We start from the raw sequence: 55487 nt of genomic DNA, 5'->3' as shown, positions 1-55487 counted from the left end.
TCAAACGCGAAACCGCAGTCAAACTTGATATCGCGGGCGCCTTTTTTCTGGCGACGTTCCTTTCGGTTGCGGTTCTGGTGTCGAACCTCGGTGGGTCGGTTCTGCCGTGGAGCAGTGCAGAGCTGATTGGCCTCACAGCGTTTGGACTTGCCGCATTGGGGGCGTTTATTGTGGTCGAGCGGCGCGCGGCAGAGCCGGTGTTGCCGCTGAGCCTGTTTGCCAACAACACCTTTCTGGTCGTCAATACCGTGGGCTTCATGGTTGGGGTGGCCATGTTCGGCACAATCACTTTCATGCCGCTCTATCTGCAAGTGGTGCAGGGTGTATCGCCTTCGGTGTCGGGGCTTTTTCTGACACCGATGATGGCTGGTTTGATCGCGTCATCCGCAGGCGCCGGGCAGGTTATGAGCCGAACAGGGCGCTACAAATGGATGCCGGTTCTGTCGACCGCGCTTCTGGCTCTGGCGATGTTGTCGCTGTCAACACTGTCAGCAGGTTCGTCGCTCTGGCATGTCGCCTTGTCGATGGTGCTGGTTGGTCTTGGATTGGGACCAGTGTTTTCCATCGGAATTGCCGCAATCCAGAACGATGTTCCAAGACATATGCTTGGCGTTGGCACGGCCAGCGCCAACATGTTCCGTCTGATCGGTGGATCAATCGGGACAGCCGCCTTCGGCGCTTTGTTCAGCGCGAACCTGGCCAGAAACCTCGATGGCGATCTGCCGGATGGAACGCTGAACGGCATTGGGTCGATCAGCGCGGAACTGGTGTCGCACCTGCCTTTGCAAACGCAACGCGAAGTGTTTGCCGACTTCTCGTCAGCGCTGCATCCGGTGTTCTGGATCGCAGCGGGGATGGCCGTCATTGCCTGCATTGTCTCCATGCGGCTGCAGGAAATGCCCTTGCTGGACAGCCTGTCAGAGTAGGTCGGGGTCATACTGTCTTTGTGCTCGTCGTCGTCGCCGAAATGGAATTTAGCTAACCGTTTTGATGCCGACCCTGTCCAGCACGCATTGTTCGACTGAACCTTGCAAGAAAATGGGCGTTTCGCAGGCCAGTCCAGAATGCAGCCATGGGTCAGGTTTTCTCGCATCAATGGTTGAAGTAACGGGCTGCGGGGAACAGACCGCTGGTCAAGACAGGTCGAGTTTCGAACAGCATAGGTCCGCACGTCTTGACGTGCCGGCTGTGCCGTTATCGAACGCCCTACGCCACCGTCAGGACATCCGACGTCATCACCGGGGCAGGTTGATCATCGAGCGACGGCAGACAGACTTTTCGACCAGATGTTGTCGTTTCCACAGAGACCGGAATTCCGTAGACATCACTCAGATTTGCTCCGGTCAGAACATCGTTCGCGTGTCCATGCGCACGGGTCGCCCCGTCTTTCATGAGCAGCACACACGCGTCCAAGGCAAACGCCTGATCCGGATCGTGCGTGGAGAGGATCACACCGCGCCCGTCACTGGACGCCTCATGCGCCAGAGTTGTGACTTGCGAAAGAACCTGGGCCTGATTGCCGAAATCCAGGCTTGCCGTTGGCTCGTCCATCACGATCAGCGGGGCTTCCTGTGCCAAAGCCCGCGCGATGAGAACCAGTTGTCGCTGACCCCCGGACAGGCGTGAGTAGTCGCGATAGGCAAGATCGGCAATGCCGAGGCGGTCCAGCGCATTCAGTGCAACCTGCCGGTCATTCCGTCCGGGCTGACCAAACGCCCCAAGCCGCGCCGTTCTTCCCATCAGCACGACCTCGAGCGTGTCAAAGGGAAAGGGTGGCGCATGGGCCTGCGGCACATAGGCGATCCGGCGGGCAATCTCGGCGCGGGTTTGCGCTGCGATGGGCGATCCTCCCAAAAGAACAGTGCCTCCCAGCGCCGGAAGCAACCCGAGGAGGGTACGGAAAAGGGTGGTCTTTCCGCATCCGTTTGGACCCAGAAGGCAAAGAATGTCGCCGCCTGTCACGGAAAGGTTTAGTCCCGAGCCGATCTCGGTCGCACCGTAGCCGATAGCAAGGTTCCGGGCCTCCAGCATCACGACCACCCTCTACGACCGCGGGCCAGCAGCCAGACGAAGAACGGCGCACCGATCACTGCGGTCAGGATGCCGAGCGGCACCTCGACCTGCGCAATTGTCCGCGCCAGGGTATCGACGATCAGCAGGTAGCCTGCCCCAATGAGGGCCGATGTCGGCAGCAGCCTTCCGAAACCGGGGCCGACAAGCATTCGCGCGATATGCGGGATGACAAGGCCGACCCAGCCGACAACACCCGCCAGTGCAGTGACACTTGCGGTGATGAGCGTGGCTGCGGCTATGACGAGGAACCGTGTGCGCGCGACCTCAACCCCAAGAGCGCGGGCTTCTTCATCGCCAAGACTCAGGACGTTGATGCGCCAGCGCAAGAGCGCCAGCGGCACCAGCCCGACAAGCACCATGGGCAGCGCGGGCAGGATATCTTTGGTCGTGATCGCAGCCAGCGACCCAAGAAGCCAGAAGGTGATTGCAGGCAGCTGGTCATAAGGGTCGGCCATCACCTTGAGAAGCGACGTCCCCGCCCCTGCCAGAGCGCCGATCACCACGCCGATCAGAACCAAAGTCAACGTGCTGTCGGTATTGCGAACCATCGAAGCGACCAGTGTGACGAATCCGACCGCCACCATGCCGCCGACGAAGGCCGACGCCTGGATCGCCGCAACGGGCAGCGACAGGAAGATCCCGGCAACCGCGCCAAGCCCGGCGCCTGCGGACACACCGAGAATGTCCGGTGAGACCAGCGGATTTCGGAACAACGCCTGGTAACTTGCGCCAGCCGCCGCAAGCGCCGCGCCAACCAGCAAAGCAGCTGCAACACGCGGCAGGCGGATGTTCCAGACCACGATCTGGGCCTGCGGATCACCTTGTCCCATCAGCGCGGCCAGTGTCTGCGTAGGGGACAAGCCATATGGCCCGATCATCACTGCACCAAAGGCCAGCGCCCCAAGACATAGTGCAAGCCCTCCGGTCAGCGTCACAACAAGCCGTTTAAGGCCTACATCGGCGGTCGTCCCTCGGCCCATTCCAGCAGCCTTTCCAGTTCGTCGTCACTCAGATCAACATGATAATAAAGCTCGTAGAAGGCGCGGGTATCTTCGCGCAGGGTGCCGTTCCATTTGTCGGGATAGAGAAGGCCCGCCATCCAGATCAGACCCATCATGCGATTGAGTGATGGTGGCCGGTCGATCCATCCGAACGGTGCGGTCGGTGACAGGTAAACGTGGCCGTCGCGCACCGCGTCGATGCTCTGCCAGAGCGGGTCGTCAAAAACCTTGCCATAGAAATTCGGATCCCAGGTCACGATCGTGTCCGGGTTGGCGACGATCACCTGTTCCATGGATGCCTGTACAAGGCCGCGTGTCGCGCCGCCATCGTCGGCGACGTTCCGGCCACCGGCACGTTCGATGATCTCGGTGTTGATCGAGCCCTTCATGCCGGTCTCCAATCCTTCTGGACCACGGGCAAGATACACACGCGGACGCACGTCTTCCGGAATGTCGTCGAGAATGGTGTCGATCCGCCCGAAAGTCGTTTCCACATCCGCCGCCAAGGCTTCGCCACGTTCGGGAACGCCAAGCGCCTCACCGATGAGCCGGAGCGCGTCGGGCGTGTTCTCGAACCGACCGTCGATCAGGATATAGGGGATGCCGGTCTGGTCCTGCACCCGGTTGGCGAGGTCGATATAGGTGTCGCGGACCGATCCGAAGTCGATGATCAGATCGGGCTGGATCTCGAGCACCCGTTCAAGATTGGCCTCACCTCCGCGCCCAGTCAGACGGCCTGTTTCGGGAATGTCGCGGTAAGGTTCTGCGATATAGTCACGCTCCTCGGGTCGCAGCGCGCGGGGCCAGCCTGTCAGTGCTTCGGGCTTCATGATGTAGACAAGTATGGAGGCCGGCGGACCTGCGGCGAAGACGGTGTTCACCTCTTCCGGGATGTCCACACTGCGTCCGGCGCTGTCGATGATGCTACGCGCCTGGGCGGGCAGGGCCAGCATGGACAGAATGAGAAGAAGCAGGCGCATGTCAGTCTCCTTTTGGCAGGGCAGGGGCGTCGAACCCGTAATCGGTCAGAACCGCCTGGCCAGCGGGTGAGAGAATGTGCATCGCGAATTTCCATGCTTCGGGTGGGGCATCGTCCAGAACGATCAAACCGTAATCCGCACCAACCGTCAGGGCGTCGGGCACCTGAACGATCTGCAATTCGGGCAGCTCGTTTTGAGCCAGCACCGCATTTGTGGAATAGGTCAGGAAAACGTCTGCCTGATCGCTGTCGAGCACCCAGGCATAGGTGTTGCGCTCATCCGGTGGCCGGGCGCTATCCTGTCCTCCGGTCAATTGCAGCGCCTTTGCCCTGAGTGCGTCGGCATGTCCGGATTTGTCGAACAGTCCAAAGGCATAGTCGCCGGACGGGTCGGCCTTGGGTGTCGACGTGCCAAGGCGGATGCCGTCATCAAGCATGACGTCCAGCAGGGTTTCGGTCGAGACAGTCACCTCTGGCCTGGCCAACGCGCACAGGCGATTGCGCGCGAACAGAGCGACCGGGCCGCCCTTGCCAGCGGATTCGAGCGTCATCGGATGGCGCATGTTCGCGGAGGCAAAAACATGCGCCGTGTCTCCCGCTTCGATGCGCTCGCGCAGAAGGCCCGACGCGCCAAAATGGGTGGCGAGCGGTGTGCCATATGCCGCGCAGTAGTCTTGTGACACCTGTGACAGCGCCGCCTTCAGACTGCCTGCCGCAAAAAGAGACAGGTGTTGTGTCGCAGCTTGAGTCACTGCGAGGGCCAGGAAGATGGCCGAAACCAAGAGTCAGTGCATTCTCTTCCTCTCATGATCCCCGTTCCTGTGTTCGTCTTCCGCCGAATTTCCGAACTGCCTTTGGTGTGTACGCACAGGCGTCGCAGCCTGAAGGGGTCAACCGACGTTCCGAAAATTTTGCAACCTTATGCAGCTTTGCCGCGCGTGATTTTGTGTCTCTTGAAACTTTGGCGTTAATTTATTGCCAAATCCAGCCTTGAACTTCCATACTTTAACTGCATAGCTAGCGGGATACGGTAAAATATGCATTTCGGGGGAGATTTTGCAAAGCATCGGGGAAGCCTTGGCCCTTGCTGTCGCCCTTGTCCTGTCGGGCGACGCGGATTTGCTTGAGATTGTCCTTCTCTCGCTTCGCGTAAGTCTGACGGCGACGGCGATTGCTTGTCTCATCGGCCTACCTATCGGCGCCCTTGTCGCCATCGGCAGGTTCTCCGGGCGCAACGCTGTTCTGATCGTGATGAACGCGCTGATGGGACTTCCGCCTGTGGTGGTAGGTCTGCTGGTTTATCTGCACCTGTCCCGGTCCGGTCCTCTGGGGTTTCTGGGGCTGCTTTACACACCGACGGCGATGATCATCGCGCAGACAATCCTGATCGCCCCGATCATTGCGGCGCTGTCGCGCCAGGTGCTGGAAGATCTGCACGTTGAATATTCAGAGCAATTTCGCTCGCTCTGCCTCACGCGGATGCAAACCGTGCAAGCGCTGCTATGGGATGCACGCTATTCGCTGCTGACCGTTGGCCTTGCCGGGTTCGGTCGCGCCGTGGCCGAGGTGGGGGCGGTGATCATCGTTGGCGGAAACATCGACCACTTGACGCGCGTCATGACCACGGCGATTGCGCTGGAAACGTCGAAAGGCGATCTGGCGCTTGCTTTGGCGCTTGGTATCATTCTGCTTGTCATTGCGTTGGGTGTGAACGCGGCCGTTCAATCGGTGCGGATGACCGCCGCGAGGCAGGCTTATGTCTGACCAAATGGCCATGCCTGATGCCGCGATTCTGAGTGGCGCGGAAAAAACGGAGATCCTGCCGCTCGAAGTCCGCGACCTTGTCTTGCGATTTGGTGAGACAAGCGTTCTCGATGGCGTGTCTCTCGACCTTGGCCCGTCCGGCTGTACGATGGTCATGGGGCCAAACGGGTCGGGCAAGAGCCTTCTTCTGAAACTTCTTCACGGGCTGATGCAGCCAACCTCCGGGCGTATCCACTGGGCGGGGCGGGTGCCTTCGGATGTGACGGTGCGGCAGGCTCTGGTGTTTCAGAAGCCGGTCCTGCTCCGCCGGTCCGTCGCGGCAAATATCGACTTTGTCCTGAAAGCACGGCGCAAAGATACCGCCCGGCGAAGCGCCTTGCTTGACCATGTTGGATTGGCCCACAAGGCGAACCAGCCTGCACGTCTTCTATCGGGTGGCGAAGCGCAGCGTCTGGCGCTGGCCCGTGCGCTGGCGACCGACCCGGACGTTCTGTTCCTGGATGAACCAACCGCCAGCCTTGATCCCGCTTCGGTTCTCGCAATCGAACGAATTGTGAGCGAGGCGCGCAACAGGGGCGTGCGCATCATCTTTGTCACGCATGACATGGGACAGGCGCGGCGCATGGCTGATGACGTCGTGTTCCTGCATCGCGGTCGCGTGGCCGAACACAGCGCGGCGGCTGAATTTTTCCCTGAACCCCGCTGTGACGCGGCCCGGGATTACCTGAACGGCAGAATAGTCGTCTGACACACCAAGAAAGGGAGTGACCATCATGCTTGCAAGAAGACTGACAGCGACCGCTGCAGTACTGATCATAGGAGGCGCCGCCTGGGCGCAAGACCAGTCCATCATCGTGCAGTCCACTACCTCGACGGCGAACTCGGGTCTTTACGACTACCTGTTGCCGATCTTTCAGGATGAGACAGGTATTCAGGTCAACGTCGTGGCCGTTGGCACCGGTCAGGCCATCAAGAATGCCGAGAATTGCGACGGCGATGTGCTGCTGGTGCATGCCAAGGCTTCGGAAGAACAGTTCGTGGCAGCGGGTTTCGGTACGGAACGCACGGACCTGATGTACAATGACTTTGTCATCGTCGGCCCGGCCGCCGATCCGGCAGGTGTCGCGGGAATGACCGACGTGCAAGGCGCCTTGGCCAAGATTGCCGAGCAAGGCGCGCTGTTTGCATCGCGTGGCGATGACAGTGGCACACACAAAAAGGAAGTGGCACTTTGGGGTGACAGCGGTGTCGATCCGACCGCTGCTTCGGGCGAGTGGTATCGCGAGACCGGCTCGGGAATGGGTGCGACGCTGAATGCGGGCATCGGCATGGGTGCCTATGTCATGACAGACCGCGCAACCTGGATCAGCTTTGACAACAAGCAGGACTACGCCATTTCCGTGCAGGGTGACGAGGACATGTTCAACCAGTATGGCGTGATCCCGATCAATCCGGCGAAATGCCCGTCGGTAAAGGTTGATGCAGCGCAGACCTTTGCGGACTGGCTGGTCTCAAGCGAAGGGCAGGACGCAATCGCGGGCTACATGGTTGCCGATCAGCAGCTCTTTTTTCCTAACGCACCGGAAAACTGATAAGACCGTCGGGGCGGAGGATTGGCCTTTGCCCCGACAGATCTTGCCTTTCCCGACCACGCGTACCTGACCGTCAAGGAACTGGCCGACCTGTTGCGCCTCAACGATCACCGCTCTACGGCGTTGTGATTGCCGGAGGTTTCCGCCGTTTTCCCGAAAGCGCGTTTCCGGCAATGGCAGCAAGCAGGACTACGCCGCCGACTAGGGTTGTAATGCTCGCAGTTTCGCCAAGAAACAGCCACACCCAGAGCGGACCGAGAAGCACTTCGGCCAGCGACAAAAGAGCCAGCTCTGCCGCCGGAAGGCTGCGTGAGCCCAACGTATAGAGGATCAGGCCCGCCCCCACCTGAAACACCCCCATTCCCATGGCGATGCTGCCGTCCCATCCACCAATGACCAGCGATAGTCCGAGATATTGGCAAATGCCGATTGTGATGACGATGGCAAAAAGCCCCGAAAGAAACACCGAAGGCAGCATTTCGCCTGTCCGGCCCCAACGCAAGGAAACGGTGAAGACCGCAAATCCCAAAGCGGATCCAAGTGCTGCAAGGCTTCCCTTCAAGGCGACACTGCCCGATTTGTCGGCGACCATGATGGCGATGCCTCCGATGGCAACAGCGATCGCAGTCCAGGTTGCTTTGCGAACCGGTTCACGCAGGATGAGCCAGCCCAGAACTGCAGCCATGAAGGGTGCGGTTGCGAAGAGCAGCATGGCATTCGCCACCGACGTGTTCTGAATTGCGTAAATTCCGCCGGAATAGGCCGCCACCAGGGATAGCCCGGCAATGACGCCTGGAAAGCCGATGCGACGTACCTGTGAAAAAGGGCTTTCGCCTGACCGAATGCGAATGACCAGGTACAGAAAAAGCGACATGCTGATGGACCGATACAGGAGGATCTGCCAGACCACGGCGTCTTCGATCAGGCGGATGCCGAGCCCGACGGTAGACCAGAGGATCCCGGCGGCAATGACAAAGAGCACACCATGCCGATGCGCCTCGGGCGAGTGTGCGGGAGGGAATGCAGCGGTCATCGGTTCCTTTCGATTGCAATTCACATTGCCACGATAAGGACATGGGCGCGCAGGTTGAGTGTCGTTTGCGACATTTCCATGCAGTTCGGGCGGCTCTTCTCTGGACTATCCGAAACAAGACCGCGTGCTTTCGAGACGTCCGGGGCTGTGTGACAATCAAGTGGGATTGTCTGAGCACGGGCAGATGCTGCCCGTCTGCTCGGGGCCGGCGTGCAGGATTCTCCGACACGGGCGCGCGGCATCAACTTGATTGTCGTGACGGCCGCGAACAAACACCCCTGAACCTTGCTGTTTCACAACGTTCGGCGATCAGGGGCAGATTACTCTTCTCTCAAACAGCATACAATTTGATAGGAGCTTGACCATGCTGACGAGAAGAGCCGCACTGATGGGCGCTGCTGGCATCGCTGCCATACCGGTCCTTGCCAAGGCCACCAAAGCCGAAGAGATCATGGATACGTCGATGGCGCCGCCCGTCGATCTGACGAACCTCAAGCGCATCAAGCGCAAGCTTGTTCGCCCGCCGATGGTCCACGAGCACGAGCAACAGGCACCCGCCGAACCGCGCATCGTCGAGTTCGAAATGCAGATCGTCGAGAAGGAAGTCGAGGTCGATGACGGTGCATACTTGCAGGCGATGACGTTCAACGGGTCCATTCCCGGCCCGATGATGGTGGTTCATGAAGGCGACTATGTCGAACTGACGCTCTACAATTCTCCCGAGAACCTGATGCAGCACAACATTGACTTTCACTCCGCAACAGGTGCGCTTGGGGGCGGGTCTCTGACACTGGTGAACCCCGGTGAAAAGACAACACTGCGGTTCAAGGCAACGCGTCCGGGCACCTTTGTCTACCACTGTGCGCCGGGTGGCCCGATGATCCCGTGGCACGTTGTCAGCGGTATGGCGGGGTGCATCATGGTGTTGCCGCGCAATGGTCTGACGGATCACGACGGCAATCCGGTCAGCTATGACCGCGTCTTCTATATCGGCGAAAATGATTTCTACATCCCGAAGAATGAAAATGGCGATTACAAGCGCTTCGAAGACGTTGCCGAAAGCTATCCTGACACGCTTGACGTGATGAACGGTCTGATCCCCAGCCACGTTGTCTTCAACGGCAAGGTGGGTGCACTCACTGGTGACAATGCCCTGCATGCCTCGCAAGGTGAGAAGGTGCTTTTCGTCCACAGCCAAGCCAACCGCGACACCCGTCCGCACCTGATCGGCGGCCATGGTGATCTGGTCTGGGAGCGGGGCAAATTCAACAACCCACCGCAGCGCGATCAGGAAACATGGTTCATCGCGGGCGGTTCGGCTGGTGCGGCGCTTTATGAATTTCTGCAACCGGGGGTCTACGCCTACGTCAACCACAACCTGATCGAGGCGGTGAACCTTGGCGCGACGGCCCATGTGATCGTCGAGGGCGACTGGAACAACGATCTCATGGAGCAGGTGCAGGCGCCCGTCGAATACGATGCCACCTACGAGGGCAAGACCGCGCTCCCGTAAGTCGGCACCGTTTCTAGGAAAATCGAATTGGGGCGGCCGGTTCCATCCGGCCGCCTGTTTGCGGTTTGAAAGGATGATGTGATGAAGTCGGTCTTGTTGGTTTCGCTGCTCGCAGCGATGGGGCTTTGGGGTGCAGTCTCACTTGGGGACGCGCCGCCACCCTTTGCCCCGTTCGCGACGGTGACCGTTGCGGCGGGCGAGGTCATGTGGCGTCCGTTGGGAAATTTCTCGCACAAGGGCGCGGCGCGGTGGCCGCAACCTGTTCCTGTTGCGGTCCACAGATTCGAAATCATGAAATATCAGGTCTCGCGCAGCGAATACGCCATTTGCGTTCGTGAAGGAGCCTGTGAGCCGGTTCCGGCTGTGGGGGGCGTCTATCCGCAGACCCATGTCAACTGGCAGGACGCCACCGCTTTTGCCAGATGGATTTCCATGCGAACCGGGGAAACCTGGAAGCTGCCATCCGAGATACAATGGCAACTGGCAGCAGCAGAACGTGTTGGCAAAGCGATCACCGATGAGGGAGCGCTCGATCCTGGCGAAAGGATGCTGGCAAACTATGCCAACGGTCTCGTGCTGCGCGGCACCGCAAGCCCGACGCTGCGTCCCGCAGGAGGGTTCGGGGTCAACTCTTTGGGGATTGCCGACATCGCTGGCAACGTTTGGGAATGGACCGACGGGTGTATGGAAAACGGACAGGTGTCCGAGGACGGCCTGATCAGCGATTCCGACCCGTATTGTGGTGTCAGGATTGCCGGTGGGCGACACCGCGCGGCGGTGATCGATTTTGTCCGGGATGCCAGCGTTGGCGGCTGTGCCGTCGGATTGCCGCCAGACCATCTCGGGTTTCGGCTGGTGCGCGTGGAATAGCCAGAACTGTCATGGTGTGAAAGAACCTGCGCAATGTGGGCGTCACCCGCGCGTGGGATCGAATTCAGACCGGGAATGGCGAGACGCCAATTATTGCCCCGTGCAGATGCAATAGCGCCAGCCAGAGCAGCAAGCCGGTCAAGATCCGCAGCGCCATCAAGCGTGCATTGTCTTTAAGCCACGCACGATCCGTCAGCGGAACAAGCGAAAGAACGGCGGTGCTGTCATGTAAGGCGCGCGCGTCATCCAAAGGCAGAGCCCGCCGCGCCTTGGCATCGAACGCGGGGATTGCAGCCAGCGCCATGACGGTAAAACTGCCAAAGAGAATGACATGCGCCAGATCACCGTTTGGCACAAGATGCGCCCCGCCCCAAAGCGCCAAAGCCAGGAACATCGGATGTCGCGACACCGCGGCAAAACCGGGACGTTCCGGGTTGAACACCTGCCCATGTCTGCCGCCGAGCGTATAAGGGTATCGCAGCCCTGCACCGCACGCGACGAGGATCATGGCCAGTGGCATCGCGATATTGGGCACCCAGCGGGTCCAGGGCAGTTGCGCCCAGAGAGCGACATGAGGCGCGCGTCCTGCGGCGACGATCAGCCAGATCAGCAGGCCAACAGATATCACGCCGTAGATGGCGAAATAGGTCCGGCGCCCAACGGCGTTGATCAGAGTGTCCCGCAGCCCCCCAATGCGCGGCAAGAAGTGACTTCCGACAAACAAGGCCAGTGCGAGCGCGTATTCCGTCCATCCGGTCATGGAGTCTCAGCTTTCTTCATCAGACGCACGATATGACACGCGAAGGCCCAAGTCGCGGGAAGGCCGATCAACATTCCCCCGGCGGCGGCTTGCCACGGAGTGAGGACAGGCCAGCCCACCCACGACCCGATCAGGGATGCAAAGAACAGGTTCACTCCCATGGCCCCCGCGCCGAACGGGTAGAGCGCGGCAAAAAGTTTCAGAAACGGTGTCATCGTCGGCTCACAAGAATCTGAACAGCCGCCAGCGCGATGATGAGTGCGATGGAACCGATAAGAAACCAGAATTCCGCCACCTCTGTCTGCGGTTGCGGGATCGGGCGTTCGAAACCGGCGGCGAAGGCCGGAAAGGGTAGGGTCGAGGTCAGTGTGATTGCAAGTATGCGTTTCATGTCAGGTCTCCATGGTCAGGGTCTGGTAGATGTCAGGAAGGGCGCGGGGCAGACGTTCGGGGTTGGGCAGCAACGTGAACCCTGCGCGTCCGAAGATGCGGGCGAACCAATCCTGCCCGTCGGCATCGACGATGACGCCATGCACCGCCTGACCCAATGCGCGGGCCTCGCGGACTGCCATGCGACTGTCTTCGATCCCGTGCTGGCCTTCGTAGTGGTCAAGGTCATTGGGCTTTCCGTCGGTCAGGACCAGCAAGAGACGGCGTGTGGCACCCTCGCCGGCGAGCTGCGCCGAGACATGGCGTATGGCAGCGCCAAGTCGTGTATAGTGTCCGGGTCGCAGACCGCCGATCCGGGCCGTCACATCGCGCGACATCGGTTCCGGGAATGTCTTGCATCGGTGCAGGAACACCCGGTCCCGGCGCAACGACGAAAACCCCCAGATGCCGAGCCTGTCGCCCGCCGTGTCAATGCCACAGGCCAAGGAGGACAACGCCTCGCGCGCGACCTCCATGACCGTGGTGTCGCCAATGGCCGCCTCGGTCGAACGAGAGCAATCCATCAGGATCGCGACGCTAAGGTCGCGCGCCATCGGACGGCCCGATTGCCAGACCCTGTCGCTGCCGTCCATGCCGCTGATGATGTCTGTGCGCGATGTCACGAGGGCGTCGAGATCCAGATCCTCTCCGTCGATCTGCCGGGGCAGGACGACGCGGCGGGGGTGAAGGGGCGCGAATTGCCGTTTCACGCGGGCGACCAGCTTGGGATCGGGTGTGTATTCGGCGCGCGGTGTCGCCTCGACCTCCAGCACGCGGGTATGGGCGATCATATAGTCGCCGGTGCGGCGGTTCCATTCGGGGTATGTGTATCTATCGGCCAGCCTTGCATGGTCGGCGTCCTGCGGGGACAGGTCCAGAGAAAGGCGCAGGCGGGTGGCGGCCCGTTTCATGTTCTGCGACAACGTCAGGTGGTCCTGATCCTCGGCAGCCTTTGCGGCGTTGTCCTGATCGTCGTCATCGACCATGCGGTTGAGGTTCAGGCTTTCTGCCCAGGACATGATGGTCTCGAAGCGGTGGATGATGAAACTGTCGTTGCGGTTGGCTTGATCGCGATCTTCGCGACGGGCGTCCTTGCGTGTCGGAACGCCAAAGGCCGGGGCGGGCGTTTCGGTTTCTTCCGGTGCAGGTTTGCCCGTTCTGGCGACAGGGCGCAGGCGCAACCAGATCGGAACAGGGGCATAGGTGCGATACCCGCGCGGGGCAGGACAGGCGACACAGTCCTTGGCATCTGATGTGCCGGTAAGCTGGAAAAGGATCAGCCGTTCGATCCCGGCCTCGCATCTTGGCAGGCCGTGTCTGTTTCGGCTGTCGACGACAAGGCGGCATAGTCTGTCATGGACCCCGCGTAGGCCGGGGCAGGCCGCATAGGCGAGGTCCGAAGCAACCGCAAGTGCTGCGATTTCGGCGCGGTCCGCCGCGAGCGAGTCTGTCTGGCGCGCCGGGATGGCAGCATGGGCAGCCAGCGCCGCAAGCCAGAGGTAGCAGGCGCGGTTGAGTTCGCGCGTTGGAAAGGTGTCGATCACCGGCGGCAGGCGCAGGCGATCACCGTCGAAATCGCCGACATGCGCCTTTTCGCGCGGCACGCCGATGCGTCGGATGCGGTTCGGGCGATGGTCCGAGGTGACGCGCGGGGCAGGGGCGATCTCTACCCCCGCCGCGCCGCCAAGCGCCCGGAACAGAGCGGCGACTGACGGGCGGATGTCCTCGAAACGTACGGCGCAGGCGGTATCGCCCTCGGTGGCCCCCCAACGTGACGCCATGTCGTGCCAAAGGTTGCCGACAGTTTCCTCGGGTTCCATTAGGTCAAGAACGTGCATCATTGTCGTCACCCGTAGATCACGGCGGCAAGGTCGCGCAGTGCCTGCTGAGTGTCCGGCTCATCGCTGAGCGGCTCGATGATCGCGGCTTCCAGCGCCCGATTGAGCGACATGCCCCCGGCGATCATCGTCGCGGCATAAATCAGAAGGCGGGTCGATACGCCTTCCTCGAGGTCCATGCCGGAGAGTGTGCGGATCTTGCCTGCAAGCCGCACCAGTGCCCGTGCGCGGCCTTGGTCCAGACCGCTTTCACGCATCACCACCGGGGTTTCCACCTCGGGTTGGGGGAAGTCAAAACCGATGGAGACAAAGCGTTGACGGGTCGAAGGCTTCAGCTTTTTCAGGATGTTCTGGTAGCCGGGGTTGTAGCTGGCCACCAGCATGAAGCTTTTTGGTGCGACCAGTTCCTCGCCGGTCTTGTCGATGACCAATCGTCGGCGGTCGTCAGTCAACGGGTGCAACACGACGGTGACGTCCTTACGCGCCTCTACCACCTCGTCAAGGTAGCAGATGCCCCCTTCGCGGACAGCCCGCGTCAGTGGACCATCAACCCAGATGGTGTCTCCGCCTTTCAGCAGGTAGCGTCCGATCAGGTCGGCAGCGCTGAGGTCGTCGTGGCAGGCCACGGTATGGAGCGGCAGGTTCAGCCGCGCTGCCATATGTTCGACAAAGCGCGTCTTGCCGCAGCCGGTCGGCCCCTTCAGAAGAAGGGGCAGAGCGTTGGTATGGGCCGTCTCGAACACCGCGCATTCGTCGGATTGCGGGTGGTAGAACGGCAGGTCGGGATTGTGCAGGTCTTTCATGACTTACTCTCCGGGAACGGCCACGGGGCCGGGTTTGATGACCTCACGGCGCACCACAACCATGGAATAGATGAACAACAGCGCACCCAGCACCACTGCCACACCGGAACCGAAACGCATGACGTAAAACAGGCCAAGCTGATCCTGAACATCCATGTAATAGTCGCCGACGATCCGTTGCATGTGGGTCTGGATGGTGCCAGCGAAGGTGAGTGTGAAGGTCATGAAGGCCATGCCGCCGGTCATCAGCCAGAAGGAGGCCATGTTGATCACCTGGTTATAAGGATCGCGGCCCCGCAGATGCGGCATTGCATAGGTGAACATGGCAAGGTTCAGGGCCACATAGGCGCCATAGAAGGCTAGGTGCCCGTGCGCGGCGGTGATCTGTGTGCCGTGGGTATAGAAGTTCACCCCGTGCAGCGTGTGCAGGAAACCCCAAACGCCCGCGCCGAAGAAAGCAACGGTTGACGACCCAAGCGACCACAGAAGCGCGGCCTTGTTCGGGTGGTTCTTGCGGCCTTTCCAGACCATGACGAAGGCAAACGACATCATGGCGAAGAAGGGGACAACTTCGAAGGTCGAAAAGATCGAACCGATCCACTGCCAGTAGCCGGGAGTCCCGATCCAGTAGAAGTGGTGCCCGGTCCCAAGAATGCCGGAAAAGAGCGCGGTGGCGACAATGACGTAAAGCCATTTCTCGATCACCTCGCGGTCAACGCCTGTCAGCTTGAGCATCAGGAAGCCGAGGATCGCAGCCATGACCAGTTCCCAGGTGGCTTCCACCCACAGGTGGACGACCATCCACCAGTACATCTTGTCGAGGCTCAGGTTGTCGGGGTTGATGAAGGCAAAGACCCAAAGCAGGCAGAGCAGCCACAGACCCGTCATCAGGATGTTGGTGATCGCTGTCTTGCGCCCGGCAAGGAAGGTCAGCGAGACGTTAACCAGAAAGATTACGGCAGCGACGAGGATGCCGAACTTGACCCAGAGGGGTTGTTCAAGGAATTCCCGCCCTCCGTGAATGCCCATCAGGTAGGAACCGACGGCGCCGAGGGTGCCAATGACGAGGATTGCAAGCTGGATATAAGCCAGTTTGACCGAGAAGATCTCGCGCTCGGATTCCTCTGGTATGAGGTAGTAGGCCGCACCGAAAAATCCGAGCAGCAGCCAGACGATCAACGCGTTGGTGTGGATCATTCGGATTATGTTGAAGGGCAGGACCTCGCTCAACGTATTTGGCGCGACGTAGATCCAGCCGGCGAGCAGCCCGCCCAGCACCTGAATGCCAAAGAGACCCATGGCCACGAGGAAATATGCGTAGGCCACCTTTTGCGATTGGTATTTCATGGTTTGTCTCCCTCAGCCCGCATCATTCGGCGGCCAGTTCTGGGTGTCGGTCTGATCGGCCCAGCGGAGGAATTCTGCGAGTCCGCGCATTTCCTCCTCGGTGATCTCGAAATGCGGCATCTGGCGTCGGCCTTCGATGCCGGAGGGTTGGGCATTCATCCATCCGTCCAGCATCTCGAATGCCATTTCCGGATCGTCTTGCGCGCCCCATCGAGTCATGACGTTGCCGACCTCGGGGGCGAAGTAGGCACCTTCGCCGTGCAAGGTGTGGCAGTTGATACAAGAGTTCCGTTCCCACACATGCTTGCCCAACCGAACTTCGTCGGTCAGCGGCATTCCTGCGGTGGCTTTGTCCACGATGTGGCGGTGGCTCTGTGCCGTGAGGGCCACGAACACGACGACGAAGAATATGGATCCCCCGTAGAAGACGTTCCTGGCCCGCGTTTTGGTGAGTATTTCTGACATGTCGCGGTCCCGACTATTGTTTTCGGATAGGAGATCTCTACCGGGCGCATCAGCGAGCCTTGTTGCGGAAGCGCAAAGAAGGAAGCGATTGTTATAGGCAGTCTTGGATCATCCGAGGGAGAGGCCCATGCGACGTCCAGACTTCGATGATCCCGATTTGCCCCTGTCCGAGCTGTTCAGGGAATGGCCGGAAACAGCCGCCGCCTTTCTTGAGCGGCACATGTTATGTCCGGGCTGTCCGATCGCGCCGTTTCACGCAATCACAGACGCCTGCCTCGAATACGACCTGGAAGAGGACGCTTTTCGTGCAGAACTTCGCAGGATCGCCGGAGGAAAGATCGACTAGCCGGGTCGCGCGAATGATCCTGACAGGACCGTTGCAGGGCGGATGTTGCGACATAGGGAAATCTTGATCACGGCGTGAAATACGGTCGCGTCGCCGCGAGCCAAGTCAGGCTCAGACACCACTCAGCAATACGAGCGCATGCGGATTGGTGACCGTTATGTGCTTGCGGGTGGATTCGACGATGCCGTCTTTTTCCCAACCCGAAAGAAGGCGGCTGACGGTATGCAGCGTCGTGCCGGTCATGTCCGAAATGTTCTGACGTGTTACCGGAAACGCGATCTCGATTCCGGTGTCCGTCTTTCGCCCGCTCTGGTTCGCCATCCGCAGGACCGCCGAGGCAACCCGTTTCTCTACGACCTGGGTCGCCATCTCGGTCAGTGTATCCTGGATCTGGCCAAGCCGCTGGCCAAGTGTCTTGTAGCTTTCGGTCGCGAAACCCGAATAGTTCTCGGTGAAGTCGGACCAGAGGCGGACCGGCCAGGACAGCGCAATTGATTCAGCCGCTGCGATGGATGTCGCGGGGTAGGTGTCACGCTGAAGCGCTGGCGCAATTCCAAAAAGTTGACCGGGCGAAATGTGCAGGACAATGATCTGATCGCCACCAGGCGTTGTTCGAACGACTCTCAGGTATCCATCGAGCAGAAGGAAGAACCTGTCGGCATCGTGTCCTTCGCGAAAGATCTCCGTGCCCTCCTCGTAGCGACGCGAGGTGGCTTGATCCAGTATTTCGCGAATCTGCGTCCGATCCAGCAGGGAAAAGGGCGGCAGTCCAGTCAGAAGGCTTTCATCAAGCTTTTTCACGGTTTCGGTTCGGGAGTTTGTTTCAGAACAACGTTTGTGCCCGGGTCATACTGCAAACAGCGAGCAGACAAAACTACCGGACGCAAAGAAAGGATGTTCCGATGATCAAGACCGTGATGATGACCGCCGCACTCGCTATGGCAGCTGCAACCGCGCAAGCCGAGATGATTGAAGTCAAGATGCTTAACAAGGGCGAGGTCGGCGCGATGGTGTTCGAACCCGCTTATGTAAACGCAAAGCTTGGCGACGTGATCCGCTTTCTGCCAACCGACAAAGGCCACAACGTGGAAAGCATCGACGGGATGCTGCCCGAGGGCGTGGAGGCCTTCAAGACCAAGCACAACGTGGAATTCGACCTGATCGTGGAGCAGGAAGGCGTCTACGGTATCAAATGCACACCGCACTACGCCATGGGCATGGTGGCCCTCATCCAGGTTGGCGACTCGGTCAATCTGGATGAGGCAACCGCAGTCGAACATAAAGGCAAGGCCAAAGGCCGCATGGGTGACCTCATCGCACAGGTCGAGTGACTTTCCGTCCCGATTTCACACGACCAAACAGGGTGGCGACAATGACGCCGCCCTCGTTCATTTCAGACCGGAAAGTCCCATGACGCCACGCATTGTCTACCAAGGCCCTGTATTGTTCTCGTACGGGTTCCGGCCGTTTTTCCTGTCGGCCACTGTCTTCGCGCTTTTGGTGGTGCCAGTCTGGTGGTTGGTCTGGAGGGGGGACGTATCTGTCGGCGGCCGGTTTGTTCCGACGGACTGGCATATTCACGAGATGATCTTCGGCTACGGCGCTGCGGTTGTCGCAGGTTTCCTGTTCACGGCGGTTCCCAACTGGACGGGCAGGTTTCCGACACGGGGATGGCCTCTGGCTGCATTGCTGGCTGTATGGATCGCCGGGCGGCTTGCCATGTCCGGGGTGACCGGTCTTGGACCGATCGCGGTTGCCTTGATCGACCAGTTTTTCCTGATGGCCGTGGCAGTCATGATCGCACGAGAAATCATTGCCGGAAAAAACTGGCGCAACCTGAAAGTGCTTGTCCCAGTGTCGTTTCTCTGGCTGGCCAATATCCTGTTCCATGCCGAGGCCCTGTCACAGGGCAGCGCAGATTATGGCCGTCGGCTTGGCATCGCGATTCTGATCTTTCTGATCCTGCTGATCGGCGGACGCATCGTGCCGAGTTTCACGCGTAATTGGCTTGTGCAGCGCGGCGCGATGCATTTGCCTGCTGCGTTCAATCGGTTCGACATGGTTTGCCTGGCGGGCGGTGCCGTAGCGCTGGTTAGCTGGGTCGCCATGCCAAACAATCAGGCCTGCGCTTTTGTCGGGGGAGTTGCAGCGATCTTGCATCTTGTCCGTCTCGGCCGCTGGCGCGGCGTTGCAACGTGGCGTTCGCCGTTGCTGCTCATGCTGCATCTGGCTTACCTGATGGTGCCGCTTGGCTTTGCCGCAGTGGCTGGGGCGAGTGTCGGCCTCGTGGGACCGGCTGTTGCGGCGCATGTTCTTGGACTTGGTGTTATCGGAGGAATGACCGTCGCCGTGATGATGCGGGCGACGATGGGGCACACCGGTCGGGATCTTGTAGCTGGACCAGCACTCACCGTCGCCTTTGTCCTTCTTATCGCGGCGACTGTTGCGCGTGTGGCTGGTCAGGGGATTTCGGTGGGCGCCTACGACGGGATCGACCTGTCGGCGGCACTTTGGACCGGTGCTTTCGCAATTCTCACATGGCGGATTGGGCCGTGGCTCGCACGGCCCAAATCGGCGCGAAAAGTGCCATCAAGGGCGGGCGTCTGATATCACCGCTCCGATTTCGGATTGACCGACATGCGCCCGGCCGCTGTGGCAATAGTCTGAGTATCTGTTTGGTCGCGGTTCGTATCATACACCAGCCTGAACCCGATGTGAGAGGTCGACGTGTCGGGGAACGTGCTGTTGCGGGCGGCGATACGGTAGCGATAGCAATAGCTGCTATGGCATAGAAATGACCCGCCCTTGCTTGGTTTGTAACCCTTCTTGCCGGCATGAGCTGCGGCAACTGCTTTTTTGAGCGACCGGACCTTGAACGTCTCGCTTGTCATCTCCCAGACATTGCCGACCATATTGTAAAGCCCGTAGCCATTTGGGCCGTGTTCTGCTGCGGAAACCGTCCTTGCCAGATGTTGCAGGGGAATAAATCGGTGTCGTTGGGTTTCGTCTCGCCCCAGGGAAAGGGGACATCGCCCAAGCCGCCGCGCGCTGCGTGTTCCCATTCGGCTTCGGTTGGCAGACGACCACCGGCCCAATGCGCAAATGCACAGGCGGCATGGGTGACCGGATGATCCATTTCCAGACGGTCCGCGCTGCCCGGCCCAAGGGGATTTTGCCAATTTGCTCCTTCGATCACGCGCCACCAAGGGGTTGCGGCGATGGCGCGGCTGGGCGGTTCCCCTTTGGGCAGGAGGCCCTGAAAAACCAGCGAGTCCCCCAGTCGTTCTGCGTCGGTCACATATCCTGTTTCTGCAACGAAGGCCTGAAACCGGGCGTTTGTGACCGTGGTCGTCTCCATCCGAAACCCGTTTAGTCTCTTGCTGCGAAGCGGGCCTTCGCCGTCGATCGGAAAGATCGGGTGATCCGTCCCAAGCAAGGCATGCCCGCCGGGGATGTCCACGACCTGCGGCGCTTCAGTGGCGATCCCCCGTTCACGAGCGAGCGTCGTGGGATCAGCCGAAGCCATCTTCGTGGCGCGACTGGGTGTGCAACAGGGTTTCATGGCGGCGGCAAGCTTGGCTTTGATGGAGCGCGGCTGAGCTTGATCAAACTTCCTGCGGCGCGACCCACCTATTTATTCGCATGCCTTGGTTTTTGCGGTGGCGTGACGGGAACGTAGGGAAAGCGCCCGAGCTGTTTCGTGGCGGTGGTGCTGGGGTCGCTGCCGCCCCGGACATAGACGCTGGACGCATCATAATGTGGTCCAAAATCCCACGAAGGAAAGCGCCCGTGTTTCATTGCGGACTGTACGAACATTCTCTTTCGCTGGGAAACTCTGATCCGCTGATCAAGATCGTCTTCGTCCCATCGTTCCATCATTTCGGCGAACATGGCATCCAGTCGCGCCCGGTACGCTGGGTCACTGGACAGGTTGTTCAGTTCAAGCGGGTCTTTCGCAAGGTCAAACAGCATCTTGGGATCTGTGCGGCTGTGGACCAGCTTCATGGATCCCTCAATCATGATCAGGGCAGGCGCATAGAGTCCTTCTCCGTTGAACTCGATGAATACCTTGTCGTCCGGGCTGCCCCGTTCAGGGAGGTTCAACAAGCTGCGCCCGTCATGCGGGGTGACGTATCCATCGAATGTTCCGTTGCTTGCGATGTCGGTAAATGTCGGCAAGAGGTCCACCAGAGACACCAACGCCTCTTCGCGATGCCCGGCTTTGAATTTGGGGCCTTGTGCGATCAGCGGAACGCGGATCGAGGCCTCGAACGGGTTGAATTTGAACCACATTCCGCGCTCTCCAAGCATTTCTCTCTCCCTGAGTGATGTATCTGCCGGGTTCGTGCCGGACGTGATTGCGTTTCTGCTGATTAGGGGACGTGGCGCGATGTCCAGAAAACAAGTGCGCCTAACAAGGTCAAAGCTGCCACGTCGATTTGCCAATTCGATTTCATGAAAAGAAGGGCGGCACCTGCAAAGAGAAGCCGTTCCAGAAGGTTCAACCGACCAGTAAAAAAGCCCAGCATCGAGGCACTTGCGCAAATTCCGCCAAGGATTGCCGTGACGAATGACACGGTGATCTGGAGCCATGTTACATCGATGCCAAGAATGGTGGGGTCGTAGACAAAGAAATACGGTACCGCGAACGCGCCCATGCCGAACTGACAGGCCAGCACAGCGATTTTCAAAGGATTTCCATTGGCAATTGATGCCGCCGCATAGGCCGCCAGCGCCACCGGGGGGGGTGATTGACGACAGCATGGCCGAATACAGAACGAAAAGATGCGCCGCCAGAAGACCGATCCCAAGGTCCACAAGGGCCGGGGCCACAAGCGTTGCCACCAGAATATACGCTGCGGCCGTGGGCAGACCCATACCCAGTATCAGGCAGGTCAGCATGGTCAGAACAAGCGCCAGCGGAACCGATCCGTTCGACAACAACACCACGAGGGTCGAGAATTTCAGACCGACCCCCGTCAGCGTGATGATTCCGATGATCACGCCAGCTGCCGCGCAGGCCAGCGTGACGGGAATGACCGCATTTGCGGCAGCAACGCAAGTTTCCACAATGCGTCGTGGGGTCAGCGCAGAGGCACGGCTCAGGTAGGTAGCTGACCAACGTAGAGGCCACGATGGCCCAGAATGATGACAGCATGATCGAATAGCCGTTCAGCAACATGCTGATGAAAACGGGCAGCGGTAACAGAAGGTACGAATTCCGAAGGATCGATACCCAGTCCGTCACTGAATCCGCATTCCGAAGGATCGGGATCTTGCGTTTGGCTGCTTCCTTGCGGTAACCGCTCTTGCGCATGAGGGGAATGGAAATCGGACCAGTTGTCAGGACATTTGCCAAGGCAGTCCCCGAGATCATGCCCATCAGGCTGGATCCCACCACAGCCGCTTTTGCAGGACCGCCCTGCATCCGTCCGGTCAGCGCGGTGGCAAAATCCATCAGCACCTGACCTGCGCCGGTTTTCTCCAGCAAGGTGCCCAAGACGACCACGCCGGTCACAAAAGTGGCGCTGACTCCCAGGGGGGTGCCGAATATCCCACCGCCGCCCAGATAGATCTGGGAGGCGACCCGCTTGAGCGAATAGCCACGATGCGCAATTGGATCAGGCAGGTGCTCCAAACAGTCCATAGCAGATGAACAGGCTCGCCAGAATGACGATGGGCCATCCGTTGGTGCGGCGGCAGGCATCGAACAGGGCGACAACAATCATTGCGCCCAGCACGATTTCAAAGGATGTGATCGACCCGTAGCGGTTGTTGATCGCGTCGAAATTGAAAAGCTGATGCCCGGTCGCAATCGCGCCACCCGACAACGCCGCAATGATCAAGACACTGTTGGCGTTGACTTTGAGACCGCCTTGCGCGGTGTCGGTGCTGTCAAACGTGGCTTGAAAAGCCATCGCGAAGACAAGAAACAGGACAAGCAACAAATGCGCGCTGCGCTGGATGCCATCCGGAAAAACACCAAAAAACGCGGTGCACAATGTCAGTCCAACAAGCAGGACCGCTGATGTCGCTATGATGAAGGGGAGAATCCCGAGTCGCAGGGCGTTACCCATATGTTGCATCCGGGGATTGCTCTGCTGCGCGTGCGAAACGATCGTAATCAAGCCGCTCGGAGTAGCACAACGCATGCAAAGCAAGCAGGGCCGCAGCCTCGACGGACGAAATCGTTCCAGGGACCAAAGTGTAGGTGTTGGCTTTGTCGTGATCGAACTGCGCGACCAGCGCATTCTTTACAGATCCGAAATAGACGTCGTTTGAACCTAGATACCCGCTCAGGATAATCATCTTGGGCCGGAGGAGGTTGCCGATGAAATCCAGTGCTGGTGCGATCTGGGCTCCGGCTTCCGCGACCAGATAGGCAGCGTTTTCGTCTTTCAGCACAGCCAGAAGAGACGCGGCATAATATGACAGCTTTGAGGTGTCGAATGTCAGATGGTCCAGTTTTCCCATCCGCGACAGAATGCCGAACCCCGTGGCCGACAGATTGAGGCAATCACGCCGTCCGCAGGTGCAAATGAGCGGGCGTTCGGCGGACCGGACATGACCCAATCCGCGTGATACGCTGGCATCGCCGCGGACAAGTTTGCTGTCCGACACGATACCGGCACCCACAAATGTCGCCACATGCACGAGTGTGAAATCGGCCACATCGCGCGCGGCCCCAAAGCGCATTTCAGCAATCGCGAGGGCATTGCTGATGTTCTCAATCTCGACCGGAAGATCGATGATCTGCTGGATTTCGCGGCAGAACTGCCCATCGTCATGTGCCCAGCCAAAATATTCCGAGGCAACAATTTCGCCGCGTTCTGGTGATGTGAGGGCCGAAAGGGCCACGCCGACTCCCACGATTCGGTCAATATTCACGCCCGAGGACTCGATCAGTTCGCGCAGGGCATTTGCATAGAACCGGGCGGCTTGTGAAACGCTGTCAAGCGAGACGTTCTCAAGTCGGAAACTTGCGCAGAGTTGGCCGTCAGCGTCGCAGATTGAAACCTCCGAGTGATAGGCCGAGACGGTGATGCCCACGGCGAACAGCCCATCTTTTCTGATGCGAAGGCCGGTCTTGGGCCTGCCGACATGTTTTTTTCGGGCTTGATCGTCAGCGTTGCTTTCTTCGATGATTTCGGCTGACAGCAACTCTCTGACAATGCGGGTCGCAGCCATTTCGGAAAACCCGCAAATGCGTGCGAGTTCCGCTCTTGATATCCCCGGTTCTGCCTGGATGCACGACAAGCGGAAACCGGCGGTGTTCGTCACGCATGGTCTGTGACATCATCGACTGGAGTGTTCCGTTATGTGAAACTGCGTTCTGAAATCGATGATTGCTGGCGCCTCCTGCGCTATTTTTCAAAAAACAGATACAGGCACGGGACACAAAATGACCGGGACAGGATTTCAGCGATTTGAAGATCACAGACTCACTACCGGTTCAGGGGCGTATGTTTCAGATTTTGTAACTCCAAATACGCGCTTTGCTGGTTTCGTTCGGTCGGATGTTGCGTCAGGTCTGCTCGATGATCTGGATCTCTCGGATGCCCGAAGCATGCACGGTGTGTTGGCTGCATTTGATGCGAGCGACCTTCGAAACGCCGGTTTGACCGAGATGACCCACGAACCCTTGCCCCGCGAGGACGGTGGGAAAGCGGGACATTATCCTCAGCCTATTTTGTGTGACAATCGCATCGTGCATCTGGGCGAGCCATTGGCGTTGATCGTCGCGAAAGATCGTGCTGCCTTGGCGGATGCGATAGAGGCTGTAGCACCGGAGATCAGTGAGACAGAGCCATTATCCGGGCGCGCTTTTCTGCGTCGCTTTGGCGATCCTGCCGCTGCCGAGGATGCAATGACCAACGCGGTGCATCGCAAGCGGATCGCGCTGAATGTGCCGCGAATGACGGCTTTTCCGCTTGAGCCGCGCGGTGCGATTGCCACGCCGGATGGCGCGGGTGGGCTGACATATCGGTCAAGCACGCAGAACCCCTTTGCCCTGCGCGCCCAGCTTGCCGAGCATCTTGGCATCGCGCCCGACCGAATACGCGCATTGGCGCAGGATGTCGGTGGGTCCTTCGGATTAAAAGGGTTCATGGCGCGTGAGGATGCCGCGCTTGCATGGGCTGCTCTGACCCTCGGAACCGAGATTGCCTGGTTGCCGACGCGATCCGAAGCGATGCTCGCCGATGCGCAGGGCCGTGGTGTGACAGGCGAGGTCGAAATCGGTTTGGATGGCGATCTGCGCATCCAGGCCGTGCTGGCGCAATTCAGCATTGATTGCGGTGCCTATCCCGGTCGGCGTGCATATGGTCTTATGAATAATGTGGGCGGGTTTTGCGGGGTATATGACATCCCCGCCATCGGTGTCGAGATCGAAGGTCAGCTAAGCCCACGTCTGCCGCTTGCCCCGTTTCGCGGTAATGGCCGACCGGAAGCGACCCATGCCATCGAACGCGCGCTCGATGCAATTGCCCGCGATCTACAGATTGATCCTGTGGATCTGCGGCGTCGAAATCTAATTGTGCCGGAACAGATGCCAATCACCACGGGGCTTGGGAAAAGCTATGACTGCGGTGATTTTCCAAGGGTGATGCAGGCAGCCCTGACCCTGAACGGCGACACAGAGTCCCGACGGGCAGCGGCAACCGCGCGGGGGCGTCTGTTCGGTTTGGGTCTTGCGAATTGCATTGAATCCGCCGCGGGACCAAAACCCGATTTTGCGCGCGTCACTGTGCAGGGCGATGGAACGGTCCTTATTGCTCCGGGTGTGATGTCGGTGGGGCAGGGACACGAGACCGGCTTGTCTCTCATGGCAGCCGAGCATTTGCAGATTTCCCGCGACCAGATCACCTATGTCAATGGAGATACAGAGGCGCTGAGCCACGGGCGTGGAAGCGGTGGGTCTTCGGGGCTGGCGGTGGCGGGATCAGCGCTATGGCGCGCGCTTGAGGCACTGGTCCAGGAAGGTCGCGGTTTGGCAGCACACTTGTTTGGCTGTTCCGAAGCCGACGTGACCTTTCGTGACGGCGGCTTTCATAGAGATGGAAGCAACGAAACCGCCACCATTGGATCGCTTGCCGCTCAGAACGGAGGGCACTGGAGTGTTGAGCAAAGCTTTACGCCCGATCTGGCGGTTTTCCCGAACGGCACACATCTTTGCGAAGTCGAGATTGATCCTGAAACCGGAGAGGTCGCCGTAACGCGCTATGCGGCGGTAGAAGATGTTGGCCGGGTGTTGAACCCTGTTCTGGTCGAGGGGCAGTTGCATGGCGGAATTGCGCATGGGCTGTCCCAAGGGCTGGGTGAAGCCATCGCGTTCGACGACACGGGGCAGTTGTTGACCGGGTCGCTGATGGACTATCGGGTGATCCGGGCCTCTGACATGCCGCCGATTCTATTGGATTCCTGCGAAGTGCCCACAGATCGAAATCCACTAGGTGTCAAAGGCGTTGGTGAGGCCGGGACCGTAGGGGCCGTTGCGGCGTTTGCCTCTGCCGTCAGCGATGCTTTGGCACAAGCGGGTGTGTGTGACTTCGATCTGCCCGCCACGCCAAACCGCGTCTGGACCGCCTTGCGAAACGTTCAGCACGGATGATCGACTGGATTTCAGCTTTGCCGGGCCCGGTCTTTGGCCAAGGGCTCGCTGCGGCTTCGGCCACGGCTTTTGCCTTTGCCAATAATTTTGTGTCACGAACAACCGCATCGGGAGGGGACAAAGGCGTTACCTTTTCGGTTCTTGTCACGATGGCCTTGTCGGCAGTGCTGTGGCTCTTGTTTGAAAGTGGGGGTGCTGCTGCAATATCGTTCGATTGGCGGGCCTTTGCCCTCTTTGCGGTCGCCGGTGTGCTTGCCATGGTCTTTGGGCGGACTCTGGTTTTTGAATCGATCCGACGGCTGGGGGTCAGTCGATCGACCGCGGTCAAACGTCTTAATCCATTCTTTTCTGTCATTCTGGCTGCGCTGTTGCTGGGCGAGGCAGTGACCCGGCTCGACATGCTGGGTATGTTGGCCATCGCTTTGGCGTTTGGAGTGCTGATCCGGGAAAGTATGGCCCGTCAGCGCGTGGATGCGCCTCCGAACCCGCCTCCGACTGCATATCTTTTCGGGGTGTTCGGTGCGCTTGCTTATGCAGCGGCTTATGTGGCGCGCAAGGCGGGACTGGATCTTTGGCCGGCCCCGGCCTTGGGCACATTTCTGAGTGCCGCCACGGGATTTGCTGCGTTCGCTGCCTTGACGTTGGTCTCATCCCGCCATCGGTCAAACTTTACCGGGATGTTCCGGCATTTGGATCGCTGGATATTTGCAGCAGCCGTCATGGTTTCGTTGGGGCAGATCCTTTTGTTTGCCGCATTGGCATATGAGTCGGTTTCGACCGTGGTGATGATTGCATCACTGGAAATTTTCGTTTCGATTTTCCTGTCCGTTCTGATCTTCCGTTCCGAACGCACTCCGGGACCACTGATCTTGCTCGCCGCGGCGCTGGCGATGGGCGGCGTTGCCTTGGTCGCGATTGAATAGAATTCTAGAAAGCGAATAAATCGCGGGCAGGGCGCGAAACTTGGTTCTGTTATGTGGGACGCTGTCCCATTGACGGAAATGATCTTTGACACTTAACATTTCCAGACGTGCGACAGACTTCGTATGTGCCAAGGCAGGGAGGCCTTTGGCGAATGACGTAGGCAAAACGTGCCCGACAGGCCAATCGAAGAAAGTTCGTGCAAGAGACCAATCGTGACGGCGCAGATTTGCGTGGTCATTGGGAGAGAGCGCCCTGAGACATGCGCGGACCACGATCCGACATATGTTTCATTGAGGCCAAAGGGAGGAAGACAATGAGAAGAACGTTTCTGAAGGGGCTTGCGGCCACCGCGATTGCGGTCACGGGCCTTGCCGGGGCAGCGACTGCGCAAAGCGCGGCTGAATTCTATGCGGGCAAGTCGATCGACTGGATCGTGCCCTACGAGCCGGGTGGCGGGTATGACGAATACAGCCGTGTGATCGCTCCATACATGGAAAAATACACCGGCGCGCGCATCGACATCGTCAACATGCCGGGTTCCGGCGGGATGAAAGGTGCTGTCGAGATCTTCAATGCACCAACGGACGGTCTGACCATCGGGATCATCAATGGTTCGGCGATGATCACCAACGAACTGGCCGGGATCGAAGGTGCCGACTACAAGGTTGCGGACTATAACTTCCTTGGCCGGATGGTGGCTGACATCCGTGTGATGGTGGCAAGTGCCGGCAGCGGCATCACGTCGATCGAGCAATACATGGACAATGGCCAGGCCGAGGTCATGGGGGCCACCGGTCTTGGTGGCTCGACCTATGTGGACGCGGTCATCGTCGGTGACGTGTTCAAGATGGACCAGCGGGTTGTCCACGGGTTCAACTCGTCCTCGGACATCCGCACGGCAATGCTGCGCGGTGACGTTCAGGCGATGTGGGGCTCTCTTGGCTCGGCGCTGTCGGGGATCGAAGATGGCGACCATGTCGTGATCCTGCATTCCGAGGCCAATCCGACCGGCGTTCTTGAAGGTGTACCAAGCGTGTTCGATCTTGCGGCCAACGCAGAGGATTCCGACTACAAGATCAAGATCCTGCAAGGCTGGGAAGGTTTGTCTGCGGTGGGACGTCCGGTTGCCGCACCTCCGGGTGTGCCGGAAGACCGTGTCGCGTTCCTGCGTGACGCGTTTGAAAAAGCAATGAACGATCCCGAGTTTGTCGCGGGTGCCGTGGAAAGCAAACGTGAGCTGTTGTTTGCGAGCGGTGTTCGCACCGGCGAACTGGCCAAGGCGGCGACCGATCTGGACGAAGCGACACGCAAGTTGTTTATTGCGGCGATCAAGGGCGAGATCTGATCTCGCCTGCTGACAGTCGGGGCGCGTCGTGGCGGCCAGCCAGACGCGCCCCGGCTTCCTTATCCTTCACATTCACAGGTGTGCCATGACTGTCATCGAAGGCATGATAAGCGGATTCTACCAATCCATCAGTCTTGCCGTTCTGCCCTATCTTGCGGTTGGGTCGCTTTTTGGCCTGATTATCGGGGTCATTCCGGGCTTGTCCGGCCATTTCGCCATGGCGATGGCGGTCACGTTCCTGTACACCATGGAGCCCGGTCCGGGCATTGCCTTCCTTCTGGGCGCACATGCGACCGTGGCGCAGGGGGGCGGGCTGACCGCGATCCTGTTCTCGACCCCCGGCACCGGCCAGAACGCCGCCACCTTGCTGGATGGCCCGCCGATGCGCGACAAGGGTGAGGCCGGGGTTGCTGTTGGTGCGGCGATGGCCGCCTGTTTCCTTGGTGCCACCTTCGGCGCGGTTGTACTGGGCCTGTTGATTCCGGTCCTGCGGGAGGTCGTGCTGTTCTTCGGTCCACCCGAGGTTTTCGTGCTGGCGTTCCTTGCACTGACCTTTGTGGCGATTCTGGGCAAGGAGGATCTGACCCGAAGCCTGATTGCCGCCATGCTGGGCCTGCTTCTGGCCATGATCGGTGTGGACAACGTGACCAACGCCCAACGCTTCACAATGGGGTCCGACAATCTGGCCGACGGTTTGTCGCTGGTGCCGGTGATCCTTGGGCTGTTCGCGGTGGCCGAGATGATCGAGCTGTTCAAACGCGGCGGCGCATTGGCGCGGTACACGCCCAAGTCGCTGTCGGCGGGTGACACGCAAAGGCAGATCTTCAAGGGCATCGGTCTGGCGTTCAAGAACTGGTGGCTGGTGATGCGCTGTTCGGCCATCGGCACCACAATGGGCCTGATCCCCGGCCTGGGATCTGCGCCCGCGGCCTTTGTTGCCTATGGCCATGCCAAGCAGACATCCAAGGACAAGGAGAGTTTTGGCAAGGGCAACGTGGAAGGTGTGATTGCGCCTGAAGCGTCCAATGACGCGGTCGAAGGTGGCGCACTGGCCTCGACCATCGCCTTCGGCATCCCCGGATCGTCCTCGATGGCGATCCTGCTTTCGGGATTGTTCATCCTTGGTCTGGAAACCGGGCCACGAATGCTCAACAACAATGTCGACATCATCTTCATCATGATCTTCACGATCATCATCGGCAACCTTATCGGCACGATTGTCGGCATGTGGCTGGTGAATCCGCTAAGCCGGGCAACCTCGATCACGGCGGAATTCATGGTTCCGGCCCTTCTGGCGGTGATCGTGACCGGGGCGTATGCCGGGTCCGCGTCGGTCTTTGATATCGGTGTGGCGCTGTTCTTTGGAGTGCTGGGCTACCTGATGAAGATCCTGAACTATTCGCGTGCGGCGATGCTGATCGGGTTCGTTCTGGGCTTTGCGGTGGAAAAGAACCTTTACCTTGCGCTGCTTCTGGATGGACCGTTCTTTGTCTTCCAGCCGATCCCGATGGCGCTGGCCGCGATCACAATCGTGTTCCTGGCGGTGAACATCTGGTCGATGATGCGTGAACGCAAGAACCGGAGGGCACAGCCATGACCGACACTTCGCAGACAAACCCAACGAACGTGGATCTGGACGACACCGTCAAGGCCACCGTCGCCGAAGAGCGTGCCAACATGCTGACGCTTGAGATCGTGTTCCTGGTGGCCGTCGGTCTGGTGGTTCTCGTGGCCTTCTTCGAGGCGCTGACCTACCAGCTTGTGTCGGCGCGCACGCCCTTTGTCATCATGGTGCCGCTGTTCATCCTGATCGCTGTTCACGCGGTGCGTCTCTACCGGCGGCGCGAACAGGCCGAGGTGGGAGAGCGACTTGGCATGGCGATCAGCGGCAGGCTGCCCGGTCTGAACAAGGTGATGATGATCACCGTCAGCCTTGTGGTGATGCTGGTCGTCATTATCGGGCTGGGCCATTACATCGGGTTGGGGACGTTCTGCTTTCTCCTGATGTGGCGGCTCGGGGGTGTTGCGTTCGGGCGCGCCGCGCTGGTTGCGCTGGGAACGCTATTGGCGATCTACCTGATCTTCGAACTGGCCTTCGATCTGGAGCTTTATCGCGGTCTGCTGTTCCGCTGGATGGCCGGGTATCGCGATTTTTGACCAATTGGTAAAAAACGGGATCAGAGGGCGCGGCTCAGGCCGCGCCCTTCGTATCTCTGACGGCGGCATCCTCGCGCCCCAGTCGCCCGTCGGTCAGCACATCGACCAGGCAGGGGCGACCGCTGTCCAGAACCTTGACCGCCTGCTTTAGAACATCGGCCAGAGCGTCGCTTGTATCGATCGGGCCAAACGCCTCGATCCCCTGTGCGCGGGCCAGACCGGCAAAGTCCGGGGCGGGGTCATCCAGCCGTTGACCGATCCACGCATTTGCCGGGTTGCGCCCACGCGCAAGCGCCACGCGTTCCTGATGCAACTCGTCGTTCATGTAGCTGCGATTGTTGTTGATGAGGAACATCACCGGCAAGCGGTATTTGGCCGCTGTCCAGAGCGCGTTGACCGACATCAGCGTATCGCCATCGCCCAGCGTGCCGATGACCAACCGCCCCGAGCCGTGCAGCGCCAGCGCCGCACCGATACAAAGACCGGGGCCAGAGCCGACACCTCCACCGCCATCCTTGCCCAGAAAATCCAGCGGATGGTGATGCGGCCAGAGATCGACCGGCCAGCCACGCGCAAGTGCGGGGAAAGTGACAGGCCGATCACCCACCGCGTCACGCAGGGCGGTCGCCATGTCACGCAGCGTGATACCCGGCGCGGTTTCGGATTTTGACTTGGGTGCGGGGATGTCAGGTGCGGGGGCGGTTTCGTCGGGCAGGTTCGCCAGCAAGCCTGCGACCGCAGCATCGGCGCTGCAATTGAGGTCGATATCCACGGGTGGCAGCGCGAAATGTTCCTGCCCCCAACCGCTGTGCAACTGGTGGTCCAACCCGGCATGCAGCACCATGGCCTTGGATGTACCGGCTCCGAACACCTGTTTGAACAATCCACCAAGGTCTATCCAGCCCAGTGACAGGATCACATCCGCGCGTTCCAGAACAGCCTTGCCCGCGCCGTGCACGCGATTGAAGGGTTGGCCCACATGGTAAGGGTGGTCGGTTGGCACCATCGCCCCTGATTTGAGGTCCGACAACAACGCCGCGCCCGTGCGTTCTGCCAGCGCGACGCGGGCCTGCATTGCCTCGGTTGTGCGCGCCCCACGTCCGAAAAGGATCACCGGGTGTGTCGCGGTCTGCAACGCCTTGACGGCCTGCTCAATCGCCGCCGGATTGGGGGCCGCTTCGGGCAAAGGCGCAAATCGCGCCGGGTCGGGCAGGGCAGGCGGTGCCGCCAGCGGCGTTTCCTGGTCCCCCGCATCGAGGTTGACATAGACCGGACCACAGGGCGCGGTGTTGGCAATCTTCCAGCCGCGCAGCATCGCTTCGGGAATGGCGGCCACCGAACCCGGCTGATCGTCCCATTTCAGAAAGGCGCGCACCAGCGCCGCCTGATCCTGCGCGGTGTGCAGCCAGTCGATCCAGGGTCGTCGTTCGGCGGCATCCATCGGGCCGGTCGCGCCAAGGATCAGCATCGGCACCCGGTCACAGAAGGCGTTGAAGATCGCCATGCTGGCATGCATCAGCCCGACATTGGAATGCACCGCGACCGCCATCGCGCGTCCCGTGACCTTGGCATAGCCATGCGCCACCGCGATGGCGTGTTCCTCGTGGGTGCACATGATGATCTCGGGGGCGTCGTTGCCCAAGTGGTTGACCAGACTGTCGTGAAAGCCGCGATAACTGGCACCGGGGGTCAGGGCGATATGTTTGATGCCCAACCGTCGCAGCATCGCCGCCGGAACATCCGAGCCCCAGGCGATGGACTCATCCACCGGCCCCTCGACCGGTTCGGCCTTCCAGTTGCGTGTCATGTCACTGTCCATCGGATGCCCTTCATATGTTGGTTGCGATGACGTTAGGGGGCGTTTGCGCCGACTGTCAAAAGCGCGCCGCAGGCGCGGAACACCTTTCGTCGTAATGTTCCTTTATGCGGAAAGGCATTCCATTCTGTTGACGGCGCGCGCCGAAACGGGCAGATTGACGGCACGCAATGACGGGAGGGTCGCGCAGGATGCCACATGACATGGACGGAGCCGTTCACTGGCACGAACCGACGCGCGGCGAACGCGCGGGCTATGGAAAATTCGGCCAGCCGCAGACGGATTACGACCGCTTTATGGAAGAAGACGGAATCCCGGTCTTTCGGGGCGTCGGGATCTCGAAGGTGCAAAACCTGCCGTTGATCAACTGGCCCCGCATGGGTGGGCGCGGCCATTACATTCAGTTGCACGGAACCGAAGGCAAATGGGGCGCCTATGTCGTCGAAGTGCCCGCTGCCGGGGCGCTGAATGTCGAAAAGCACCTCTATGAAGAGATTTTCCTCGTTGTCGAAGGGCGTGGCACCACCGAGGTCTGGCTGGAAGAGGGTGGCGAAAAGCACATCTTTGAATGGCAGACCGGGTCGATGTTCTCGATCCCGGTCAACGCTTATCACCGCGTCGTCAATGCCACGAACAGCCCGGCTTTGCTTCTGGCCGGAACAACCGCCCCGAACCTGATGAACCTGATCGGGGACAAGGGCGCGATCTTTGACAATCCGTATCAATTCACCTCGCGATTCTCGGGTGAACGGGATTTCTACAAACCCAATGACGAGCTTGAACCCGATCCGATCCGGGGACTGGCGATGCGGCGCACCAATCTGGTGCCGGATGTGATGAACTGCGAATTGCCGCTCGATAACCGGCGCTCGCCCGGCTATCGGCGGGTCGAGCCGTTCATGACCGGAAACAAGTTCTACCTCTGGATCGGCCAACACGAGACGGGCCGCTATTCCAAGGCCCACGCGCACACGTCGGCGGCGATCCTGATCTGCGTCAAGGGCAAGGGATATACCTATACCTGGCCCGAGGAATGTGGCGTCAACCCGTGGAAAGACGGGCATGGCGACAAGGTCAAACGGGTGGATTACGAACCCGTCGGCATGGTCAGCGCCGCCCCCGGTGGCGCGCGGTGGTATCACCAGCATTTCAATACCTCGTCCGAGCCGTTTCGGCTTAGCGCGTGGTTCGGGCCACACCATCCCAGCATGGTCACGGGCCTGCCGCCGGGCGAGAAACAGATCGACTATACGGCGATGGACGTCACCGAAGGTGGCACGTCGATCCCTTATTGGATGGAAGACCCCCGCATCCGGCAGGAATTCGAGGATCACATCGCAACATCCGGGGCCAAGAGCCGGATGGATCCGGCGCTTTATGAAAGGCCATCGGACCAGTGAGTGCGATGTTGTCCATCCCTGAAGAGACCGATCCCGGCGGGCGCGTGTTCTTTTCGGGCGCGGACAGATCGCTGGTCGAAGAGGACGAGATCCAGTTGGTCTCGGTCGGGATCGACATCGGGTCGTCCACGTCGCACCTGCTGTTCTCGCGCATCACGCTGGAGCGGATGGACACGCGCTATATCGTGGCGGCGCGCGAGGTGCTGCATGCGTCGGATATCCTTTTCACACCTTATGTGCAGGGCGAAGACATCGACGCCGACGCTTTGGGCGACTTCATCGACGACGCCTACGAAGCGGCGGGAATCGGGCGGGGTGACATCGACACCGGCGCGTTGATCCTGACCGGGGTTGCCTCCCGCCGCCGCAATGCCCGCGCCATTGGCGAGGTTCTGTCGGCGGAGGCGGGCAAGTTCGTGGCGCTGTCGGCCGGGGATTCGCTGGAAACCCTGATGGCCGCGCATGGATCGGGCGCACGGGCGCTGTCCGAAGAGGGCGGTCCGGTGCTGAATGTCGATGTGGGCGGCGGCACGACCAAGGTGGCCTTGTGCGACGGCGGCGAGATCGTGGCGCGCACCGCGCTCGATGTGGGGGCGCGGTTGCTGGCCTTTGACGACACGGGCCGGATCACCCGGCTGGAACCTTTCGGCGCGCGGCATCTGTCGGATGCTGGGCTGACGGTCGGGAAGGGCGAAATTCTGGGCGTGGCGGACCGCGCGCATCTGGCGGGTGTGATGGCCGACCGGATCATCACGGTTCTGGCCGGCGGCACGGCGGAGGGGCTGATGCGACTGCCTGGATTGCCCAATGCGCCGCTTGCGCCGCGCATTGTCGTGTCGGGCGGCGTGTCGGAATATCTTGAGGCCGGAACACCGGGCGACGATCTTGGCTTCGAGCTGGCCCGCGCGCTGGACAGCCGGATCGCGGCGCAGGGCTGGCCCCGCATTGCCGCGCGGCAGGGCATTCGCGCCACCGTCGTTGGGGCCTCGCAATACACCGTGCAGGTGTCCGGATCGACGATCTTTCTGGACCCGCCAGGCATTCTGCCGCTGCGCAACCTTGCCGTCATCGCGCCGGATCTTCCACTGGATGACGAAATCGACGCGGATGCCTGTGCCAAGGCGGTGCGTGATGCGCTGGCGCGGCTCGATCTGAGCGGGCAACCCGTTGCGGTTGCTGTCCCGTGGCAGGGATCGGCCAGCTATGCGCGGCTTGCTGCCTTGGCGCGCGGGTTGGTGAAGGGATTGCGCGATACACTGAAGGCCGGGCATCCGCTGGTGTTGGTCTGTGATGGTGACATCGGCGGGCTGCTCGGGATGCAGGCTCGCAGCGAAGAACATGTGCCCGCGGCGATCATCTCGATCGACGGGATACGCCTCTCCGAGTTTGATTTCATTGACATCGGCGACGTGATCCGCGCCACCGGGGCGGCGCCGGTGGTCATCAAGTCGCTGTTGTTCCCGACGGAGTAGACCATGACAGACCCGATCATCGCTCCTGCCAAAGTCCGTTCGATCTGGCCGCCGCTTGTGCTGTTTGTGCTGGCCGTGGCCTATACTTGGGGCGCGCAAGAATACGGTCGGGTGCCGCGCCTGATGCCGACATCGGTGGGCATCGCCATGGCGATCCTTGCCGTGCTCGACCTGGTGTCGCGCTTTGATAAGGCACCGGGACGGGCCATTCAGGTGACGCTGGGCGCGGATTTCCGCAGCCCCGAGATGAACCATGATCCGGAACTGCACCGTGAATTGCTGATCGTGGGTGCGATGCTTGGCTGTGTCGCCTCGATGCTGGTCATCGGCATCCTGCCCACCATTCCGATCTTCATTGCGCTTTACATGCGCCTTTGGGGGCGACGGTCGTGGATCTCGTCGCTTGTCACCGCAGTACTGGTTCTGGCCTTTGTCGTCGCGGTGTTCGAACTGGCGCTGGGCACGACATTGTATCGCGGGCTGGTTTTCGATCCGCGCGGACTATCGCGGTGGTGATCCACCGTTCCTGACAGACAACCAGAATCCGTAAGGCACCCCGCCAAGCGGACACACCACACACAGAGAGGAGACCAAGACCCATGTTGAAACCCATCCTGACAGGCCTTGCTGCAAGCGCGTTGGCCGTGACCGGCACAGCCGCCTTGGCGGAATGGCCGGAAAAACCCATCACCTTTGTCGTCCCCTACAGCACCGGTGGCGGCTTTGACGCCTATGCGCGCGCCGTGGCGCCCGAGATGGAGAAGATCCTTGGCACCGAGGTGGTGATCGAGAATATCGACGGCGCCGGGGGCCAGAAGGGCGCCAGCACCGTCTACCGGGCCGATCCCGATGGCTATACCATCGGCATCCTGAACGTTCCGGGCCTGACCGTTCCGCAACTTCTGGGCAAATCCTCGGGCTATGACCTGACGGACATCACCTGGATCGGCAACCTTGCCACCTCGAAATATGCGCTGGCGGTTCAGAAGGACAGTGAGTTTCAGAGCCTCGAAGACCTGTGCGGCCTTGGCCGCCCGTTCAAGCATTCCGACACCGGCCCGGCCTCGACCTCGTCGGTGACAGCGCGGATCGCCATGGCCAGCATCGACTGCCCGATCCTGAACGTCACAGGTTACAAGGGATCGGCGGACACGATCATCGGCCTGATGCGCGGCGAAGTCGATGCCACGATCAAGCCGATTGCCGGTTTGACCAAGTATACCGACGATCTGCGCCTCCTGATGACCTTTGAGGATGAACGCAGCCTGCCGGATGTGCCGACCTCGACGGAACTGGGCTATGACAACTTTGCCAATTTTACCCTGCGCCGGATCGTCGGGGCACCTCCGGGTCTGCCCGAGGACATCCGCCAGAAGCTGAGTGAAGCCTTGGTCGAGGCGGCCAATTCGGCTTCGGCGATGGAATGGGCAGAGAGCACCAACAATCCGCTTGATCCGGTTGGTTCGGACGCCGCCAAGGCCATCATGAACGAGATGATGGATTTCTACACCGAGTACCGGGACGTGCTGGAAGAAAAGTCCTGATCCTTCGGCCTTTCAATCACAACCGCGGCGGCGCCTGGCCTCGCCGCGGTTATCTTTAACGCGAGGATGCCATGGGTTTCGACCTGTTGTTGGATGCGGCGGCCACTGTCTTTACCAGTGGGTCGATCATCTACATTTTCATCGGCGTGGCGCTTGGGCTGTGCTTTGGGGTCATACCGGGGCTGGGTGGGACAACCGCGCTGGCGCTGTTGATCCCGGTGACGTTTTCCATGGACCCGCTGGACGCGATGTACCTGGCGGGCGGGGTGATGGGGGCCACGTCCTTTGGCGGCTCGATCACCGCGATCCTGCTCAATACGCCGGGCACCGCGCCCAATGCGGCGACAACGTTTGACGGCTATCCGCTGGCCCAGCAGGGCAAGGCGGGGCTCGCCATCGGAGCCTCTGCTGCGGCTTCGGCCATGGGGGGATTGATCGGACTGTTCACGTTGCTGCTGGTCATTCCGGTTGCCCGCGAACTGGTGCTGGCTTTTGGTCCGGCGGAATTTTTCCTGCTGACCATCCTCGGCTTGATCGCCATTGCCGTATCGGCGCGCGGCAAACTGTTGCGCGGGCTGATCGCGGGCGGGTTGGGGCTGATGCTGGCCTTCATCGGCTCTGACACGGTGTCGGGTGAATTGCGCTATACCTTCGATACGGATTACCTTTGGGATGGCATCCCGCTGGTGCCCACGCTGACGGGCATGTTCGCGCTGAGCCAGATGATCGAGTTGGGCCTGAAAGGCGGATCGGTTGCGGGCAAGGCCGATGCCGCCACGCAACGCATCTCGGGTGTCTGGGAGGGTGTTCTGTCGGTCTTCAAGAACTGGACCGTTCTGCTGCGCGGGTCTGCCATCGGGACAATCATTGGCACGATCCCCGGTCTGGGCGGTACGGTTGCGTCCTTCATATCGTACACTTCGACCGTACAAGCGTCGCGCGACCCCGAGAGTTTTGGCAAGGGCAATATCCTTGGCGTCATCGCACCCGAGGCCGCCAACAACGCCAAGGATGGCGGATCTCTGGTGCCCACCGTCGCCTTCGGCATTCCGGGCAGCGCCGAAACCGCGCTCTTCCTCGGCATCCTTGTTCTGCATGGCATCGACCCCGGACCAACGATCCTGATCGAGAACCAGCGCGAGGTCTATGGCCTCATCATGGCGCTGACCCTGTCGGCAGTTGGGGCGTCGCTATTGGGGCTGATCTTTGCCCGTTGGCTGGTGCTGATCACCCATGTGAACGTGCATGTTCTGGTGCCCGTGGTGGTGACGGTGTCGCTGACCGGGGTCTATGTTCTGGACGGCAAGCCGGCGGATGTGATCCTGGCGATGGTGATGGGGGTTGTCGGCTACCTGATGATGCGCTTCGACTATCCGCGCCTGACCCTTGTCATCGCGCTTGTGCTGGGGGAAACTGCCGAACGGTCGTTCCATCAAACGCAGATGATTTCGGATTATGACATGCTGGGCTTCATGGCGGGACGTCCGCAATCGCTGATCCTGATTGTGCTTATCGTCTTTACCCTGCTGCTGCCCAGCCTGCGGCGGACACGCATCCTCAAGAGGAACTCCGCATGAGTGACTTTGACCGCTGGCAATCGCGCTTTGCCGCCACCGATTATGTGTTCGGGACCGAACCAAACGCCTTCCTCAAGGCCGAGGTACACCAGTTGGAGCCGGGAATGAAGGTGCTCTGCATCGCCGATGGCGAAGCACGAAACGGGGTCTTTCTGGCCGAACAGGGAATGCAGGTCACCAGTCAGGATTTTTCGCCCAACGCGCAAACCAAGGCGCGGGCATTGGCGAAAAAGCGCGGCGTGACGCTGAACTTCGTGTTGGCGGACATCACCGAATATGACTGGCCGGACGGAACATATGACGCGGTTGTCGGTATCTTCTTTCAGTTCCTCGCCCCGGATGCCCGAGACGACGTATTTCGCGGCATCCGCCGCGCTGTGCGTCCCGGCGGGCTGATCCTGATCGAAGGGTATACGCCCAACCAATTGGACTATGGCACCGGAGGGCCGAAGCAACGTGAGAACCTTTATACCGAGGCGTTGCTACAAGAGGCGTTCGGCGATCTGAGTGCGTGCGAGATCCGCGCCTACGACTCCGAAGTTCAGGAAGGGGCCGGGCATTCCGGCATGTCGGCGCTGGTCGATCTGGTGGCCCGCCGCTAAGGACGGGCCAAAAGGTATCAGTCCTGAGGAGTTTCGATCACCACGGCGCTGTCATGGTCCACCACCTTGTAGGTCTTGAGCTTGAGCACGCAGGGCGGGGCCACCACCTCGCCGTTGCGGATGTCGAACTGGCCCTGATGGAAATCACATTCGATCACATGGCCTTCCAGATAGCCCTCGGACAGTTCGCCGGGGCCGTGGGTGCACATGTTGTCGGTGACATAAAACCGGTCACCCACATGGTAGACGGCCAATTCCAGATCGTCGGTTTCGACCTTGATGACCTCGCCATCGCCGACATCGTCCTTTGCGCATAGCTCGATCAGATTGCTGGTGTCTGACATGACCTCTCCCGTGTTCGGTTGCTGCCAACTGGTTAGCGGAACGATGTTCCACATGCAAGAAATGGCAGGCAAATTTTGCCACTGTTCCTCATAGAGAAAAGGACGGGGGTTTCCGGATAAGATGAAGGAATTCCTTATGTTTTCAGAGCCTTAAATGTATCCCGCCACGCGTCGAGGGCAAGCTGTTCCGCATAAAGGAATATTGTTCTTGACCGCGCTCCGCGGTAAAGATGATCCGAAAGGGAGGACATGTCCATGGCTGACAAGAGCGAAGACTACGAACTGCCCGAGATGGAGAGTGACCCGGACCACCATCACCACCATCACGATGATGACGGCCCCGCCGAGGGACAGCCCGCCGGCTATTACCACAGCAACAAGAACCGCATTTTCGTGCGGGCGATTCAGGGTGAGTACAACCTGACGAAAGAGTTGGAAAAGCTGCGCGCGGTGCCGCGTGTGCGCAAGGCCAAGGAAATCAAGTTTGTCGATGGTCCGCAGGCCTATTCGCGGCATTATGTCGAACCCAAGGACAATATCAGCCAGCTGTTTCATCTTCATCTCGAAGAATACGGCCCCGGCGGCAAAAGCCAGAAGCATGGGCATGTGAACGAGGCGGCGTTCTATATCCTTGATGGTGACGGCTACGAGATTCACGATAACATCAAGTATGACTGGCACGCGGGCGATGTGGCGATCGTTCACAACAACTGCGTGCATCAGCACTTCAATGCGTCCGATACCAAACCGGCGCGGGCGCTGGTGCTCAAGACCAAGCCAATGTTCGTCTTCATGAACATGCTGTTCCAGAAAACGGTGGAGCCGCGCGACACCACTCCTGCCCCCGGTGGCGAGGGTTTTGTGGTGCGTGAAGAGGAAGAGGATTTCAACCATCCCGAGGGAGGATACTGAGCATGGCCTGGGGAGAGAGCAAAGCCTGGATCGACGGCACCGACAACATGGCGCTGTATCAGGATCTTCTGGATGATGCCGCCGAGCGCCCGGCGCGCGATGCCAAACGCAAGAAGGTGGTCCGCCCGAATGACATGCCGTGGGAGATGTCGCGTCAGGGGCTTCTTAAGCATCTCATCAACGAATCGATGAACACGCGTATGGAAACCGTGGACGCCTATATGCAGATTATCCCGCCGGGGTCGAAATCCGGCAAGCACCGGCATCTGGCCGAGGAATGTCTCTATGTGCTCGAAGGGCATGGCTATGACATGCATCAGGATTGCGATGTTGAGATCACGGATGAATATTTCTGGAAGCCGCAGGATCATGTCTCCAAGTGGGAATACGAATCCGGTGACGTGATCTATGTGCCGCCCAACACCATCCACCAGCATTTCAACGCTGATCCCGACCGGCCCTTGCGGCTGATCTCGGTCATCAACCGTATCTTCAAGCAATGCGGTCTGAACGATCTGGAGCAGATCGAGAACGCGCCGGAATATCTGCCTGACATGGCGTTGAGTCCCGACATCGTGCGCGACCTGATCCGCAACAAAGCCGCGTAACGGCGCAGGGCCGGCGATTCCGCGCCGGTCCGATTTCTTTCTTTGGACTTATACAATGCTGGGACCGCTCCTTGCCTTCGCTTCGGCGGCGTTTTTCGGGCTGAACAATGCGACGGTGCGCCGGGGCGTGCTGAAATCCACGGTATTGCAGGGCATGGCGATTACGGTGCCTTTGGGTGTGCCGATCTTTGCGGTTTTCGCAGCCTTCATGGGGGGCTATGCGGCGTTGCTGGATTGGCCACCATCGGCGTGGGGCTGGATGATCGCAGCAGGGGTGGTGCATTTCGTCATCGGCCGCTACGGCAATTACCGCGCGACTCAGGCGCTGGGATCGACCTTGTCCACGCCGGTGCAGCAAGTCTCTATTGTCATTGCGCTGGTCCTCGGCTTTGTCTTTTTGGGCGAGACCATCAATTCGGTGAACCTCTTGGGCGTCGGTCTGATCATGGTTGGGCCGGTGATCCTTGTGCAGCGCAAGCGTCAGACAAAGGTTGCGGCGGGCAACAAGGGGTTTGATCCGGACTATCCGGCAGGCCTACTCTGGGGCGCGGTCTGCGCCTTTGGATACGGGGCAAGCCCCTTGTTCATCGCGTTGGGTCTGGGCGACGCAGGCACGCTCGCCGATAGCGCCGCCGGGGTTCTGGTGTCCTACTTCGCGGCAAGCCTTGTCGTTGGGGTTTGGGTTCTGATGTCCGGAGGGGCGTCCTATATGCAGGGTCTTGATCGTGTTTCTTTGGGATGGTTCGTCCTGTCGGCCATCTTTGTCGCCCTTTCGCAGCTCTTTCGGTATCTCGCGCTTGCCGTTGCGCCAATCGCCGTGGTGGTGCCGATCCAACGCTTGTCGATTGTGTTCCGGCTGATCTTCAACGCGCTCATCAATCGAGAACACGAGGTGTTCGATCGTTGGGTTGTGGTGTCGATCATGGTCGCGGTTCTGGGGGCTGTCGCCCTGGTGGCGGACACACCCACCTTGCTGGGGTTCCTGGGTCTTGGCAGTGCGGAAAAGACGTGGGTGACGGCACCGCTGTTCTGACCGTGATTGATGCTTCTCCTGCCGTATTCGGCCGCTATGCTGGTCGCGTAGACCAAAAGGAACAGGACGATACGCTTCAAGCAACTCATCTATTTCCGCAAGGCGGTGGAGGCCGGCAATCTGACCCGCGCAGCTTCAGAGCTGAACGTGGCGCAAACAGCGCTTGGGCTGCAGATCCGCAATCTTGAGGAAGAACTGGGTGTCGCCCTGTTAGAGCGGCACTCCAGAGGTGTGAAACCGACAAGTGCCGGGCAACTGCTGCTACGCCATGCAGAAGATATCCTTGGTCGTCTGGAAAAAGCGCGTCATGCGGTCATGGTACACGCGCAGCCCGAACATCGGGTTATCCGCCTTGGATTGACGCCAAGCATCGTCCGGTTGGTTGGAGATGCAATTCTGACAGATCTGTCCGAGGCGCTGAGTTCAGTCCAACTACGCATTGTCGAAGATTTCAGCTTTATCCTGATGCGCCAGATGGCAGCGGGCGAGATCGATTGCGCCCTGACCTATGTAGATGATGCGGATACCGGGTATCGGCGGCGCGCCTTGCTTGAAGAAGACCTGTTGTTCCTGACAGCGGCGGGGCCGAACGCAGGAGAGGGGCCAATCGCGTTTCGCGACGCGATGCGGTGTGATCTTGCCCTGACGGCGAAACAGGATGTCGTAACACGCGCGCTTGCGCGCATCGCGGAACGGTTGGGGATTGACCTTAAGGTGACGTACGAAGTGCAATCCATCCGCGCCGTCAAAAACCTGGTTGCCAAAGGGGTTGCCAATACAATTATCCCCTATGGCGCAGCAGAGGCCGAAATCAACAAGGGCGAGGTTGTGGCGCGCCCTGTGGTCTCGCCTTCAGTGACCCGAACCTTGGCTTTCGTAAGGCCGGACAGCCCGACATTCTCGGGCATTGAAGACGAGTTCGACTCGTTTATCGACGCGGTCGCGGATCGGCTACTTGTGCGATCTGGTACGCTGTCACGACGGGTTTAGCTGTTTTGTGTCGCCTTGAGAGCAATATTTGGGATGTCGGAACGATCAATTCCCATGGCAGCCAATTGCGCGTCGGACCGCTCTGACAGATCGGTATAGGCGCGATACGCCCGGAAGCCGGAAACAACACCAAGGGGATCGAAAGAACGTCCTGTCAGCGCGGGTTTTTCAATTCCGAAGTCGAACCAGTTGCGAAGTGCGTGTGCCATGAATCATCTCCTATGCTGCACTGCAACATAAGGGCATAAAGATATTATTCAATTGATCTGGATCAACATCATAACGGCCATTCGCGTAGTGCATACCTTTATCCGGAACATTGTTCCACATAAGGAAACGTTTTTGCCGCGCTGCAGAGTCGCCTAGAGACCGCGCGCTTTCAGCGTTGCGTCCAAACGGGGATATACCCGGCGTGCATTGCCCTCGAAGACCTTGCTGCGTTCATCCTCGGACAAATCCAGCGCATCGACATAGCGTTTGGTGTCATCGAAATAATACCCAGTCTGAGAGTCGATCCCTTTGACCGCGCCGAACATTTCGGACGCGAAGAGAATGTTATCCACGTCTATGACCTTGAACAGCAGGTCGATACCCGGCTGATGATATACGCAGGTGTCAAAATAGACGTTGCGCATGATGTGTTCGGTCAAGGGCGGCTTGCCCATCATGTCGGCCAGCCCGCGATACCGGCCCCAGTGATACGGCACGGCACCCCCGCCATGGGGAATGATCAACTTGAGATCCGGGAAATCCGAGAAAAGATCGCCTTGCAGGAACTGCACAAAGGCGGTTGTGTCGGCATTGATGTAATGCGCACCGGTCATGTGAAAATTCGGATTGCAGCACCCGGACACATGAATCATCGCCGGGACATCCAGCTCGACCATCTTTTCAAAAAACGGATACCAGCACGGGTCGGTCAGCGGCTTTTCCGTCCACATTCCCCCCGTCGGGTCGGGGTTGAGGTTGCAACCGACAAACCCAAGCTCCAGCACGCAGCGCTCCAGCTCTTCGATCGAGTTTTCGATGGACACACCGACCGATTGAGGCAGCTGACACACACCGATGAAATTGTCTGGAAAGATTTGCGTGACGCGGTGGATCATGTCGTTGGATTTGCGGGTCCAGTCCTGTGACATGGCCAGATCGCCAACATGATGCCCCATGCCCGAGGCGCGCGGGCTGAAAATCGTCATGTCACATCCGCGGTCCTTGAGCGCGCGCAACTGGTTGTTTTCGACGCTTTCGCGGATTTCGTCGTCGCTGATGGCGGCGAGCTTTGGCGCGGGGGATGCAGAGTCTTCGTAGTGGGCGATCTGCGCCTTGCGATAGGCCATGAAGGCGGCGGGTTCGGTTGTGTAGTGCCCGTGGCAATCAATGATCATCGCTTTTCCCATTCGCTTTGGTCCATATAGGTCAGACCCTTTTCGGCCAGACGCGAGCGCATGTTGTTGACATCCAGGCCCAGTTCTCCGGCCTTGTAACGCGCGCGGCTTTTCTCTTCTTTCTCGATCCGCGCTTGCGAGGCTTTCACAACCTCCGGGGCGTCCAATCGGGGCACCACGACGACACCATCGTTATCGGCCACGATCACGTCACCCGGATTGACCACGGTATCGCCGCAGGACACCGGCACGTTCACGTCGCCCAGTGTTTCCTTGACGGTGCCATGGGCGCAGATTGAACGTGACCAAACCGGAAAACCCATCTTCTCGAGATCGTCCACATCGCGGCACCCCGCATCAAGGATCAAGCCCCGCACACCGCGCGCCATGAGCGAGGTGGCCAGCAGGTCGCCGAAATAGCCGGAGTGGGCTTCGGCAATGGTAGCGGCCACAAGGATGTCGCCGGGCCGGCATTGTTCGACCGCAACATGGATCATCCAGTTGTCGCCCGGCGGCAGGGTGCAGGTTACGGCAGTCCCACTGATCGCGGCCCCGCGCCAGACAGGACGCAGCCGTTGGTGCATCAGGCCGGTCCGTCCTTGCGCCTCGTGGACGGTGGCGGTGCCGTATTGCGCCAGCGCATCGGCGGCGTCTTGGTCGGCGCGTTTGATATTGGTCAGGACGACGGGCATATCGGCTCTCCTTTGGTGGGTGCGGTGCAGGCGGCAAAGCCCGCCATCAGCGCATTGGTATCAAGATTGTGGCCGATGAACACCAGCTTGCTTTCCTGCGGGGCGGGACGCCCATCCAGCCGGTCGCCCTCGATCAGCATATGCACCGCCTGAACGGCAAGCGGACGCGGATCGCCCGTGGTGCGGATCAGTCCCTTGGTGCGCAGGATGTCCTCGCCGTGTACGGTCAGCAGATCGGTCAGCCAGCGTTCCAGCGCGGCTTCATCCATCGGGGCGGTTTCACGCAGGCACAGCGCGGTGATGCCGCCGGGACCGTGGTCGTGCGGCGGTGCGTCGGGCAGGGCGTCCGGGCCTCCAAGCGCGTCAAGGTCGAAACTGTGGGTGTCCAGCACATCGTCAGGGTCGGCACGGCCCCGGTTGATGCGATGTAGCCTCGCGCCCGGATTGATCGCTCTCAAGCGATCTTCTAGCGGGCTAACGTCCGGTGCGCCGTCGGACTTGTTGAGGAGGATCACGCTGGCCAGTGCCACTTGATCCTGCGTGTCGCGCCGCTCCAACGCCTGCATCCCGTGCAGCGCATCGACCACCGTCACCACGGCATCCAGCCGCAACCGTGCCGCCAGTTGCTGATCGGCGTAGAACGTCTGGATCACCGGTCCCGGATTGGCCAGTCCCGTCGTTTCGATCACGATCCCGTCCAGCGCCCGCCCTTGGTCCAGCAGGTCGCGCAAGGTGCGGATCAGATCGCCGCGCACGACGCAACAGATGCAGCCAGAGCTGAGTTCGATCAGGTCTTCCGTCCCGCTCTCGATCAGGTCACCGTCGATGCCGATATCGCCAAATTCGTTGACGATCACCGCCAACCTGCGATCACCCGTGCGGATCAGGTGATTGACCAGCGTCGTCTTGCCGGCGCCCAGTGCGCCTGTGACAACCGTGACGGGCAGGCGGCAGTCCAACGCTTATTCCCAGGGCATGAGAGAGACGTGGATCACGTCGCCCGACCCGCCAACTGCCTTGATCGCGTCATGGGTCTTGTCCAGCCCAAAGCGGTGCGTGGTGATGAGATCCAGCGGAAAGCGATCGGAATTGAGCTGTTTCAGGGCCAGTTCGCAAGATTGGTAATTGTGCCCGCGCGCGCATTTCACGGTGACGTATTTGTTGCAAAGTTTCGCCAGCGGGAAGTTCGGAAATTCCGCCGTTTCCTGCTGCACCAGCAACGTGCCCCCCTTGCGCTTGAGCGCCTCAAGACCCAGCAGCAGCGGTGCGGTTCCGGCCCCGGCGGTGCAATCCAGCGCAACATCGACACCTTCGCCACAGGTGATCTCGCGGATGCGTTCGACCGGGTCTTCCTCTTCGACATTGATCACCGCGTCAGCCCCCAGCTTCAGAGCCACATCAAGACGCTTCTTGTCCTTGTTGGTGCCGGTCACGATGATAAGCGCCGCCCCCGCCTGACGGGCGGAAATGACCTGGCTCAGCCCCTGTTGGCCCGGACCCTGCACAAGAACGCGGCTGTCATAACCGACGCCGCAATCGAACAGCGCCCATTGGATACCATTGGCCATCGGCGTGACCACACCCGCCAGTTCCGGTGACAACCCGTCCGGCACCTTGTGGATGATCGCATTCCACGGCAGGTACATGTATTGCGCAAAGCCACCCCAGAGATGCGGGGCTTTTTCCGCCGAGGTATACCCAAATCGGATACCCTCGGGGTTCTTGCGCCAGTCCGTCGCCATGCAGAGCCGGTAATCGCCCTTGTGGCAATATTCGCAATTCATGCAGCCGACATAATGTTCGACGAACACCAGATCGCCTTCCTTGAGCCCGCGACGTTTCTTGAACGTCTCGCCCGCCTTGGCGATGTAGCCGATATTCTCGTGCCCCATGATGACCGGCCCGCTGATCGGCGGCTTGGAGTAGAACTTGACATCGGTGCCGCAGATGCCTGCAACTTCGACCTTGAGCAGCGCACCTTCGTCGGGAATGTCGGGCATGGGGTATTCCCGGAATTCGGTCTTTTCCGGTCCTGTGCGCACAGCGGCGAGAACGGCTTGGGTCACGGCGGTTCCTCCAATTTCACGATTGACCCATCGCTAGCAAAGCGGCAAACTGCATTCAAGAACAGTGTTCTGCATAAAGGAACATGGATAAAGGATTGCCATCCGGCCCGATGCCCAAGACCTGGTGTCCGGCCGTTCGGAGGGGTCATGTTTCAGCGTCTTGGCGCGGTGCCGGGAAACCTTGTCCATCTTGACAGGATCGAGGCGATGGTTCGTGACCGGTTTGCGCTGACGGCGTCAGAACTTGTGCTGGTGACGGAAGATCCCGGCCTCGTGCCGGGCCATCCGCCCCGACTGGTGACGATCCGTTTCTGGAAGGACCGTGTCCGTTACCGGTTCCGGATTTTCAAACCGGCCGCCGGGGTCGGGCAGGATGACATGCCCGCCGCATGGTTGCTGCGGGCGCTGATTGACGATGGCGATCCAGATTGCTGCTGAAGGAGAGATGAATGCCAAAACCCGCGCTGACCATGGTCACCCGCACACAAGGCAACAACCGCGCATTGAAGGAAGGCGCGATCAGGTTGCCGGATTTCGACCTGAATTTCGAGGAGGTGGCACCGCTGCCTCGCGCCTTCCGCCGCATGGTACGCGAAGGGGCCTACGACATCTCGGAAATGGCGCTGACGACCTTCCTCTGCGCGCGAGCGCACGGCTCTGATCTGGTCGGACTGCCGATTTTCCTTGTGCGCGAGTTCCATCACAAGTCAATGGCGAAACATGTGGGTTCCGGGATCGAGACGCCCAAGGATCTGGAGGGTCGCCGTGTCGGGGTCAGTCGCGGCTATACCGTGACGACTGGCGTCTGGGCGCGGACGATCCTTGCCGATCACTACGGCGTCGATCTGGATTCGGTGACCTGGGCACGGTCGGATGACGAACATGTCGCCGAGTATGTCCGCCCCGCCAATGTCGAGGAACTGGGCGGCGACGGCACGCTCGAGGAGCAGGTTGCGCGCGGTGATGTGCCTGTGGCGGTCGGGATGCAGGGCAAGGGTGACGGGCTTGCGCCGCTCATCGACAATGCCTTTGACGCCGGTCTGGCGGCATTCCGCAACAGCGGTTTCTATCCGATCAACCATCTGGTGGTGATGCGCCGTGACGTGTTCGACGCACATCCCGATCTTGCGGTGCAGCTTTTCGACGCCTTTGCGGCCTCCAAGCGCCTTTACCTGAACGAATTGCGCGCCGGTCAGATCAGTGACCTGGCCCCAACCGACAAGGTACATCAGGCGGTGATGGAGACGCAGGCCGATCCGCTGCCATATGGTCTGGGCCCCAACAAGGATGTGCTGGAGACGCTGATGGCAGCGGCGGTGGCGCAACGTATCCTGCCAGCGCCAATAGCGTTGGGTGATCTCTTTGCGCCTAACCTGATGGAGCGGGTGGGTTAAGCCTGCGCCTTGAGGAAGTCGAGAAGCCGGGCCGGGGCCGTGTCCTCGGTCTGGCCCTCGGGGGGAACATCCCAATAGTCCGACCCTGACAGGCATTCCTGCAAATACCGCGCGGCAGAGGTCGCATGTGCGCCATCCGATCCCGGCACGATCAGCGTCGGAATGTCCAACGTCATCAGTTCCTCGGGTTCCGCGCCCGGCGCGGTGTCGCGGTCGATCATGCCGCGCACCATGGCGGTGACCGTGAGCATGTAGCGCTGCACATCCATCGCCGCATAGGTGCTGGCAAAATCGTCAGACCGCCGGATCGGGTCGCCCCAAGGCCCGCCACGCGGATCGGACGAGAAGTTCCTGTCGTGGCTGTTCACCAGATCGACCACGGCCTGAAGGCCGTTTTCCTCAACAAAGGCCAGATGCCGGGCAAAGCGCTGGTGGCCGTTGATGCGGTAGGCGGCCCCGCCGACCGGGAAATAGAGGATCATCGACAGCACCCGCTCGGGATGGCGGACTGCAAATGTCGTGACCGGGCAGCACCCCATGCAGCCGCCGATCAGATGTGCCTTTTCATACCCCAGATGGTCCAGTAGCCCAGCAGCCTGGATGACGAAGTGATCCCATGTCACCTTTTCGACCCGCCCGCCAGACCGTCCGTTTTCGCGCCGGTCAAACAGGATGCAGGTGTAATGCTGCGGCAGGTGGTCCAGCAGCTTGATCCGCTTGTAGACGCCAAGGTCCGACCATTTTTCGATCCGCGCGTCAAAGCCGCCGGGCGCGAACATGAGCAGCGGCGGGCCTTCGCCGCGCAACTCGTAATGGGTTTCGATTCCGTCGATCATCACAGTTGGCATCAGTTCGCTCCCGGTTGTCCCTTGATCTGGCGCGCACCGCGCACGTCGTCGGCGCATTCGGTCAGCGCGTCATGGATCACACGGGCCACGTTGGCGTAACCTTTTGGTTCCTTGTCCAGCGCGGCGGCGTTGTAGCCCACGGCAGCCTGCGCCAGCCGCACCCGACCATCCAGCCACGGTCCGCCGCCAAAGCCGCCGATCACCGGCACGTCGACCGCCGCGACCACCTTGGGGCCGACCACCGGGCCGGAATTGGTGAAATCAAGCAGGACCGCGCCCGCTGCCTCGAGCATCCTGGCCTCTTCGATCATCCGCGCTTCCATGCCGTCGGGCAGGGCGGCATCGCTGCCCGCCTGGTTTTCATAGGGGATGCCCAGCGACAGCGCGGTCTGCGGCGTCAGGCCGAACTGCGCCCAGACCGGAATGCCTGCACGGGTCAGCGCTGTGACGGCCTCGGGATAATCCGCCGCGCCATCCAGCTTGATCAGGTCGACACCCGCCTCCTTGACGAAGCGGATCGCGGCGCGCACGGCGGCATCGGCCCCTTCCTGCAACGGACCATAGGGGAAATCCGCACTCAGAAGCGCGCGCTTTGTGCCACGGCGCGCGGCGCGGGTGACGGTGATCATCTCGTCCATGGTGATCTCGAACATGGTGTCGTGACCCCACATGTTCTTGCCCACGGTGTCGCCAACCGAGACGATGTCCGCCCCGATGCGATCGGCAATCGCCGCCATATGGGTGTCCCATGCCACCACGCCGAAAATCTTGTCGCCCCGGCGTTTCATCTCGTGCAGGGCGGGAATGGTCACTTTTTCCATGCGATCCTCCTCAGATCACGAATTCCTCGAATGTTTCGGCGGCGAACATGTCCTCAACGGCAAGCCTGCGTGGGCTGAGACCCTGTTCATGATGATAGCGCAGGAAGGTCTCCAGCGTGTGGCGGTTTGGGCCGACTCCGTAGGGCCAGAAGTCCTCGCCCATGAGGGCAAAGGTTTCCTCCACATGCGCATTGAACCACGGCAGCATCCCCTTGAGCGCCGCCGTTTCCTTCAGCCCCTCGTAGCAAAGCTGCTGTGCTTCGCGGAAAGCCTGAAAGAGGTTCATCGCGATCCAGCGGTTGGCCTCGTAAAGCTCGCGGCGGATGGCGATCACATGCATGATCGGGAAAATGCCGGTGTCTGTGTAATAGGCCTTTTCGACCGGCACATGATCCGGGAACAGGCGGCGCACCTTCACCCCGTCATAGGTCGAGGGTTTTCGCGCAGTGTGCAGCGCATCGATCCGCCCATCGGCCAGCATCTGCGCCAGCGTGTCTTCGGGGCCGATGCGTTCGACCTTGATGGTGTTGGGCAGGGACAGCGGCACCTTTTCGTCGCGGTTCGGCGATTCCTCTCCGCCCGAGCAATAGGTCACGCTGTCCACCGGGACATCGTAATGGTCTTGCAGTATGCCCCTGATCCAGACCGGCGCGGTCATCTGGTATTCCGGCACGCCGATGCGTTTGCCAGTCAGATCCTTTGGCGTCTGGATACCGGACTTGGCGCTGACATAGATACAGGAGTGGCGGAAATAGCGGCTTGGAAAGACCGGGATGGCGACAAAGGGTCGGTCCTCGCGGTGCAGCGACATGGTGTAGGACGACATCGACAGTTCCGCGACATCAAACTCGCGGTTGCGCAACATCCGAAAGAAGGTTTCCTCGACGATCATGTTGAGGAAGTTCAGGTCGATGCCCTTGGCGCGCACGCGGCCGTCCATCAGCGGCTGGACGCGGTCGTAATCCCAGCAGCCCAGCGTCAGGTTCAGGTTTGCCATTGGTCCCTCGTAATAATCCGGTCTGCGCCGGTTCAGTAAAATTCGTCGAAATGCATCCGGTCAGGCGCGACGCCGGCCTCGTGGGCCATCAGTTGCACCGCTTGCGCCATTGCGGCGGGACCGGCGAAGTAAAGCCGTGCCTCGGCCAAACCATCGCCCAGCGTGTCTCGGGCGATGGCGGGCAACAGGCCGGAGGCGCCGGTCCAACCCGCCTCGGGTTCCGACAGCCCGGCGGTGAAGGTGACTTTCCCGGCCAGATCGGAACCAAGAACCGCGTCCACGTCGAAAAGATCGGCCTGCCCGCGCCCGCCATAGAAGAAATGCAGTTTGGCCCGGTCGAGCATCCCAGCCGCCGCCGCGCCGCGCGCAATAGAGACCATCGGCGACAAGCCTGATCCGCCACCCAGCAGCACGATGTCGCGGTCGCAATCGTCGCGCAACCAAGCGGTGCCGTAGGGGCCGTCAAGTTGAACAGTGTCGCCGGGTTTGGCCGTGTCGAAAAGATGGCCGGTCAGGGCGCCGCTGGGTATCCTTTTGATCAGAAAGCGCCAGATGCCGTCTTCGCCGCCAAGATTGGCCATCGAGTAGGGCCGCCCGCCTGCGATCCCCGGCACGGACAGAAGGGCGTATTGACCCGGACGAAAGGCATCGCTGCCCGAGGTTTTCAGCACGACCTCGGAAATGTCCCGCGTCATCTGCGTGACAGACACCAGCGTCGCCTTGCGCTGCGCGGGCAGGTCGCGGCTGATGGACCCGGCATCGGGGCGGAACTTGATCCGGCAGTCGGTTTTCGGCACTGCCTGACAGCCCAGCCAGCGGTTGCGTTTCAGGTCGCGCTCGTTCCAGGCGGGCGGATCGGTGCGGGCATGTTCGACCTCGCCATCGATCAATTCGAACCGGCAATTGCCGCAGGATCCGACATTGCAGGAATAGGACATGCCTAGTCCGGCCCGCAGCGCACCGCGCAGGATGGTGTCGCCTTCGGCGCAGTCGAACGTGGTTCCGTCCTTGTCGATGGTGATGGTGGGCATGCAGACTCCGGGGGTCAGATGTAGATCGGTTGTCGCCGCGAATAGCCCAGCCGTTCCGAGATCTGCTGTGCAGCCTCGATCACGATGGGGGCCATACGGGGAAACTGGCTTTTGCGGATGCGCACGCGCGGACCGGCGACACCGATGGCCGCGACGATCCGGCCATCGCCATTGTAGATCGGGGCGGCGATGCAGCGTGTGCCTTCGTCACATTCCTCGTCCTCGGCGGCATAGCCGTATTTCTTGACGCGTTTGATGCGGGTACGCAGGCCCTCTTCGTCGGTGGTGGTCTTGGGGGTACGGTCCGGTCGGGGGTAGTTCATGAACTTGGCCAGCTCCGGTTCGCGCAGGCCCGACAGCAGGCACAGGCCCTCGGCGGTACAGAAGGCGGGGCGCACCTGCCCGGTGCCGGACCGCAGACGCAGGGTCTGGGGGGATTCGAAATCATGCAGGAACACGACATTCTGCCGCTCCAGCACCGCCAGCCGCACGTTTTCCTGGGTTTTTTCGCGCAAGCCGTTCAGGATATGTTTGGATTCGGCGGTCACATCCAGCCGTGATCGAACCAGTGAGCCAAGCGAGAACAGGCCAACGCCAAGACGGTAGCGACCGTTTTCAACATTTTGTTGCAGGAACCCTTCCTCCAGCAGCGCGGTGGCCAGCCGGTGAACGGTGCTCTTGGCAACGCCCAGCCGTTTGGCCAGTTCACTGATGCCCAGTTCGTCTTCTTCAAGGGTGAAGGTCTTGAGCAAATGAATGGCGGTTGTTACCGAAGACAAACGCGCGCTGTCGCGCCGGGGATTGCGATTGATTTCCTTGCGGCCTTGGTCTGAATGGTCTTGTGACATAAGGATCACCTGTTCTGCTGGACGGAACTGCGTTCCAGTCTTTTCAGAACCTCCTTCGATGTCAATGCCGTGATCCATCATTTGTCTTGGGTTTCGCCGCTTTTCGCGTGGGTGTGTGGATGCGCGTGATGGTGGTGGTGCCCGTGTCCGTGATTGTGTCCATGATCGTGGTCATGGTGGTGATGATGGCTGTGGTCATGACCATGTGTGGTTGGCGCAAAGCTGATTCGCTCCTGACGGCTGGGACCGCGCGGGTCGTCCTGGAACAGCAGCGACTTGACCGTCACTGGAACAGTGAAAGAAGGCAGGCGGATCTTGCCAAGGTCGATATAGTCGAAATCCCGCAGGCTCAGCCCGTCGAGAATCGCCAGATCATTCTCGAGCTTCATCTCGTCTTTCAGGATTCCGCCCAGTGTCTGCGCGATGTCGCCGTCCAGCATGACGTAAAGCGGGTGGCCGTCGTCCAGTCGGGGTCTCATCGCCAGGACGATCCCATCCGCAAGCCGCCGGATTGCACCATATTCGGGCATCAGGTCGAATTCGAAGGCCAGCGCGATCTCGTTCTCGGCGGGGGTCAGGTCGAAAGCCTCGAAATGGGTGGTGATGGCGTCCGCGATGTCCTCGGGCGAGGGTTCGTCGCGCAGGTCCAATGCCGGTTTCAGCACCGGCAGCGACCGGCGTGGCAACACACGACCGGGGCGCGTGATGGTCGAGGTTTGACCCGAAAGTTGCACGGAATATTCCGAAGCCCCAAGCGCAGTGGCGCGGATGCACGCGGTTGCGTCCAGAAGAGGAGCGCCGAAATCGCCTTTTTGCGCCCGCTCACGCAGGATGCGGCCAAGCGGAAAGCCCAGATCGCCGAAGTCCCGCGCCTCGCGGTCGGCGACATATTCACCGACGCCCCCCGAAAACATCACGCCTTCGACATTGGCGAAATCATCGGGGATGTCGGTCAGGAACAGGTCAGCCACCGCAGCAGGCAGCGGGCGCTGTGTCACGGCGGCAACCAGAAGATCGGCCATGTGCGCCGCGATCCGTTCGCGCATCCCGGTCGGGCAATGGCCGCCAAGCGATACGTCACACCCTGCTGCCGTTGCATGATGCCGCCCTGCCGGTTCGGCGCGGATGACAGTTTCATCTTCGGTGGCGATCAGGCGGCCGCCGACATGCAGTGCGGCCGTCCACAGAACCTTGCCCGCCTCGCAGAGCGCCAGCTTGGTCGTGCCGCCGCCGATGTCGATATTCAGAATGCGCGCGCCGCGCTCGAAACTGGCCTTGGCGGCACCCGACCCATAAGCGGCAAGCATCGCCTCCATGTGGTTGCCCGCAGTTGCGGTGACGAAATCGCCTCCACGTTCGGACACGATGTCGGCGATGGTTTCCGCGTTTTCCCGGCGCAGCGCCTCTCCGGTCAGGATCACGACGCCGGTGTCGATGTCCTCGGGGCGGACTCGCGCCTCTGCATAGGCGGCGTCGATGATGCGTCCCAACGCTTCGGCGTCAATCTCGGTCTCACCCGCATAGGGGGTAAATGAGACGGGCGATTCATAGGCGGTCTGGCGGTCCACGATCACATAGCGGGATGCGTGGCTGTCGCCCATGCGCTGCAAATGGATGTTGGAAAAGATCACCTGCGTTCCCGCGCTGCCAATGTCGATTCCGACGCTGGTCAGGGCGACATTGTCGCGCTGCCAGATCGGATTGTCCTCGAGCGGGCCGGGGTCGATGTCGTCATGGTCGTGATCGGCATCCGGGCCATGATCGTGCGGGTAGAAATCGCCGAACATGTGATCGTCGATCGTGTGCCGCGCGTCCGGTTTCTTGTCGGGCATGTGTGTTCCTCTATGTGGATCGCCGGTCCATTGACGGGACACTAACGCCGGGCGTATGGTTTTTGCAACGGTAAATCGGGGCATGTTCCTGCCTCGGGTGATGGAGGAATGAATGGCGAAAGATGCAGTGGTTTCGGACGCGCTGGCCGAAAAGTTCAAAAGTGAAAAAGAAACGCCTTACACGCGCTTCCTCGCCAACGAGGGTCTGGACCTTGTGAACGGTAACTATGTGCCGTCGCTGCACGAGATCGAACTCAAGCCCTGGGCGCGGCGCGGCGGAGATGCGGTGTTCCTCAACCATGATGCCAGCCGCACCACCAATGACTGCTATGTCATGGAAATTCCCGCAGGCGGCAAACTTGCGCCGCACCGACAGCTGTTCGAGGAAACCGTTCTGATCCTGTCGGGTCGCGGATCGACGCTGGT

57 protein-coding genes and 3 pseudogenes (1 of these 60 running past the window's edge) are annotated in these 55487 nt (G+C 60.3%); 27 read left to right on the top strand and 33 right to left on the bottom strand.

The features are described from left to right. Nucleotides 1-926 carry the 3' portion of an MDR family MFS transporter gene (locus tag ACTIEN_RS15340; protein ID WP_439524019.1) on the top strand. Its footprint begins 691 nt before the window's first position, so only the last 926 of its 1617 coding nucleotides appear in the window; its start codon lies beyond the left edge, outside the window; its stop codon occupies nucleotides 924-926. 280 nt (nucleotides 927-1206) lie between these two features. Here ACTIEN_RS15340 and ACTIEN_RS15335 read toward each other — a convergent pair whose 3' ends face one another. Genes ACTIEN_RS15335 through ACTIEN_RS15320 form a run of 4 tightly spaced genes read right to left on the bottom strand, consistent with a single transcriptional unit; the run spans nucleotide 1207 to nucleotide 4835 of the window. Then, nucleotides 1207-2031: an ABC transporter ATP-binding protein gene (locus ACTIEN_RS15335; RefSeq protein ID WP_439524018.1), complete on the bottom strand. Its 825-nt coding sequence runs from the start codon at nucleotides 2029-2031 to the stop codon at nucleotides 1207-1209. After that, nucleotides 2031-3053, bottom strand: coding sequence for a FecCD family ABC transporter permease (locus tag ACTIEN_RS15330; RefSeq protein ID WP_439524017.1), 1023 nt, complete (start codon nucleotides 3051-3053; stop codon nucleotides 2031-2033). The genes ACTIEN_RS15335 and ACTIEN_RS15330 overlap by 1 nt, the downstream gene beginning before the upstream one ends. Next, a complete protein-coding gene (locus tag ACTIEN_RS15325) occupies nucleotides 3026-4054 on the bottom strand; it encodes an iron ABC transporter substrate-binding protein (RefSeq protein WP_439524016.1) in 1029 nt (342 codons plus the stop codon). The genes ACTIEN_RS15330 and ACTIEN_RS15325 overlap by 28 nt, the downstream gene beginning before the upstream one ends. Nucleotide 4055: 1 nt before the next feature. Beyond that, entirely contained in the window at nucleotides 4056-4835 is a 780-nt protein-coding gene (locus tag ACTIEN_RS15320) for a molybdate ABC transporter substrate-binding protein (RefSeq protein WP_439524015.1), read from the bottom strand. 274 nt (nucleotides 4836-5109) lie between these two features. Here ACTIEN_RS15320 and ACTIEN_RS15315 point away from each other — a divergent pair, with 274 nt between their 5' ends. The 3 genes from ACTIEN_RS15315 to ACTIEN_RS15305 are packed head-to-tail and all read left to right on the top strand — an operon-like array spanning nucleotide 5110 to nucleotide 7409. Continuing rightward, complete coding sequence (locus ACTIEN_RS15315; RefSeq protein ID WP_439524014.1) at nucleotides 5110-5817, top strand: ABC transporter permease; 708 nt, start codon at nucleotides 5110-5112, stop codon at nucleotides 5815-5817. Nucleotides 5818-5821: 4 nt separating this feature from the next. Then, nucleotides 5822-6565: an ATP-binding cassette domain-containing protein gene (locus ACTIEN_RS15310; RefSeq protein ID WP_439524023.1), complete on the top strand. Its 744-nt coding sequence runs from the start codon at nucleotides 5822-5824 to the stop codon at nucleotides 6563-6565. Nucleotides 6566-6590: 25 nt separating this feature from the next. Further along, complete coding sequence (locus ACTIEN_RS15305; protein ID WP_439524013.1) at nucleotides 6591-7409, top strand: substrate-binding domain-containing protein; 819 nt, start codon at nucleotides 6591-6593, stop codon at nucleotides 7407-7409. A 115-nt stretch (nucleotides 7410-7524) separates the two neighbouring features. Here the strand turns inward: ACTIEN_RS15305 and ACTIEN_RS15300 are convergent, their stop codons facing one another. Next, nucleotides 7525-8442: a DMT family transporter gene (locus ACTIEN_RS15300; protein ID WP_439524012.1), complete on the bottom strand. Its 918-nt coding sequence runs from the start codon at nucleotides 8440-8442 to the stop codon at nucleotides 7525-7527. A 364-nt stretch (nucleotides 8443-8806) separates the two neighbouring features. On the opposite strand from ACTIEN_RS15300, the gene nirK reads away from it, so the two are divergent. Together nirK and ACTIEN_RS15290 are read left to right on the top strand one after the other, a co-directional pair. Then, nucleotides 8807-9955, top strand: coding sequence for a copper-containing nitrite reductase (gene nirK, locus ACTIEN_RS15295; RefSeq protein WP_439524011.1), 1149 nt, complete (start codon nucleotides 8807-8809; stop codon nucleotides 9953-9955). A gap of 81 nt (nucleotides 9956-10036) precedes the next feature. Further along, nucleotides 10037-10825, top strand: coding sequence for a formylglycine-generating enzyme family protein (locus ACTIEN_RS15290; RefSeq protein ID WP_439524010.1), 789 nt, complete (start codon nucleotides 10037-10039; stop codon nucleotides 10823-10825). 64 nt (nucleotides 10826-10889) lie between these two features. Here ACTIEN_RS15290 and ACTIEN_RS15285 read toward each other — a convergent pair whose 3' ends face one another. From ACTIEN_RS15285 to ACTIEN_RS15255, 7 genes are read right to left on the bottom strand one after another with little or no spacing between them, the layout of a single operon-like run. After that, entirely contained in the window at nucleotides 10890-11585 is a 696-nt protein-coding gene (locus ACTIEN_RS15285) for an NnrU family protein (RefSeq protein ID WP_439524009.1), read from the bottom strand. Next, the gene (locus ACTIEN_RS15280) at nucleotides 11582-11800 is read right to left on the bottom strand and encodes an NnrT protein (RefSeq protein ID WP_439524008.1); all 219 of its coding nucleotides are present in this window, start codon (nucleotides 11798-11800) and stop codon (nucleotides 11582-11584) included. Before ACTIEN_RS15280 ends, ACTIEN_RS15285 begins: the two co-directional genes overlap by 4 nt. After that, nucleotides 11797-11976, bottom strand: coding sequence for a hypothetical protein (locus ACTIEN_RS15275; protein WP_439524007.1), 180 nt, complete (start codon nucleotides 11974-11976; stop codon nucleotides 11797-11799). Before ACTIEN_RS15275 ends, ACTIEN_RS15280 begins: the two co-directional genes overlap by 4 nt. A gap of 1 nt (nucleotide 11977) precedes the next feature. Beyond that, nucleotides 11978-13855, bottom strand: coding sequence for a nitric oxide reductase activation protein NorD (locus ACTIEN_RS15270; protein ID WP_439524006.1), 1878 nt, complete (start codon nucleotides 13853-13855; stop codon nucleotides 11978-11980). A gap of 5 nt (nucleotides 13856-13860) precedes the next feature. Next, nucleotides 13861-14655, bottom strand: a complete 795-nt coding sequence (locus tag ACTIEN_RS15265; RefSeq protein WP_439524005.1) for a CbbQ/NirQ/NorQ/GpvN family protein — start codon at nucleotides 14653-14655, stop codon at nucleotides 13861-13863. 3 nt (nucleotides 14656-14658) lie between these two features. Next, nucleotides 14659-16002, bottom strand: a complete 1344-nt coding sequence (locus ACTIEN_RS15260; RefSeq protein ID WP_439524004.1) for a cbb3-type cytochrome c oxidase subunit I — start codon at nucleotides 16000-16002, stop codon at nucleotides 14659-14661. A gap of 12 nt (nucleotides 16003-16014) precedes the next feature. Continuing rightward, nucleotides 16015-16467 carry a c-type cytochrome gene (locus ACTIEN_RS15255; protein ID WP_439524003.1) on the bottom strand — a complete coding sequence of 151 codons (453 nt, stop codon included), beginning with the start codon at nucleotides 16465-16467 and terminating at the stop codon, nucleotides 16015-16017. A 127-nt stretch (nucleotides 16468-16594) separates the two neighbouring features. Here ACTIEN_RS15255 and ACTIEN_RS15250 point away from each other — a divergent pair, with 127 nt between their 5' ends. Next, nucleotides 16595-16813 (top strand): DUF1858 domain-containing protein, encoded by a 219-nt coding sequence (locus ACTIEN_RS15250; protein ID WP_439524002.1) that lies wholly within the window; start codon nucleotides 16595-16597, stop codon nucleotides 16811-16813. 111 nt (nucleotides 16814-16924) lie between these two features. Here the strand turns inward: ACTIEN_RS15250 and ACTIEN_RS15245 are convergent, their stop codons facing one another. Beyond that, entirely contained in the window at nucleotides 16925-17614 is a 690-nt protein-coding gene (locus ACTIEN_RS15245) for a Crp/Fnr family transcriptional regulator (protein WP_439524001.1), read from the bottom strand. 101 nt (nucleotides 17615-17715) lie between these two features. On the opposite strand from ACTIEN_RS15245, the gene ACTIEN_RS15240 reads away from it, so the two are divergent. Both ACTIEN_RS15240 and ACTIEN_RS15235 read left to right on the top strand, forming a co-directional pair. Further along, nucleotides 17716-18144, top strand: coding sequence for a pseudoazurin (locus ACTIEN_RS15240; protein WP_439524000.1), 429 nt, complete (start codon nucleotides 17716-17718; stop codon nucleotides 18142-18144). Nucleotides 18145-18223: 79 nt separating this feature from the next. After that, complete coding sequence (locus ACTIEN_RS15235) at nucleotides 18224-19420, top strand: NnrS family protein (RefSeq protein ID WP_439523999.1); 1197 nt, start codon at nucleotides 18224-18226, stop codon at nucleotides 19418-19420. A gap of 2 nt (nucleotides 19421-19422) precedes the next feature. Here the strand turns inward: ACTIEN_RS15235 and ACTIEN_RS15230 are convergent. From ACTIEN_RS15230 to ACTIEN_RS15200, 7 genes and pseudogenes are all read right to left on the bottom strand, one after another. Next, nucleotides 19423-20339: pseudogene (locus ACTIEN_RS15230) on the bottom strand (formylglycine-generating enzyme family protein). Between the two features lie 104 nt (nucleotides 20340-20443). Continuing rightward, nucleotides 20444-21106 carry a sulfatase/phosphatase domain-containing protein gene (locus tag ACTIEN_RS15225; RefSeq protein ID WP_439524022.1) on the bottom strand — a complete coding sequence of 221 codons (663 nt, stop codon included), beginning with the start codon at nucleotides 21104-21106 and terminating at the stop codon, nucleotides 20444-20446. An 80-nt stretch (nucleotides 21107-21186) separates the two neighbouring features. Next, the gene (locus ACTIEN_RS15220; RefSeq protein WP_439524024.1) at nucleotides 21187-21504 is read right to left on the bottom strand and encodes a hypothetical protein; all 318 of its coding nucleotides are present in this window, start codon (nucleotides 21502-21504) and stop codon (nucleotides 21187-21189) included. Nucleotides 21505-21604: 100 nt separating this feature from the next. Then, nucleotides 21605-21883: pseudogene (locus ACTIEN_RS15215) on the bottom strand (TRAP transporter large permease subunit); the annotation flags it as partial. 226 nt (nucleotides 21884-22109) lie between these two features. Beyond that, nucleotides 22110-22460: pseudogene (locus tag ACTIEN_RS15210) on the bottom strand (TRAP transporter large permease subunit); the annotation flags it as partial. Then, nucleotides 22435-22890 (bottom strand): hypothetical protein, encoded by a 456-nt coding sequence (locus ACTIEN_RS15205; protein ID WP_439523998.1) that lies wholly within the window; start codon nucleotides 22888-22890, stop codon nucleotides 22435-22437. The pseudogene ACTIEN_RS15210 and the gene ACTIEN_RS15205, both read right to left, overlap by 26 nt. Continuing rightward, nucleotides 22883-24094: an ROK family transcriptional regulator gene (locus ACTIEN_RS15200; protein ID WP_439523997.1), complete on the bottom strand. Its 1212-nt coding sequence runs from the start codon at nucleotides 24092-24094 to the stop codon at nucleotides 22883-22885. Before ACTIEN_RS15200 ends, ACTIEN_RS15205 begins: the two co-directional genes overlap by 8 nt. 61 nt (nucleotides 24095-24155) lie before the next feature. Between ACTIEN_RS15200 and ACTIEN_RS15195 the strand changes: the two genes are divergently transcribed. The 5 genes from ACTIEN_RS15195 (at nucleotide 24156) to ACTIEN_RS15175 (ending at nucleotide 30849) form a co-directional block, all read left to right on the top strand. After that, a complete protein-coding gene (locus ACTIEN_RS15195) occupies nucleotides 24156-26423 on the top strand; it encodes a xanthine dehydrogenase family protein molybdopterin-binding subunit (protein ID WP_439523996.1) in 2268 nt (755 codons plus the stop codon). Further along, nucleotides 26420-27346, top strand: coding sequence for an EamA family transporter (locus ACTIEN_RS15190; RefSeq protein ID WP_439523995.1), 927 nt, complete (start codon nucleotides 26420-26422; stop codon nucleotides 27344-27346). Before ACTIEN_RS15195 ends, ACTIEN_RS15190 begins: the two co-directional genes overlap by 4 nt. Before the next feature lie 314 nt (nucleotides 27347-27660). Next, entirely contained in the window at nucleotides 27661-28692 is a 1032-nt protein-coding gene (locus tag ACTIEN_RS15185; RefSeq protein WP_439523994.1) for a Bug family tripartite tricarboxylate transporter substrate binding protein, read from the top strand. An 85-nt stretch (nucleotides 28693-28777) separates the two neighbouring features. Then, nucleotides 28778-30289: a tripartite tricarboxylate transporter permease gene (locus ACTIEN_RS15180; protein WP_439523993.1), complete on the top strand. Its 1512-nt coding sequence runs from the start codon at nucleotides 28778-28780 to the stop codon at nucleotides 30287-30289. After that, nucleotides 30286-30849, top strand: a complete 564-nt coding sequence (locus ACTIEN_RS15175) for a hypothetical protein (protein ID WP_439523992.1) — start codon at nucleotides 30286-30288, stop codon at nucleotides 30847-30849. Before ACTIEN_RS15180 ends, ACTIEN_RS15175 begins: the two co-directional genes overlap by 4 nt. A 34-nt stretch (nucleotides 30850-30883) precedes the next feature. Here the strand turns inward: ACTIEN_RS15175 and ACTIEN_RS15170 are convergent, their stop codons facing one another. Beyond that, entirely contained in the window at nucleotides 30884-32656 is a 1773-nt protein-coding gene (locus tag ACTIEN_RS15170) for a thiamine pyrophosphate-binding protein (protein WP_439523991.1), read from the bottom strand. A gap of 212 nt (nucleotides 32657-32868) precedes the next feature. Between ACTIEN_RS15170 and ACTIEN_RS15165 the strand changes: the two genes are divergently transcribed. The 6 genes from ACTIEN_RS15165 (at nucleotide 32869) to ACTIEN_RS15140 (ending at nucleotide 39260) form a co-directional block, all read left to right on the top strand. Continuing rightward, nucleotides 32869-34065, top strand: coding sequence for a cupin domain-containing protein (locus ACTIEN_RS15165; protein ID WP_439523990.1), 1197 nt, complete (start codon nucleotides 32869-32871; stop codon nucleotides 34063-34065). A 5-nt stretch (nucleotides 34066-34070) separates the two neighbouring features. After that, nucleotides 34071-35537 (top strand): ethanolamine ammonia-lyase reactivating factor EutA, encoded by a 1467-nt coding sequence (locus ACTIEN_RS15160; RefSeq protein WP_439523989.1) that lies wholly within the window; start codon nucleotides 34071-34073, stop codon nucleotides 35535-35537. Nucleotides 35538-35540: 3 nt separating this feature from the next. Further along, nucleotides 35541-36053 carry a tripartite tricarboxylate transporter TctB family protein gene (locus ACTIEN_RS15155; RefSeq protein WP_439523988.1) on the top strand — a complete coding sequence of 171 codons (513 nt, stop codon included), beginning with the start codon at nucleotides 35541-35543 and terminating at the stop codon, nucleotides 36051-36053. An 83-nt stretch (nucleotides 36054-36136) separates the two neighbouring features. Then, nucleotides 36137-37081 carry a Bug family tripartite tricarboxylate transporter substrate binding protein gene (locus ACTIEN_RS15150; RefSeq protein ID WP_439523987.1) on the top strand — a complete coding sequence of 315 codons (945 nt, stop codon included), beginning with the start codon at nucleotides 36137-36139 and terminating at the stop codon, nucleotides 37079-37081. A gap of 71 nt (nucleotides 37082-37152) precedes the next feature. Further along, a complete protein-coding gene (locus tag ACTIEN_RS15145; RefSeq protein WP_439523986.1) occupies nucleotides 37153-38658 on the top strand; it encodes a tripartite tricarboxylate transporter permease in 1506 nt (501 codons plus the stop codon). Further along, the gene (locus ACTIEN_RS15140; protein ID WP_439523985.1) at nucleotides 38655-39260 is read left to right on the top strand and encodes an SAM-dependent methyltransferase; all 606 of its coding nucleotides are present in this window, start codon (nucleotides 38655-38657) and stop codon (nucleotides 39258-39260) included. Before ACTIEN_RS15145 ends, ACTIEN_RS15140 begins: the two co-directional genes overlap by 4 nt. A gap of 17 nt (nucleotides 39261-39277) precedes the next feature. Here ACTIEN_RS15140 and ACTIEN_RS15135 read toward each other — a convergent pair whose 3' ends face one another. Beyond that, complete coding sequence (locus ACTIEN_RS15135; protein WP_439523984.1) at nucleotides 39278-39604, bottom strand: non-heme iron oxygenase ferredoxin subunit; 327 nt, start codon at nucleotides 39602-39604, stop codon at nucleotides 39278-39280. Between the two features lie 255 nt (nucleotides 39605-39859). Here ACTIEN_RS15135 and ACTIEN_RS15130 point away from each other — a divergent pair, with 255 nt between their 5' ends. From ACTIEN_RS15130 to ACTIEN_RS15115, 4 genes are all read left to right on the top strand, one after another. Beyond that, nucleotides 39860-40516 (top strand): cupin domain-containing protein, encoded by a 657-nt coding sequence (locus ACTIEN_RS15130; protein ID WP_439523983.1) that lies wholly within the window; start codon nucleotides 39860-39862, stop codon nucleotides 40514-40516. A 2-nt stretch (nucleotides 40517-40518) separates the two neighbouring features. Then, nucleotides 40519-41124, top strand: coding sequence for a cupin domain-containing protein (locus ACTIEN_RS15125; protein ID WP_439523982.1), 606 nt, complete (start codon nucleotides 40519-40521; stop codon nucleotides 41122-41124). 55 nt (nucleotides 41125-41179) lie between these two features. Further along, nucleotides 41180-42157, top strand: a complete 978-nt coding sequence (locus tag ACTIEN_RS15120) for an EamA family transporter (RefSeq protein ID WP_439523981.1) — start codon at nucleotides 41180-41182, stop codon at nucleotides 42155-42157. A gap of 69 nt (nucleotides 42158-42226) precedes the next feature. After that, entirely contained in the window at nucleotides 42227-43147 is a 921-nt protein-coding gene (locus ACTIEN_RS15115) for a LysR family transcriptional regulator (RefSeq protein ID WP_439524021.1), read from the top strand. On the opposite strand, the gene ACTIEN_RS15110 is transcribed toward ACTIEN_RS15115, so the two are convergent. The 5 genes from ACTIEN_RS15110 to ACTIEN_RS15090 all read right to left on the bottom strand — a co-directional run bounded on the left by ACTIEN_RS15110 (nucleotide 43144) and on the right by ACTIEN_RS15090 (nucleotide 47290). Continuing rightward, a complete protein-coding gene (locus ACTIEN_RS15110; protein WP_439523980.1) occupies nucleotides 43144-43356 on the bottom strand; it encodes a hypothetical protein in 213 nt (70 codons plus the stop codon). The two genes, ACTIEN_RS15115 and ACTIEN_RS15110, sit on opposite strands and share 4 nt — an antisense overlap. Before the next feature lie 153 nt (nucleotides 43357-43509). After that, nucleotides 43510-44532: an amidohydrolase family protein gene (locus ACTIEN_RS15105; RefSeq protein ID WP_439523979.1), complete on the bottom strand. Its 1023-nt coding sequence runs from the start codon at nucleotides 44530-44532 to the stop codon at nucleotides 43510-43512. Next, on the bottom strand, nucleotides 44529-45224 hold the full coding sequence (locus tag ACTIEN_RS15100) for a 4-carboxy-4-hydroxy-2-oxoadipate aldolase/oxaloacetate decarboxylase (RefSeq protein ID WP_439523978.1): 696 nt from the start codon (nucleotides 45222-45224) through the stop codon (nucleotides 44529-44531). The genes ACTIEN_RS15105 and ACTIEN_RS15100 overlap by 4 nt, the downstream gene beginning before the upstream one ends. Next, nucleotides 45209-46183, bottom strand: coding sequence for a CobW family GTP-binding protein (locus ACTIEN_RS15095; protein ID WP_439523977.1), 975 nt, complete (start codon nucleotides 46181-46183; stop codon nucleotides 45209-45211). The genes ACTIEN_RS15100 and ACTIEN_RS15095 overlap by 16 nt, the downstream gene beginning before the upstream one ends. Before the next feature lie 3 nt (nucleotides 46184-46186). Then, on the bottom strand, nucleotides 46187-47290 hold the full coding sequence (locus tag ACTIEN_RS15090; RefSeq protein WP_439523976.1) for a zinc-dependent alcohol dehydrogenase: 1104 nt from the start codon (nucleotides 47288-47290) through the stop codon (nucleotides 46187-46189). 147 nt (nucleotides 47291-47437) lie between these two features. On the opposite strand from ACTIEN_RS15090, the gene ACTIEN_RS15085 reads away from it, so the two are divergent. Both ACTIEN_RS15085 and ACTIEN_RS15080 read left to right on the top strand, forming a co-directional pair. Further along, nucleotides 47438-47728, top strand: a complete 291-nt coding sequence (locus ACTIEN_RS15085) for a hypothetical protein (protein ID WP_439523975.1) — start codon at nucleotides 47438-47440, stop codon at nucleotides 47726-47728. Between the two features lie 11 nt (nucleotides 47729-47739). Further along, nucleotides 47740-48684, top strand: coding sequence for an ABC transporter substrate-binding protein (locus tag ACTIEN_RS15080; RefSeq protein WP_439523974.1), 945 nt, complete (start codon nucleotides 47740-47742; stop codon nucleotides 48682-48684). Here the strand turns inward: ACTIEN_RS15080 and ACTIEN_RS15075 are convergent. The 6 genes from ACTIEN_RS15075 to ACTIEN_RS15050 all read right to left on the bottom strand — a co-directional run bounded on the left by ACTIEN_RS15075 (nucleotide 48681) and on the right by ACTIEN_RS15050 (nucleotide 55061). Further along, entirely contained in the window at nucleotides 48681-49532 is an 852-nt protein-coding gene (locus ACTIEN_RS15075) for an alpha/beta fold hydrolase (RefSeq protein WP_439523973.1), read from the bottom strand. The genes ACTIEN_RS15080 and ACTIEN_RS15075 overlap by 4 nt on opposite strands. Beyond that, entirely contained in the window at nucleotides 49532-50353 is an 822-nt protein-coding gene (locus ACTIEN_RS15070) for a 3-methyl-2-oxobutanoate hydroxymethyltransferase (RefSeq protein WP_439523972.1), read from the bottom strand. Before ACTIEN_RS15070 ends, ACTIEN_RS15075 begins: the two co-directional genes overlap by 1 nt. Nucleotides 50354-50363: 10 nt before the next feature. After that, on the bottom strand, nucleotides 50364-51350 hold the full coding sequence (locus ACTIEN_RS15065; protein ID WP_439523971.1) for an ABC transporter substrate-binding protein: 987 nt from the start codon (nucleotides 51348-51350) through the stop codon (nucleotides 50364-50366). Nucleotides 51351-51382: 32 nt separating this feature from the next. After that, nucleotides 51383-52381: a 2Fe-2S iron-sulfur cluster-binding protein gene (locus ACTIEN_RS15060; protein WP_439523970.1), complete on the bottom strand. Its 999-nt coding sequence runs from the start codon at nucleotides 52379-52381 to the stop codon at nucleotides 51383-51385. A gap of 14 nt (nucleotides 52382-52395) precedes the next feature. After that, nucleotides 52396-53229: an IclR family transcriptional regulator gene (locus ACTIEN_RS15055; protein WP_439523969.1), complete on the bottom strand. Its 834-nt coding sequence runs from the start codon at nucleotides 53227-53229 to the stop codon at nucleotides 52396-52398. A gap of 77 nt (nucleotides 53230-53306) precedes the next feature. Beyond that, complete coding sequence (locus tag ACTIEN_RS15050) at nucleotides 53307-55061, bottom strand: ethanolamine ammonia-lyase reactivating factor EutA (RefSeq protein ID WP_439523968.1); 1755 nt, start codon at nucleotides 55059-55061, stop codon at nucleotides 53307-53309. A 112-nt stretch (nucleotides 55062-55173) separates the two neighbouring features. Between ACTIEN_RS15050 and ACTIEN_RS15045 the strand changes: the two genes are divergently transcribed. Next, nucleotides 55174-55487 (top strand): hypothetical protein (locus ACTIEN_RS15045; protein ID WP_439523967.1); only part of this gene is annotated, 314 nt, incomplete at its 3' end.

The sequence above is a fragment of the Marivita sp. genome, from assembly GCF_051859345.1.
Classification (GTDB): domain Bacteria; phylum Pseudomonadota; class Alphaproteobacteria; order Rhodobacterales; family Rhodobacteraceae; genus Marivita.
The sequence above is the reverse complement of the archived record's forward strand: the minus strand, read 5'-3'. Positions and strand labels throughout refer to the sequence as shown.

Bases quoted from the DNA above. Each gene is read 5' to 3' on its own strand.
- ACTIEN_RS15335 (WP_439524018.1), bottom strand. From the start codon at position 2,031: ATGCTGGAGGCCCGGAACCTTGCTATCGGCTACGGTGCGACCGAGATC.
- ACTIEN_RS15330 (WP_439524017.1), bottom strand. From the start codon at position 3,053: ATGGGCCGAGGGACGACCGCCGATGTAGGCCTTAAACGGCTTGTTGTG.
- ACTIEN_RS15325 (WP_439524016.1), bottom strand. From the start codon at position 4,054: ATGCGCCTGCTTCTTCTCATTCTGTCCATGCTGGCCCTGCCCGCCCAG.
- ACTIEN_RS15310 (WP_439524023.1), top strand. From the start codon at position 5,822: ATGGCCATGCCTGATGCCGCGATTCTGAGTGGCGCGGAAAAAACGGAG.
- ACTIEN_RS15305 (WP_439524013.1), top strand. From the start codon at position 6,591: ATGCTTGCAAGAAGACTGACAGCGACCGCTGCAGTACTGATCATAGGA.
- ACTIEN_RS15300 (WP_439524012.1), bottom strand. From the start codon at position 8,442: ATGACCGCTGCATTCCCTCCCGCACACTCGCCCGAGGCGCATCGGCAT.
- nirK (WP_439524011.1), top strand. From the start codon at position 8,807: ATGCTGACGAGAAGAGCCGCACTGATGGGCGCTGCTGGCATCGCTGCC.
- ACTIEN_RS15290 (WP_439524010.1), top strand. From the start codon at position 10,037: ATGAAGTCGGTCTTGTTGGTTTCGCTGCTCGCAGCGATGGGGCTTTGG.
- ACTIEN_RS15285 (WP_439524009.1), bottom strand. From the start codon at position 11,585: ATGACCGGATGGACGGAATACGCGCTCGCACTGGCCTTGTTTGTCGGA.
- ACTIEN_RS15280 (WP_439524008.1), bottom strand. From the start codon at position 11,800: ATGACACCGTTTCTGAAACTTTTTGCCGCGCTCTACCCGTTCGGCGCG.
- ACTIEN_RS15275 (WP_439524007.1), bottom strand. From the start codon at position 11,976: ATGAAACGCATACTTGCAATCACACTGACCTCGACCCTACCCTTTCCG.
- ACTIEN_RS15270 (WP_439524006.1), bottom strand. From the start codon at position 13,855: ATGATGCACGTTCTTGACCTAATGGAACCCGAGGAAACTGTCGGCAAC.
- ACTIEN_RS15265 (WP_439524005.1), bottom strand. From the start codon at position 14,655: ATGAAAGACCTGCACAATCCCGACCTGCCGTTCTACCACCCGCAATCC.
- ACTIEN_RS15260 (WP_439524004.1), bottom strand. From the start codon at position 16,002: ATGAAATACCAATCGCAAAAGGTGGCCTACGCATATTTCCTCGTGGCC.
- ACTIEN_RS15255 (WP_439524003.1), bottom strand. From the start codon at position 16,467: ATGTCAGAAATACTCACCAAAACGCGGGCCAGGAACGTCTTCTACGGG.
- ACTIEN_RS15250 (WP_439524002.1), top strand. From the start codon at position 16,595: ATGCGACGTCCAGACTTCGATGATCCCGATTTGCCCCTGTCCGAGCTG.
- ACTIEN_RS15240 (WP_439524000.1), top strand. From the start codon at position 17,716: ATGATCAAGACCGTGATGATGACCGCCGCACTCGCTATGGCAGCTGCA.
- ACTIEN_RS15235 (WP_439523999.1), top strand. From the start codon at position 18,224: ATGACGCCACGCATTGTCTACCAAGGCCCTGTATTGTTCTCGTACGGG.
- ACTIEN_RS15225 (WP_439524022.1), bottom strand. From the start codon at position 21,106: ATGTGGTTCAAATTCAACCCGTTCGAGGCCTCGATCCGCGTTCCGCTG.
- ACTIEN_RS15205 (WP_439523998.1), bottom strand. From the start codon at position 22,890: ATGGGTAACGCCCTGCGACTCGGGATTCTCCCCTTCATCATAGCGACA.
- ACTIEN_RS15195 (WP_439523996.1), top strand. From the start codon at position 24,156: ATGATTGCTGGCGCCTCCTGCGCTATTTTTCAAAAAACAGATACAGGC.
- ACTIEN_RS15190 (WP_439523995.1), top strand. From the start codon at position 26,420: ATGATCGACTGGATTTCAGCTTTGCCGGGCCCGGTCTTTGGCCAAGGG.
- ACTIEN_RS15185 (WP_439523994.1), top strand. From the start codon at position 27,661: ATGAGAAGAACGTTTCTGAAGGGGCTTGCGGCCACCGCGATTGCGGTC.
- ACTIEN_RS15180 (WP_439523993.1), top strand. From the start codon at position 28,778: ATGACTGTCATCGAAGGCATGATAAGCGGATTCTACCAATCCATCAGT.
- ACTIEN_RS15175 (WP_439523992.1), top strand. From the start codon at position 30,286: ATGACCGACACTTCGCAGACAAACCCAACGAACGTGGATCTGGACGAC.
- ACTIEN_RS15170 (WP_439523991.1), bottom strand. From the start codon at position 32,656: ATGACACGCAACTGGAAGGCCGAACCGGTCGAGGGGCCGGTGGATGAG.
- ACTIEN_RS15165 (WP_439523990.1), top strand. From the start codon at position 32,869: ATGGACGGAGCCGTTCACTGGCACGAACCGACGCGCGGCGAACGCGCG.
- ACTIEN_RS15160 (WP_439523989.1), top strand. From the start codon at position 34,071: ATGTTGTCCATCCCTGAAGAGACCGATCCCGGCGGGCGCGTGTTCTTT.
- ACTIEN_RS15155 (WP_439523988.1), top strand. From the start codon at position 35,541: ATGACAGACCCGATCATCGCTCCTGCCAAAGTCCGTTCGATCTGGCCG.
- ACTIEN_RS15150 (WP_439523987.1), top strand. From the start codon at position 36,137: ATGTTGAAACCCATCCTGACAGGCCTTGCTGCAAGCGCGTTGGCCGTG.
- ACTIEN_RS15145 (WP_439523986.1), top strand. From the start codon at position 37,153: ATGGGTTTCGACCTGTTGTTGGATGCGGCGGCCACTGTCTTTACCAGT.
- ACTIEN_RS15140 (WP_439523985.1), top strand. From the start codon at position 38,655: ATGAGTGACTTTGACCGCTGGCAATCGCGCTTTGCCGCCACCGATTAT.
- ACTIEN_RS15135 (WP_439523984.1), bottom strand. From the start codon at position 39,604: ATGTCAGACACCAGCAATCTGATCGAGCTATGCGCAAAGGACGATGTC.
- ACTIEN_RS15130 (WP_439523983.1), top strand. From the start codon at position 39,860: ATGGCTGACAAGAGCGAAGACTACGAACTGCCCGAGATGGAGAGTGAC.
- ACTIEN_RS15125 (WP_439523982.1), top strand. From the start codon at position 40,519: ATGGCCTGGGGAGAGAGCAAAGCCTGGATCGACGGCACCGACAACATG.
- ACTIEN_RS15120 (WP_439523981.1), top strand. From the start codon at position 41,180: ATGCTGGGACCGCTCCTTGCCTTCGCTTCGGCGGCGTTTTTCGGGCTG.
- ACTIEN_RS15110 (WP_439523980.1), bottom strand. From the start codon at position 43,356: ATGGCACACGCACTTCGCAACTGGTTCGACTTCGGAATTGAAAAACCC.
- ACTIEN_RS15105 (WP_439523979.1), bottom strand. From the start codon at position 44,532: ATGATCATTGATTGCCACGGGCACTACACAACCGAACCCGCCGCCTTC.
- ACTIEN_RS15100 (WP_439523978.1), bottom strand. From the start codon at position 45,224: ATGCCCGTCGTCCTGACCAATATCAAACGCGCCGACCAAGACGCCGCC.
- ACTIEN_RS15085 (WP_439523975.1), top strand. From the start codon at position 47,438: ATGTTTCAGCGTCTTGGCGCGGTGCCGGGAAACCTTGTCCATCTTGAC.
- ACTIEN_RS15080 (WP_439523974.1), top strand. From the start codon at position 47,740: ATGCCAAAACCCGCGCTGACCATGGTCACCCGCACACAAGGCAACAAC.
- ACTIEN_RS15075 (WP_439523973.1), bottom strand. From the start codon at position 49,532: ATGCCAACTGTGATGATCGACGGAATCGAAACCCATTACGAGTTGCGC.
- ACTIEN_RS15070 (WP_439523972.1), bottom strand. From the start codon at position 50,353: ATGGAAAAAGTGACCATTCCCGCCCTGCACGAGATGAAACGCCGGGGC.
- ACTIEN_RS15065 (WP_439523971.1), bottom strand. From the start codon at position 51,350: ATGGCAAACCTGAACCTGACGCTGGGCTGCTGGGATTACGACCGCGTC.
- ACTIEN_RS15060 (WP_439523970.1), bottom strand. From the start codon at position 52,381: ATGCCCACCATCACCATCGACAAGGACGGAACCACGTTCGACTGCGCC.
- ACTIEN_RS15055 (WP_439523969.1), bottom strand. From the start codon at position 53,229: ATGTCACAAGACCATTCAGACCAAGGCCGCAAGGAAATCAATCGCAAT.
- ACTIEN_RS15050 (WP_439523968.1), bottom strand. From the start codon at position 55,061: ATGCCCGACAAGAAACCGGACGCGCGGCACACGATCGACGATCACATG.